The following is a 42,386-nucleotide window of genomic DNA, read 5'->3' as shown; positions in this document are numbered from 1 at the left end:
CTACCAAGACATGATCGACCTGGCCGCCCTCACGCTCTGGCTTTGAGGACAGGCCCTAGGCGGACCGCCACAATGTTGACGCGGAGATGTCGGTGCCGACGCCTTCGGAGTCTGATCAGGCACGCACCAAACGCGGGTCTCCGAACTTGCGGGTGGGGACTGCCACATCAGGCTGTCTGCCGCCGGGAGGGCACCGGTTGTTCGCCTGGGCAGTCGTCCTTGGGCGCACGGGCAAGCTCGCGGATCTGAGGACGCCTTCGGCGGCTGATGGTGTGAGATCGTCATCTGACACACTTTTGGAGCCGTCGTCACCATCTGGCTCTCTGCGGTCTCGGTAGGTGGGTTCCATTTCACAAAGCAGGTCGTCTGGCCGGTTCAGATTCCTGCGGCCGCTTCATGTCCCACTCGCACTGTCTCGGCAGGTTCACGTGAACACCTCTGCGTTCGACCCTGATAGGCCGTCGGCCAACAGCGAGCCGGAACAGCCGGCTCGACTGCCACCGTGCCGGGTACGTGGGTGCGCGTGGAGGGGGCCTTGCCCTGACCACGACTTCTCGGACCACGTCGATCCAGGCATCGCACGTCTGCTCCGGCAACGACCCATGGGCGGCGGTAGGAAAGTCAACCGGCAGGCAGTGCACCATCCGCAGTCGCGTTATCGAATGTCGAAGGTGGTGGTGCGGTCTGCCGGTGACGTCCAATCCGTGCCCATGCCCCTTCCGAAACGGCTCAGGAAGCCCGCAACGGCGCAACCCGCGTCGAGCCGTGCGGACAAGTCTGTCACGGAAGCACAGCCGCCGGAGACGCCGGGTACGGCCACGGCCGACATGCAGTCCGCAACGGACTTGCTCGCGCCACGCACCGCATCGGAGGCAACACGTCCGGTCCCGGCGCCTCCCGCTCTGCCACGCCCTGTGCCACGCCCGCCCGCAGGCGCCCGCCCGGTGCCCCGGCCGCCGATCACGCAACGGGAATCACCCGAACCCGCCACCGTTTCCTCGAAACCGCGGGAGGAGGCGTCGCAGCAGGAGATCCGCGTTGTCCGTCGGCGGGAGAGGCGCCTTTCCGCAGGGGCCCGTGCCTCCGTCCGGACTGACGGCGGCTCCACGGACTCGACTGCTCTGGTCACCAAGACGACGGTCCGTCGAGTCATCGGCCGACGCATGTCCTGATGAGACCGGAAGCGGCCTGCTGAGGCACTTGCGGCCTCAGCAGGCCGCTTCCGGTCTGCCGGGGAGCGCACCAGCGTCGAGTTCGGAGTGCACGGTCAGGCCAGCGACCTTTTCACAGGCCCGTCCTGACCGCAGGTTCCTCAGTCGATCAACCAGTCATGCCCGTCAGCGAGTCGCAGGACAACCTCGCGCACCTGCAGAACCTGCGCGGCCGTCAGCGACTGGACCTCCTTCAGGAGTGCTTCCGTCACTTCCGTTGTCAGTTCGGCACGGGTGAGAACCTCGCAACTCTCACTGAAGTCGGCGATCCAACTCGGCGCTTGTTCGGCGCGCGCCGCGCCCTGCTCGCTTTCGGGGGTGGAGTCGCCTGGATCCACGACTCGCACGTCGTAGGCCTTGAGACCACGCTTTCCGCCGACCACCTGGAAGGAGACCCTCGTACCGACCCGGAGGTCCTGTTTGCCTTCGACAAGACCGTTCACATGAACGAAAACGTCTTCCTCGCCGCCCTTGTCGGGCGCGATGAACCCGAACCCTCTGCCCGCGTCAAACCGCACGACGCGGCCCGTCAACACATCCGACATGCTCACCTGACCGCCAAATCCACTCTGCTGAAAGAGATACCCACTAGAACAACCAGAGGCGATGTCGCGGGGTGCTCCAGCCCGCGACATCGTCCGTCCACATCCTCCACCCCACGCAAACCGCGAGCAGTCCGAACCGGTTGACGTGGTCAGGACCGATGACTCAATCCTTGATCATGAAGCGCAACGGGCTGGCTTCAGCCGTGCTTCGGACGAGCAACTCGTGGTGGAAGCTCATGGCCTCACCGTCTCCACGCCGGATTGCCGCGACCAGCTCATCAGCGGCCACCGTTGCCGTTATCAGCGACGTGCACTGTTCCGCACCTTCCTCATCGCCGTGGGAAAGCATCAGATCTCTCAGCCCACAGAGTACTTCTTCGAACGACGCGGACATGATCGAGCCTCCTCCTGGGTCCGGCCTCAACCCTGGACTCGGTTCGGGCCAATCGCCATGAGGAGCCAGGAAGCAGGGCCATGAGGGCAGACAGATCTACCCCTTGTTACCGGTGCGCCGTCTCGGAGCCGGCGAAGGTCAACTACGTCTGAGCGGAGAAGGTGTTCCACTCGGTGGAACGTTCGATCAAGGCTCACCGTGCACGGCTACACGATATGAGGTGATTCCGCACAGGCTCGAAAGACTTCCGATAATGCCGAACGATCATGGATGGGGATGATTCGATGACTACCGCGGAGAAGCAGGAACGGATCCCGGAAAAACTGGGAAAGCTTCCGATCGCGGAATTTACGTCCTGTCCGCACGAAGCTTTCGCAAGACTCCGTGAAGCCTCTCCAGCGATCCCGGTCGACAGCACCGGCTACCGCTACTGGGTCATCACCCGATATGAGGACGTGAGGAGGGTGCTGGCGGATCCGAGTGTTGAAATCGATCTTGTCAAGCACGGTGAGATCATCACCTCGAGCTGTGTGGTGAGAAACGATGCCTTACGTCCTCGCATCCCGCGTGCGGCAAGTCGAAGCCCGTTCTACCAGGACGGGGAACTTCACAACCTGGTGCGCGCGGCCTCGAGAAACTTCTTCACCGCCGAAAGAGTTGAAGGGCTGGTAGATAAAGCTCGCGATGCCGCCCAGGGGCTGCTGGACAAATTTTCGGCAGGTCAGCCGATCGATTTCATGGCGGACTACGCCAACCCGATTGCCGGGAAAACGCTCTGCGCGATTGCCGGTATCCCGGACAACGAGCGGAACATGTTGGCGACCGTTGCGGGCGAGTCGATGATGACCCCGGTGATCAGCAGGGTAGAACGATCCGCGAGGCTGCTCGTCGAGTGGGCGAACGAGCTCATCGAAATCAAACGCGGAGAGCCGGGTGACGATGTGTTCACGAGCCTGCTGAGGCTTCACGATGAAGGGAAGATGACCAGAGAAGAACTAACCTCGACCTACATCGTGTTCCTCGTCGGTGGTATGGAAGTGGCCATTGCGATCGGCAACGGCGCTTTCAGCTTCCTCACGCATCACGACCAGCTCGCCAAAGCGCTGGCGCACCCGGACCTGTTCACCAGCGGTGTGGATGAGATCGTGCGTTATGAGTCGAACTTCCGGTTCGTCGCACCCCACATCACCACGCAGCCGTTGCATCTTGACGGCGTGACGGTTCCGGCGGGTGAGCTGGTTCTGCTCTGCCTCGGTGCGGCGAACCGCGATCCGAGCCAGTTCGATGATCCGGACACCTTCGACATCACTCGGGTGACGACGGGGCATCTCGGTTTCGGGCACGGCAGGCACCGGTGCCTGGGTGTGCAGCTGGGCAAGGCGGAAACCGCCGCCGCGCTGCGGCTGTTCTTCGAGCGTTTCCCCAGGACCACGCTTGTCGATCCGCCTGACCAGGCCCAGTGGCAGCCGGGAAAGTTTCAGCGCAGGTTGGAGTCGCTGCCGGTCATTCCGTTCTGACGCCTGTACTCCAGCCGTAGATCGTCATGCCCGTGCTTGGGCTGCTTCTCGTCGCTGGTAGCAGCTGGTGCGGGCGCGGTGTTGGTGGCGTCGTCGCCAATGTGACCAGGTCAGCGGGGCAGGCGGCGGATCTCGTTGCAGCTCAGGGCGACGAGATCGTCGGGCGTGGGCTGCTGTCGGTGTTCTCCGGCGGCGATGACGGCGAGCAAACCGTGAGTCACGCGGTTCAGCGCGCAAGACTCGTTTTAGTCCATACGGACGACTGCGTGCAGTTTCTCCGCGCCTACTTCTAGGGGTGGTGGTCCTCAACGCCACCTGTTGTCCCTTGTGGACGGTTGTATCCAGGAGATCGGGATGGCCGAACGGGATGACGACGACCTGGCGGGTACCTCGGGGTCGCGGCGGCGAAGCACAGCGCGCTGACGGCGGTGGCGTGCGGGTCCGGCGCACTCGCCGCGGGTGCGAGCTGCGCGTTCTCGATTCGGCCGGCGGTTCCGTGCACTGGCGTTGCACCCCGACCGTGGCGATGTCCTTCTTCAGATCACCGGCCTCGTTGAGCACCAGCCGCCTCGGCGACGCCGAGGCGGCTGGTGACGTCATCGCGCAGGTCGTCACGGACGCCGTCGGTGTCTCACACGGTCACGGCGAGCAGGTGCTGCGTTTCGTGCGGATCACGGTCACCGGCCTGCTCGGCGATGGTCCAACAGTTCTTCCGCGGCAGGTCCGCGAACAGTGCCAACAGGAACGTCCCGGCTCGGCGCCGGGACTCGGCAACCTCAGCACGATCGTTCCCTCCTCCAGGCTCGGCGCCATCACGGTCGCGAAGTTCTCCATGAAGGCGGTCGCGGAACCATCGTGACCCTCGGGCGGGAAAGCTTCAGGTGTTCCTCGATCCGGCGCTTCGAGTCGCGGTGCGGCACGCCCGTTGCACGAACGCAGTCGTTTGCTGGTCACCTCAGCTACCGCCAGTTCATGATCACATCGCCGAATGAGTGAGTTGTCAACTGTTAAAGGAGATGTTCGAACGAACACGCGCATCTGGCCTGATGGTCGTCCTTTTCTGTGCCGGTGGAGTGGGGCGGTCCCGGTGTGAAGCGGTGCCGGACCACGATGTCGCCTGGTCAGGCGGGCTAGCGCCGGACGCCGACGTGAGCTGGCCGCCTCATGACGTTGAGCCCGGCAGGTTTCCCTTCGGTAAAACTGCCGGTTGAATGTTCAGCTGTGATCGTTGTGGACGAGACGATGGCGGCGTTCGTCCTGGCGCTGTCGGGACCGCATCGCCTTCACGCCAGCTGCTCAGAGGGCGGTGCACGATGACTTCACCTGATCGGCCTGGTGCGGCTGCTCCGTGCCGACCCGCCGGCCGTGTCGACGTTGTGGATGACGGGAACGACAAGCCGTCCCTCTTCGGCGAACTGTTGCTTCAGCACCGGCGTGCCGCTGGTCTCAGTCAGCAGTCGCTCGCCCGCCTGTCCGGGATCAGCGTCCGTGCTCTGCGCGAGCTCGAACGGGGCCGGGCTCGCGCGGCCCAGCGCCGCTCGGCGGAGGTGCTCGCCGAAGCGCTCGGCCTCGCCGCAGACGCTCGTGCCGAGTTTCTCGAGGTCGCGCGTGAAGGCCGTCGGCGTGGGGTGAAGGACCCCGTTCCCAGTGCTGCGGCGTTGCCCCTGCTTCCGCCTGATCTCGTCGGAAGGGAGTGCGAGCTGCTGCGGCTGCGCGAACTCGTCCACGCCACCCCCAGCGTCGCGATCGTCGGGCAGCCCGGGGTCGGCAAGACGGTGATGGCCACGTTCACCGCCCAGCAGATGCGCGACGAGTTCCCGGACGGCTGCTTCGCCATCGACTTGCGTGGCGTCGACGAGCAGCCGCTTGCGGTGCATGTGGTGTTCGAGCGGCTGCTGCGTGCGCTGGGCGTCCCGCAGAGCGACATTCCGGCGAACGAGGTCGAGCAGGCCGGGGCGTACCGGGCGGTGCTGAGCAGCCGCCGAGTGCTGGTGTTGCTGGACAACGCCGCCGATGAGGCGCAGATCCGCCCGTTCCTCGTCTCCGCGCCGGGCTGCCGCACTCTGATCACCTGTCGCCGTATGTTGATGGGACTGGAAGGTGTGCGCTGGCTGCAGCTGGGGCCGCTGGAGGACCCCGACGCCGTCGCGTTGCTGCGCTCCATCGTGGGGGACAGGGTGCGCGAGGCGCCTGGTGAGGCGGCGGAACTGGCGGCGTTGTGCGGAAACCTGCCGCTCGCGTTGCGGATCGCCGGCAACCGGCTGGCGAGCAGGCCGTCCTGGTCGCTGTGTTACCTGATCGGTCAGCTGCGCGATGAGCGGACTCGGCTCACGTCGTTGTCGGCGGGGGATCTGCAGGTGCGTTCGGCGTTGGAGGTGTCGTATCGCCGTCTGTCGCCGCGTGGGCGCACGGTGTTCCGTCGACTCGCGGCAGTGCCCGGCTCGGACTTCGGCGTTGAACTGGTCCGGGTAGCGGCGGAGATGACCGAACGAGACGCTTTGACCTGCCTCGACGAGCTCCTGGACGCCAGCATGGTGCTGGTCTCGCCGGTTCAGGGCAGGTTTCGCTTCCACGACCTGATCCGAATCTTCGCGCGCGAGCGGTGGGAGGCCGAGGACGCCGCAGCCGAGCGTGACCGAGTCACCCAGGTCGTACTCCGTCACCTGCTGCGCGTCGCCTCCGCGGCGGGCACGCAGTTCTTCGCCAGTGGTCCGCGCAGTGACATCTTCGCCTCGGTTGAGGAGGCGCTCGTCTGGCTGAACCACGAGGCTTCCAACTGGTTCGCGGCGGTGCGCGCCGCGGCGCGCCGCGGCTGGCACCGGGAGGCGCTGGGCCTGGCCAAGTCCATGCACTGGTATTCCGACGACCACTGGTTCGTCGTGCCGTGGGAGGAAGTCTTTCGCATCGGTGTGGACGCCGCACGCGCTCTGGGCGACAAGTCGTCCGAGGCGCAGCAGCTCAACTTCGTCGGGTGGGCGCTGCGGTTTGAGTCGGCCGCGCTCGGGTTCCACGAGCAGGCCTTGCGGGTTGCCGTCGAGGTCGGGGACGCGCTGGAGCAGGTCTGGGCTCTGGCCTACATCGGTGCCATCCACGTCCGGGATGGTGACGCCGACCGCGCGCGCGAGATTCTCCGGCGGTCCGTGGAGTTGTCTGCCCCGTTCGACTTCTGGGATGTCCATGGCGTTGTGCGGTACCGGTACGGGAGGATGCTACTCCGGCTCGGTGACACGGAGGAGGCGTTCGCCGTGCTGCAGGCCGTGCTGGCGGATGTGGAAGCACACGGCACGGCTGGGCTGTCCCTGCGGCGCCAGTCATTGGTGGCGATGGTGAACATAGGGGTCGGGTTGTGCCTGCACGAACTGGGGAAGTGCGGTGCGGCGGTGACCATGTTCGCTCAAGCCAGGAAGATCCACGCCGAGAACGGGGCCAGGCTGATGGAGTCCGGGGCGGCGATTTGGGAAGGCCGGTGCCGGCTCGACGCAGGTGACACGGCAGGGGCAGCTGTCGTTCTGGAAGAGGCTCTCGCCGCGTGCGAGGAGTTTCCGATGACAGAGCTGTACGCCCAGGCGAAAGCCGAGCTGGCCAGGCTCCCCGGGAAGCGAGTCCCGCTGGGCGGCGTGTTGCCTGAAAGGTCATGAAAAGTTGTTCGGCCGAACAACGTCGTCGGCCTGATCGGTGAACGATTGTTAGCGTGGTCACCACTGGATGGCCCAGTGCGGCCCAGTCCTGACGCCCGCGTCGGCTGGTGTTCTGTTCGAACAGTGCGGAGAGCGCACTTTCTGCCCTGTTCGTCGTTCCGGCTGGCCCGGTTCGGGGTGGATGAGGCTCCAGGTCGACTTTTTGTGCCAAACCTTTTGTCTCAACTGGTTCCGAGGCGGCCTGTCGTTTCCATCGGCGGGGCGGACGTGCCGCCGGTGGGGTTCGAAAGGGAAGAAGTCGGCTCTTCTTGCTGCTCGTACCGGGCCGTTCGTAGCAGTCTGGTGCTCTGACGGGATCTTGCTTTCGCGAGTTCCGTTCGCCCGGCAACCAGTAGCCGTTCACAAGGGAGTCTTCAATGGCAGAGCCCACCACCGTTAACCCTGGGGCAGTGTCAACCACTGCTGAAGGAATGCACAAGGCTGCAGGTTTCCTCACCGAGACGGCGAGCACGGCCAAGGGTGCCCTTCAGTCTGTCGGCGACGGTCTCGCGGCGCTGAAGGCCACGTGGACCGGTCAAGCGTCCATGGCCTTCGACGCCGCGGTGCAGGACTGGATGAGCGAGTGCAAGGTCATCATGGACAAGCTCACCGAGATGATCGTCATCATGCAGGGCAACCAGAAGGTCATCGTCTCCGGGGAAGAGTCCAACAACCAGATTGCTGCCAGCATCGCGACCGGCCCGGGTCTGAGCGGTCTCTGAGTCAAACCATTTCCGCCCTGAATGAGCTGTTGAGAGGAAAACGCGTGCCTACTTATACGTTCGACCCCAGGATGGCCGATTCGGTTCGCGACCAGATGGCGTTGGTCACCAAGAAGCTGCACAGCGAGCTGGAAGCGATGCACCAGAAGGTCATGGCCACCCTGCAGGACTGGCAGGGTGCCGCCAAAGACCAGTACATGCAGGCCAAGAAGGAGTGGGATGCCGCCGCGCAGCGCATGCCGGAGAAACTCCACAGGACCGAGGTTGCTCTGCAGCAGATCACGAACGGCTACCTGCAGGTCGAGCACACCGGCATCAACGCCTGGGGTGGGTACGGCGTGAAGTGACGAGCCGGTGTCGCCGGGGGGGCGCGGTCGATCTCGGCGACACCGTTCCTCGATCCCATTTCTGGAGATGAAAGGACGCGACAATGGGGAATAGGGCGAAAGAAGAAAGTGGAGACCCAATCCCGGATCCGAACCGGATGGAAAAATACGATTATGCCAAGAGTAATCCCGAAGAATGGGGTGGTGGTTCGCCTGAGGGGCTCGACAAGGTGGAGTTCCCTGCTCCTGGTGTGTTGACCAGGGGCTTTCCGCCGCCTGATGTGCCGGCCAACGGTCAACAGTCCGGTGGCAGGGTGCGGGTCAGCACGGAGGCGTTGAAGGTTTTTGCGGAGAATCTCCGTTGGTGGCTTCCGGCGCTGAAGCATGCGAAAGAGCAGGTTGATTCGGTCGAGATCCATCCTGGTGTCTTCTTCGATGCTTGGGACCTGAGGGTTTCGAAAGTCGAAGGTGGCGACAAGACGCAGACGATCAAACAGACCACTTCCAAGTTCCTCGACGATGCCATCAAAGCGATCACGGCGGTGACGACGGAGACGGAGAGTCTCGCTGCGGCGTATACCACCGCAGAGGAGTTGAACGCCGTGACGGGGCAGAAGCTCGGTGAGTATCTCGAGAACGGCAAAGTGTACCTCGGCAAGGCCGTCGGCCGGGCAACCATCTGACCTCAGCACGACAACCTCTGTCGTCGCTGCTCATCACCGGTTTTCGCGGGCAGTGGTCCCGCGCGTCACGTGAAGGCGTCTCACCATGACCACGCCAGCGTCCTCGTCGGACAAAGGGGACATCGTCGCTCGGGACGACGGGGTTCACGTCGCCAAAGGTGACGGATCAGGGACGAGTAGGGATGACTACGACAACTGGAACTGGAAATACATCATGACCGCCATCACCGGCGTGGGCGCGGCTGGTGGTCTGGAGCGTCAGCACGTTTTTGACGGCAAGCAGAAGCCATCGGATCCATCGACGCTGTGGAACGCCGCGTTGTCCTTCCGTCAGGCTCAGGAAATCCTGGAGAAGGTGAACCAGAGCATCACCAACCAGATCGAGGCCCTGGCCGGAGAGCACGGACCTTGGCAGGGTGAGGCTGCCACAGCGTACCGCGAGTGGATGAAGCAGTTCGCCAAGGCCTTCCACAACCACGCCGAGCAGATCGGTGGCGGCATTGCCGCCCAGAATCCCGTGCCTGAGCAGTTGTGGACTGCGGGCAACTACCTCGCCTGGGCGATCAAAGCTGTTCATGACATCGACGCCTTTTACGCGAACGAAGCGCTTCGCATCGCAGCCATCAAAGGCGAAGACATCGTCATCGAGAACGAAACCCAAGGCAACACCATTCACGTAAGCAAGTACCCGGAGATCGTCAAGCTGCTTGACCGCGACATGCGGACGGTGCTGAAGACGCTGGCTACCGAGTACAAGTCGCAGCAGTACAGCACCGACCTGACGCCGGTGCCGACCCCGGACCCGTTCACTTCCCAAGGGGGCCCGAATGTCGACCCGAGCAACTACATTCCGCCGCCCGGCCCCGGTAGCTCTGTGCCGCCTCCTCCTCCCTACACTCCGCCTCCGCCGATCGAGATCCCTCCGCCGCCTCCCGGTGGCTCTGTGCCGCCTCCTGGCGGCCAGGGAAGCAACTACATCCCCCCAAGCTTCGATCCGGGCAAGTTCGATCCCGGCAAGTTCGACGCCGGGAATCCTGGTCCTCGTCAGTTCGACGGTGGCGGAAGCGGCCCCGGTGCGTTCGACCCTGGCGCGTTCACGCCGGGAAATGCTTCGATCCAGCCCCCGCCGGGCACCTCTTTCGATCCTGGCGGCGGCTCCGGTCAGTCAGCGTTCAACCCCAATGACTTCACTGGGGGCACTGATCCAGGCGGCTCCAGGTTGCCCGACGGCGGTGGGACTGCTTTCGTGCCGCCTCCCGCTTCCTTCGGGCCGATCACGCCGCCGCCCACGACGGGCAGGAGCAATTCCAACGGGGCCGGTGGGTCGAGTTCGCCTGGCGAGTTCACTCCTGGCGAGTTCACTCCAGGGGCGCCGGACCTGTCGACGCCGTTCAAACCCGGACAGTTTACGGGTGTCAGCGTCCCCGATCCGAACAACTGGGCGGCCGGGCAGGGCGCGGGCAATGCCGGCAACAGCGACCGGAACGGGATCGGCATGCCCGGCGGCATGCCGCCGGGCATGCCGTTCGCACCTGGCGCGGGCAACGGCGCGAACGCCGCTGAGCGATCGGACGCTTCGGGTCTGGTGAGCGGCGGTACTGGGGCATGGGAAGGCGCGGACATTCCAGGACTGGGCGATCCATCGCAGAAGCCCGGCGAGGGGACGGCGCCCTCGCAGAAGCCGAACGAGTGGGCGGCTTCTGGTCCGGGTGGGGTCGGTGTGCCTGGTATGGGTGGTATGCCGATGGTTCCTCCTGGGGCGCCGCCGTTTTCTCCGGCCGCGGGTAATGGTGCTGGTGGGTCGGAGCGGTCGGATGCGTCCGGGTTGATCGGTGGTGAGACCGAGCCGTGGGAGGGTGTGGACGCTCCGGGGCTTGGCGAGCCCAGCGGCGGCACCGTTCCTCAACAGTCCGCCGAGACGTGGGCGGCTTCTGGTCCGGGTGGGGTCGGTGTGCCTGGTATGGGTGGTATGCCGATGGTTCCTCCTGGGGCGCCGCCGTTTTCTCCGGCCGCGGGTAATGGTGCTGGTGGGTCGGAGCGGTCGGATGCGTCCGGGTTGATCGGTGGTGAGACCGAGCCGTGGGAGGGTGTGGACGCTCCGGGGCTTGGCGACCCCAGCGGTGGCACCGTTCCCGGGCTGGCGGCTCAGGACTGGGAGCCTTCGAGCGGCGATCAGGTGGCGACGTCCGGCGTGCCGATGATGCCGGGTGTGCCGTTTGCCCCGGCCGCGGGTAACGGCGCCAACGCACCTGAGCGCTCGGACGCTTCTGGCCTGGTGGCCGGTGGAGCCGAGGCGTGGGAAGGCGTGGAGGTCGCCGGGCTCGGTGATCCAGGCGGCGTCGAAGCTCCGCCTGCCACTCGCGAAGAACGGGTCCAGGCCACCGGCGCGCAGCCGGTGCCCTCCATCCCGGTGGTCCACCCGGCTCCGAGCGGGCCGGGCGAGAAGCGGCGCGAGGGAGCGGCTGGTGCGCCGTCCGGTCTCGGCGCGCAGGCGCCGGCCACGAGCGGTGGCAACCTTCCCGGCGCCGTGGCGGACGTGGTTCCCCTGGTGGCCGAGGACGACCGCGTCGCCGTGGTGACGCCTGACGACGGCAACGAGGACTTCAGCGCGTGGGACGCCGGTGCCTCGGCAGGGCTTCCCTGGCTGCTCACATCGTCCCGGTCGGAGGATGACCGGGACGAGGAGCCGGAGACTCCGGACTACACGCTTCGCGAGACGACCGGCTGGGGCCACACCGCTGGCAGGACTGGTGTCGTCCGGCCCGACGGCGCGTCGGCGGTCGCGGCCGTGGACATCTCGGACTTCGTACCGCGGTTCCAGCCACCAGTGACGGAGCTGTCCAGCTCGGGTCTGGACGCACCGGAGGAGACCGAGCCGGCTGAGGAGACCGACGAGTCCGAGGAGGAGCAGGACGAGCGCACGTCGGCTGATCTGCTCAAGCAGGACGAGAAGGCCTGGGGTGGCGACTCGATGCCGAAGGCGTCACCAGGAGTGATCGAATGAGCACCATCACCGTCAAGCGCGGGCCTCGCATCGAGGGGCCCGCGCTGCCGGAGGGTGAGGAAGAACTGCAGGAACCGCCGGTCATGCCGGAACCGGCGGTCCACGACTTCAGCTCCGTGCTGATGTTCCTGCCGATGGCGATCGGGCCGGTCGCCATGATCCTCATCTTCTCGTCGATGGGCTCGGCCGGCGCGTCGCCGTTCGTGTTCATCATGGCCGGCACCATGGCGATCGGCATGATGGCGATGGCCATCAACCAGCTGTTCCGCAACGCGGGCGAGCGCAAGCGCAAGCTCAACGCGGAGCGCCGCGACTACCTTCGCTACATCGGGCAGTTGCGGCGCCGGGCGAGGGAGACGAACAACGCGCAACGCGCGGCCGTGGTGTGGAACAACCCTGACCCGTCGTGGCTGTGGTCGATCGCGTCCGGTCCACGGCTGTGGGAGCGACGCGGCAGCCACGACGACTTCGCCCGTGTCCGGATCGGGCTGGGCACCCAGCAGGCGGTGATGGACTTCCTCCCGCCCTCGACCAAGCCGATCGAGGATCTGGAACCGCTGTCGGCCATCTCGCTGCGCCGGTTCAGCGAGACCTACCGGACAGTGAGCGGCATCCCGATCTCCGTGGGCCTGCGCAGCTTCACCAGTGTCGAGTTCGCGGGCGACCAGGAGGCCGCGGCCGGGCTCCTGCGCGCGCTGATCGGCCAGCTCGTCACGTTCCACGCGCCGGACGAGCTGCGGATCGCCGTGCTCACGGCGCCGCAGAATCAGGCTGACTGGGACTGGGTGAAGTGGTTGCCGCACACCGCACATCCCGAGCTGCGGGACGGTGCGGGCCCGCTGCGCATGCTGACCTGCGACCACGACGAGCTGATCGACCTGCTCGGTCGGGAGGTGCTCGATCGGGGCGACCACGACAAAGCGGTGCTGCCCGGTGTCGCCGAGCCCTTCATCGTGGTCGTCGCCCACCTCGCGACGATTCCCGAGTACTCCCCGCTGTACGGATCCGGTCTGCGCAACACGGTGCTGCTCGACGCCACCGGCGTGCTGGCCGGTGGCGTGAAGGTGCTCCGGCTCACCTGCCGAGACGGCGAAGTGAGCTACCCGGTCGGCGACGAGACCGGCACCGCCACGCAGGACACGTTCAGCGTTGCCCAGGCGGACACACTCGCCCGGCTGATCGCGCCGAAACGCACGAGCGGCACCGTCGACGTCGCCGACCGCCCGTTCGAGAGCGACTTCGAACTGACCACGTTGCTCGGCATCCGCGACGTCCACACCTTTGACGTCAACGCCCAGTGGCGGCAGAAGACAGCACAGCGGTCCCGCCTCCAGGTGCCGATCGGTGTCACCGAGGACGGTGAGGTCGTCGAGATCGACCTGAAGGAGTCCGCCCAGGGCGGTATGGGCCCGCACGGCATGCTGATCGGCGCGACGGGCTCCGGCAAGAGCGAGCTGCTTCGCACACTGGTGTGCAGCCTCGCGGCCACCCACTCGTCGGAGATCCTCAACTTCGTTCTCGTCGACTTCAAGGGCGGCGCGACCTTCATCGGAATGGACAAGTTGCCGCACACGTCGGCGGTGATCACGAACTTGGCCGACGAGCTGCCGCTGGTCGACCGGATGCAGGACTCGATCACCGGTGAGATGACGCGGCGTCAGGAGATCCTGCGCGAAGCCGGCTACTCCTCGCTGTTCGACTACGAGAAGGCACGCAACACCGGTGGCCAGCTGGCACCCCTGCCGACGTTGCTGGTGATCGTCGACGAGTTCTCCGAGCTGCTGAGCGCCAAGCCCGAGTTCATGGAGCTGTTCGTCAGCATCGGCAGGCTCGGTCGCAGCCTCGGTGTGCACCTGCTGCTGGCGTCACAGCGACTTGACGAGGGGCGTATTCACCGCGTCGAGGGACATCTGTCCTACCGCATCGCGTTGCGAACGTTCTCCTCGATGGAGTCCCGCAGCGTCATCGGCGTGGCGGACGCGTACGAGCTGCCTTCCGGACCGGGCAACGGTTATCTGAAGTTCGACACCAGCACGCTGGTCCGGTTCAAGGGCGCCTACGTCTCCGGCCCCTGTCTCACCACCGCTCCCGAAGCCGGTGCGAGAGCCGACGAGGACACCACCGCCGGTGAGGTCGTGCCCTTCTACACCCAGCCGAGCCCCCGGATGTACGAGATCCGCGCGGCCGAGGCCGCGGAGGCGGAGGAGGTGCCGGAGGAGAACACAGGCGAGACAGAGGAGGACGCACCAAGCCTCGCTGAGGTCCTGATCAATCGGCTGGCCGGCGCCGGACCCGCCGCGCGACAGGTGTGGCTGCCCCCGCTGGCGGAGTCCCCGAGCCTCGACTCGCTGCTGCCGAGCGTCGTACCGCATCAGCAGCTCGGCATGTGTGTCGACGATCTGGCGGTGCGTGGGCGTCTGCGAGTGCCGGTCGGAGTGGTCGACCTGCCGTACGAGCAGAAACGTGAACTGCTGGTCGCCGACCTCGCTGGTGCGGACGGCCACATCGGTGTCGTAGGGGCTCCGATGAGCGGCAAGTCGACGCTGCTGCGCACGCTCGTGCTGGGTCTCGCACTGACGCACACCCCGGAGGAGGTCCAGTTTTACGGCCTCGACTTCGGCGGTGGCGGCATCATGTCGATCAGCGGTCTCCCGCACGTCGGTTCGGTCGCGACCCGGATGGAGCGCGATCGGGTGGTGCGCACGCTCGAAGAAGTCGTCCAGGTCATGGAGATGCGTGAGGCGCTGTTCGCGGAGCGTGGCTTCGAGTCCATGGCCGGCTACCGCGCCGCGCGCAGCGCGGGACACGTCGAGGATCCCCACGGCGAGGTGTTCCTGATCATCGATGGCTGGTTCACGCTGCGCCAGGACTTCGGCGACCTGGAAACGAAGCTGACCGAGATCGCCGCTCGTGGCCTGTCGTTCGGCATTCACCTCGTCGTGTCGTCCACCCGGTGGTCGGAGATTCGGCCGTGGCTTCGTGACGTGCTCGGCACCAGGTTCGAGTTGCGGCTCGGTGACGCGATGGAGTCGGAGGTCGGGAGCCGCAAGGCCGCGACCGTGCCGAACCAGCCCGGCCGCGGTCTCACCACCTCCGGATTCCACTTCCTCGCCGCACTTCCGCGCCTGGACGGGTCCTCCGCCACGGAGGACCTCGCGAGCGCGACCAAGTCGATCGTCGAGGAGGTGCGGGCGTTCTGGCCCGGCCGCAGCGCACCGGGTGTCCGGCTGCTGCCGATCAGGCTGCCTGTCGTCGACCTGCCCAAGCCTCAGGACGGTGGTTCACGGATCTGCCTCGGGCTCGACGAGCAGCGGCTCCACCCGGTGTGGCACGACTTCAACGCTATTCCGCACCTCTTCGTGATGGGCGATGCCGAGACCGGCAAGACCAACGCGCTGCGGCTCGTGATCCGTTCGATCGTGACCGGCTTCCGGCCGGGGGAGGCGAAGATCCTCATCGCCGATTCGCGCCGCGACCTCGACGGCATGGTCCCGGAGGAGTACAGGATCGGTCACGTGGTCAGCGCCGAGGCGTTGACCGACCTCGCCACCAAAGCGGCCGTGTCCTTGCACAAGCGCGTGCCCGGCCCGGACATCTCGTCCGAGCAGCTGCGCCGCCGCGACTGGTGGGAGGGCCCGCAGCTTTTCGTCGTCGTCGACGACTACGAGCTCCTGTCCACGGGTATGGCGATCGGATCGCCGTTGGACGCGTTGCTTCCCCTGCTGGCTCAGGGGGTCCACATCGGATTCCACCTCATCGTCGCCCGCAGCAGTGCGAACGCCATGCGCGGCATGATGGATCCGGTGATGCGGCGGCTCTGGGAGCTCGGTTCACCGGCCCTCTTGTTCTCGTATCCCAAGGAGGAGGGCAAGTTCCTCGGTGAAGCCCCTCCGCGCACGCTGCCGCCCGGCCGCGCCCAGCTCGTGACCCGCCGCGGTGTGAAGCTGGTCCAAACCGGACTCGTTCCGGTGGAAAGTCCGCACAACGACGCTCCGATGACGGTCGGCGCGTCCTCCAGGATCGAGGAAGTGTGACGGCCCCGGAACTCTGCCGCATCACTGTGCTCGGCCCCAGTGGCCGCGCGGATCTCGCCGTGCCGAACTCCACCACGGTCGCGGCCCTGCTGCCGACCCTGGTGCGGCACGTAGTGCGTGACCAGGATCGTCAGGAGGACGAAGAGTACAGGTCGTGGGTGCTTCAGCGACTCGGCGAGCCACCGTTCGACCCGGACGGCACACCCGAGACGCTCGACTGGCTCGACGGAGAGCAGCTGCACCTCCGTCGCGCCGAGGACCCGTTGCCGGAACTCGCCTTCGATGACGTGGCCGATGGCATGGCCACTGCGGTCAACCGGCAGAACAACAGGTGGAACGACGCGGTCAACCGCATCTTGTTCCTCGGCCTCGCCGGGTTCGTGCTCGCCGCGATCGCGGTGTCGTTCTTCGAGAACTCGAGCAAGGTGGCCGCCACCGTCACGGCGGGCGTGCTGGCGCTGGTCCTGTGCGTCGTGTCCGTGCTGATCTCCCGCTCGTTGCAGGACAAGGTTCTCTCGGGAATCGCCGGAACGGCGGGGTGCGGGTACGCAGGGCTGAGCGGTCTCATCGGGTACTCGGGTGTGGCCGGCGCGCTCGACCTCGAACCGGCCGGGGTGCTGGTCGGTGGTATCGCGCTGGGTGCGACATCGGCGATTTTGCTCGGGGTGCAACGGCTCTTCGCACGCGCACTGCCCATCGTGCCGTTCGGTGTCACGGCGGTCATGGGGATCGCGCTCCTCCTGACGGAGTGGTTGCACCTCGGGGTGGACCTGGCCCGCCAGCAGACCGCCGCGGTGCTGATGTCGGCGTTCTACGTCCTGTTGTTGTTCGCCCCCAAGCTCGCGACGCGAGCCGCCCGCCTGCGCGGGCCTCAGCTTCCGCGCACGGCCGACGAGATGACGATCGACATCGAACCGATGCCCGCGGCTCAACTGGCCGAGCAGACCGGACACGCCGACCGCTACTTGAGCATGCTCACCATCGGCGCGTCGTTCGTCGCGTCCGCAGGGTTCGTGTATCTCATGGTCGAGCCGGGCTGGCTCGACTTCACGCTCGGTGGCCTGTTCGCTGCGCTGATCCTGTTGCGCTCGCGGGAGTTCCTCAACATCGCCCAGCGCACGTCACTCGCGTTGGCCGGCACGTGGGGATCGCTGCTGGCCGCGCTCGCCCTGATCCGCGAGCTGGACGACCTCTACCGGGCAACGGGCGTGCTGGTCCTGCTCGGTGCGGCGTTGTTGCTGGTACTGGCCGCGTTGCGCCCCACGTACCGCAGGCTGCTGCCGATCTGGCCGCACCTCAGTGATGTGACGGAGAACCTGGTCAGCCTCGCCGTGGTGCCCTTCGTGCTGCATTCGCTGGGCGTCTTCGCATGGGCACGCGGACTGGCGGGGTGAGGTCAGGTGCAGACGAAGAGAGACCACGTCCACGCCTACCAGGCGCTCGTCGGCCGGATGAGCGCGGCGTTGATGCTCGGTGACACCAACTACAGCGAGCCGCCCGCACGGCGTGCTCTGCTCGGACTGGTGTTCGGCGTGGTGCTCGCACTGCTGATCGGCGTGGCGTGCTGGGTCTACGGCCTGATCACCCCTGGTGGCAGCACCGTGTGGAAGAAGCCGAACGTCATCCTAGTGGAGAAGGAGAGCGGCGCGCGCTTCGTCTACCAGCACGGAGTGCTCTTCCCGGTGCTCAACCACGCCTCGGCTCTGCTGGTGCAGGGTGTGGACGCGAAAGTCGAGTCCGTCTCGCGGGCCTCCTTGCGCGACCTGGAACGCGGCCAGCCCATCGGTATCGCCGACGCACCGGATCCGGTGCCGGCGCGCGGATCGCTGACCGGCGCGCGCTGGTTGCTCTGCCTGCCGCGTACTGGCGGTACCGACGTGCCGGGTGCTGGCCCGATGAGCATGAACCTCAACCCCGACGCACCCTCGACGCCGATCGGCGAGCAGGAGTATCTGTGGGTGGCCGCGCCCGACGGACAGCAGTACGTCGTCTTGGCCGGTCAGAAACTGAGGCTCACCGCCGCGTTCGTGGCCGTCGCGCTCGGTCTCGGCACCGGAGCGCCCCCGGTCGCGCCGCTGGAGTGGCTCGCCGCACTGCCGGACGGTCCGGAGGTGGGCGCCGCCACCATCGCGGACGAGGGCAGGAGGAACGTGCGGATCGGCGACACCGACCGTCCGGTCGGGACGGTGTTCCGGCAGGTGGCGGGCAACGGCAAGGAGACCTTCTCGGTGCTTCGCGCGGATGGCCTGGCGCCGTTGTCGGCCACCGAGGCGGCGTTGCTGCAGGCCCGGAGCGGCAGTCCGGTCGTTGAGATCAGCGCGGCGGTCATCGCCGCCTCCCCGCGCTCGTCTGACGACTCGCTCACCAAACGCATCCCGGACCTTCTGACGGCGAAGCCCGTGCCTGCTGGCGAGCGCGCCTTCTGCCTGCGGCAGGAACCGCAGGGGGTGAACATCGTGAGTCAGGTCGTCACGGTTGAGCGCCCGTACGCATGGATCGGCATGAACGATCAGATCGGCCCATATCTCAAGCCCTCCACCGGAGTGCTCGCGGCGTCGGTGCCCGCACCGACGACCGCGGGGGCCAAGCCCGACCGGTACCTCATCACCGATCAGGGGCGCAAGTATCGACTGGCCGACGACGAAGCCGTCAAGGCACTCGGGTTCGGCGGCGTCGCACCCGTGCCGATCTCGGCTGGAGTGCTGGCGCGGATTCCGAGTGGTCCGTTGCTGAGCCGGGCAGCGGCCGGCATGTCCGAGAAGGGACGTGGCTGAAATGAACCTGTTGACCAACAACCATCGTGAGCGTCGCGGTGGTGACCGGGAAATGATCGGCCACATGATCGGCAACGCGCTCGTGGTGCACCCGCGCAGCGTCCTGCGCGAGGAGATCCGCGACCTGGCGTTGAGTCTGGCGCCGGATCCCGACCATGAGCTCGTGGTGGTCGATCTCCCCTCGGCGAGTTCGTTCTCCGTGTGGGAGTCGACAGCGAAGCTGTTGCCACGGAAGCGGCGTGGCGTGCGGCTCGTGCTCGGCGGCCGCTCCCGCGAGATGACCGTGCTCGCCGGGCAGTGGCTCTCCGAACGGCTCGGCCGCACTGTGATCGCTCCTGACGGCCAGGTGATGCCGGGTGTCGGCGGCTCGCTGTTCGTCGACGCCGGGTGGGGTACCGGGTGGGTGCGTTTCCAGCCGGGCAAGCAGCCGCGACTGGACGGGAAGCGTTTTCCGCGGCCTGTTTGGGAGAACGTGTCGTCCTCGTTCGTCGAGGTCATGCCCACCAGCGCGAGCGGTGTCGCCGAGCCGCTGCCGGGAGGTGTGTGGTTGCGCCCACGTGGACCGGAAAGCGTGCTGCGCGACCAACGCAACCGGTTGATCAACACGTTGCCGTGCCAGCCCGAAGTGTGCACCATCGTGCTGGGATGCCCCGGCGCACCACCCATCACCCTCTACGACATCACCAGGTTCTTCAGCTGGATCCCCCCGGAGGCGCGCCCGACGCTGCGCCTGATGAAGTTCGGCCCGATGACGTTGCCAGGCAACGTGCCCTACGGCCAGGTCCTCGCCGACGCGCTGGAACATCCGGTCACCTGTTACACGGGCATCCCTCTCGGGTCGCGTACCGAGCCCACCGTGCACGCCCTGCAGGCCAACGGCGAGCCCGGCTGGCAGGCGTTCGCGGAGGAGGTGATCTACTCGCCGTCCGAAGCCGGTGCGCCGGTCGGGCCTCCGGCGCTGGTCAAGCACCGTCCGCCGGTTGTCGGTGTCGACGAGATCGCACCCGCTGTGTACCAGTACACACAGGACGTGGTGCTGGAGGTCGTGCAGGCAGGTCTGTGGTTGCGCGGCCAGCAGGAGGCGCCCCATGCGGCGGCGATCCGCTCGGTCGAGCCGGACGGTGGCCGGCACCTGGTGGTGTTCGAGCACGACACCGAGGAGATGGCGGCTCGGTTGAGGGTGCTCGCGGAGGACGTGATCGGCAGGCTGCCGTCGTGGACCCGCCACGTCACCGCGCTGGCTCCTGCCGAGTCCGTCGTGCGGAACCGGATCGAGGTTCCCGGCAAGGCGATGAGCACGATCGACGTGTCGTCCGTGGTCACGTTCTCGGCTCCGCGGGCGGAATCCGCATTGTCCGAAGTGGACATGAGTTCGTCGCCGCCGGTCGAGGTTCCTGCGGCGCCGAACGAGGCGACCGTCCGGTTCGACCGGCCGCAGATCGAGACGGGCAACCCGATGAGCTCTTCGCCTCCCGCGCCGGCGTTGTCGTCGTTGGACGCCGACGCCCCGTCCTCGCCCATCGGACTCGTGGCCGAGCCCTCACCGCAGCGCGCCGGCTCCACGGCTGGGCCATCGCTTGAACTTCCCCCTGCCGATGTCGCCGTCGTCGACCTGCCCGTCACAGCACCTGCATTGATCTCGGCGGACGCGCCATCGTCACCCGTGCCCGCGTCACCCGTGCCCGGCTCACCGGTTTCCGCGCCATCGGTGTCTGTGTCGTCGGTGCCGACGTCATCGGCGGACGAGGTACCTGTCGCCGAGCCCGTGGGCCAGGAGACGGCCACCGCGTTGGCGGAACCTGGCGCCGAGCCGACGCACACGAGGTTCGTCACACTCGTGCAGCCGACTCCGCAGCCCGCTGCCGCCGGGCTCGTTCCCAAGCGCGGGCTGGACGAGGAACGCGCCTGGCTGCGCCGCGCGCTCAGCCGGGAGTACGCGGCTGTGGCGAACTCCGTGAGTCGTGTGCTGTCCGAACACCCCGGCTTCCAGGGCGCGTTGGAGCGCTCCGGCGCCGTGCTGAGCGACGCGGTGGCGATCCGGCTCTACCTGTCCTCGTCCGGTGACGGGCTAGATCTTCAGCTGCGGAAGGGGACAGTCGGACCACATGTGCCGTTCGCTCGCTGCGTGGTCTCCGGACTCAGCAGGTTGCCGTCGCACCGCGGCGCGACGGTGTTCTCCACCTCGATGACCGGACAGGAGTGGGAGCTCTACCGCAACCGCAAGCTCCTCACGGAATGGGGCTTCGTCAACGCACTGGTCGCGCCGTGCTCCCGGCAGAGGGCCCGCCACGAAGTCGACGTGCTCGTGTGGTCGATGACGGCGCGTCGCACCAAGCTGCTCGAACCCGAACAGGGGCCGGTCGATGACCGCGTGCTGTTCGTCCCGGGAACCAGCTTCAAGGTGCTGGACCTGAGGGAGCCCGTCGACGGCGGGCGTGGGTACGTGCTGCTGCGTGAGCTCGCGGCCGGCGAGATCGACTCGACCGGCAAAGTCGACACGAATCGGGCGTCGCTCGACGAGCTGGCGGTCAACTCGCTGCGCCGGAGCTTGCAGACCTGGGAGTCCGGGAAGCTGGAGGCGCGGGTGCCCGAATCCGCCGTCGACCGCTTCGGCCAGCTGCCGGGTCTGGTTCGCACCAGGCAAGAGGAGTCTCGATGAACCGACAGCTTCTGGTGGTGGCCGCCGACAGGCCGGGTTCGTACCCCACGATCAGTGCCGCGCTGCGTGAGGCGCGCGACGGAGCCACGATCAGCGTGTTGTCCGGGCGCTACGAGGAGAACCTCGTGGTGGACCGGATGGTCACGATCACCGCCGAGGACGGACCAGGCACGGTCGAGGTGGTCGCGCGCACGGGCAGCGTCGCCGTCGTGGCTGCGGAGGCCGCCCAGTTCTCCGGTCTGGTGCTCCGCTCTGCCGACGCCGAACAGCCGGCGCTGGACATCCGTGCCGGCGAGGTCGCGCTGGACGACTGCCAGGTCTCTGCGACGTCATGGGCGGTGCTCGCGCGCGGCAGGGGTTGTGTGGTGCTGCGCGGCTGCCGGGTGACCAGCACCGGTGGCGCGGGCATCGTGGTCACGTCGAACCTGCCGAGCATGGTGGAGAACACCGAGGTGGTCGGCTCCGCGTCATCGGGAGTGGTGGCGACGGAGAACAGCACGCTGGTACTTCGCCGGGTTGTCGTGCGCAAAGCGGGCGGCAACGGCATCTGCGTCAACGGCAGCGCGCGGGTCGTCGTGGAGCACTGCGAGATCGTCGAGGCCGCGAAGCCCGCGCTGGTCGTCGAGCAGGAGGCGAACGCCGACATCCGCGACGTCGTGATCAGCCAGAGCGTGAGCCTCGACCTCTACGTGCGCAGCTCCGGTGAGGTGCTGGTCTCGGACTCCGAGTTCACCGGGGCGGGCATGCAGTCCGCGCACATCGCGGGCGGCGCGTCGCCCGTTCTGCGTGGCTGCCGGTTCACGTCGGTGGGGCAGAACGCCGTCTACGTCACCGGTGGGTCGGCACCCCGCTTCGAGGACTGCCGCATCGGTGACAGTCCGGTCGGAGTGGTCGTGGACGCGGCCTCACGGCCCGTCTTCAGCGGGCTCGCCGTCGAAACCACGGCACAGGGTGCGGTACTGATCGACGCGGAGTCGGTGGTGGAGCTGAGAGGCGTGCGGGTCGTGCCGGCGTCCGGCCCTGCCATCGGTGTGAAGGACAGGTCGCGGCTGACTCTGGTGGATGCGCAGATCGAGGCCGGTGACTCCACAGGCCTGTCGCTCGGGGAGGACTCGCGCGCTGACGTGACCGATCTGCGCCTCACTGGAACGGCCGCGCACGTGGTCACCGTGACAGGAGGGTCGCGTGGTCAGTTCGCCTCTGCATTGGTGCGCGGAGGCGGCCTGCGCGTCGACGACGGGACTCTGTCCATTCAGGACAGTGAGATCGTCGGTGCTTCCGAGGACGGCATCAGCGCCGGTGCGGGCGGCGTGCTGAACGTGAGCAGGTGCCGGGTCCGCTCTGCCCGGCGGCACGGCCTGCACCTGATCAGCGGATCCCGCGGCGAGGTGCACGGCTGTGAGATCACGGGCAGCGCGGGAGACGGTGTTCTGCTGGACACCGAGGAGTCCGTGTCCGTCAGCGACTGCACGATCACCGGCAGCGGCGGCAGCCCGGTGCGGCGTGCCGTCGACCACGAGCGGTTGTCCGTCACCGGCGTCATCACCGGTGAGGAGCGTTCCGCACGCTCGGCGGAGACCGCCGTCCGGTCCGCGCCGTCCGTCCACATCGAGCACTCCGACCGGTCCGGAGACGACCAGCAGCCGCAGTCGATCGGCGGCGTGATGGGCGGTGTACTCGAAGGCCCGCTCGCCGAGCTCGACGGCCTGATCGGCCTGGACGGCGTCAAGCACGAGGTGCTCAGTCTCATCAACCTGATCAAGATGTCCCAGCGTCGGCAGAACATGGGGCTGCCGATGCCGCCGATGAGCCGTCACCTGGTGTTCGCGGGGCCTCCCGGTACCGGGAAGACGACCGTCGCCCGGCTCTACGGATCCGTGCTCGCGGAACTGGGCATCCTGTCGCGCGGACACATGGTCGAGGTCGCTCGGGCCGACCTGGTCGCCCAGTACATCGGCGCGACGGCGATCAAGACCGCCGAAGTGGTCAACAAGGCGATGGGTGGCGTTCTCTTCATCGACGAGGCCTACACCTTGTCCAGCCAGTCCGGCGGAAGTGGCCCGGACTTCGGTCAGGAGGCCATTGACACTCTGATGAAGATGATGGAAGACCATCGCGACGAGATCGTGGTGATCGTGGCGGGGTACTCGGAGCTGATGGAGCAGTTCCTCGCTTCGAACCCCGGCCTGGCGTCGCGCTTCTCCAGGACCATCGAGTTCCCCAACTACAGCGTCGACGAACTGGTCACCATCACGGCCAACCTCTGCGGCAAGCACTACTACGAGCTCACCGACGACGCGGTGGAGGCGCTGACCGACTACTTCGAGCGCGTGCCGAAGAACGCGACGTTCGGCAACGGCCGCGTGGCACGCAAGCTGTTCGAGGCGATGGTGAGCAACCAGGCATCCCGCCTGGCGGCGCAACCGCCGGCCAAGGACACCGAACTGAGCAGGCTCACCGCACAGGACCTGGCAAGCGAGTTGACAGCGCTCGGCGAGGGCACACTGCGCTCCGAGCCGCCGAACGCGACCACGGACCCGGTCGCCGCGGTGAGCAACACGCTCGGCTGGCAGCGGCTCGAGGCGCTGACCGGTCTCGACGACGTACGCCAGGCAGCGGGTCAGACACTGGTTCAGCTCTGCGAGCTCAAGGCGCGCAACAAGGGACTTGGGCGGCGCGCGAACGCAGTGCTGTGCGGCGGACGGGGGACCGGACGTCGTGCGGTCGCGGCGCTCTACGCGCAGAGCCTGACCGAGCTCAGGCTGATCAGCAGCGGCCACGTGGTCTCGCTGTCGCTGGGCGGTGACCTCTGCCCGCGCTGGCCAGGGCAGGCGGTGAGCCTCGTCGCGACGGCGTTCGAGGAGGCGGCCGGTGGCGTGCTGCTGCTGACCGCGGACGGCGAGTGGACGTCCGACCTGGTGGAACGCCGGGCCGAGGTCGTCGAGACGGTCGCCGACTGCATCCGCCGTCATCCCGCCGGGCCGGTCGTGCTCCTGAGCGGGGAGCCCGCTTCACTGGCTGGTCTGTCCGAGTTCGTTTCGCTGGGCGAGTGTTTCGCGCAGCGGTGGGACTTCGGCGAGTACGACGTCGACCAGCTGACCACGATCGCGGTGCGTTATCTGGCGCGCTGTGGTCACAAGGTGCCTGAGGACCTGGCGCACGCGTTGCGCGACCTGTTGTCGGGCAGCGGCAGGCGCACGGCGTACGACGCGCACCGGCTGGCGCAACAGCTCGCGACCACGGCGGCCTCCCGCACGCTGACATCCGCCGACCTGAACCTGGTTGCCCGTGCGGAGCTGCCGTCGATGTCCTTGGAAGAAGGGCTGGCTTCAGTCGGGTGAGTCGGCCGGTTCACCCTTGGCATCTCCGCGAGCGTTGATCTTCATGAAGGGAACCTCCATCCGTCCGGCGTGGTGAACTGCTCCCGGAAGCTGGACTGGGAATCCAGTTCCGGCTCTCGGGGAGTGGTTCGTTGGTTTCGGCTGTGAAAGCTGACGTCGGTTGCCCGCGGATCCTGACGTCGGTCGGCGCGCGGAACCATGGTCGTTGTTCGTGAATGTTGGCGTCACTTGCCGGTGTCGTCGGGTGCGGGCGCGGGTCTGGGCTAGGCGGCAGGAGTCGGTGCCGGTGTCGATGATGTTGCCGCTGAAGGTGAGCCGGTCGACGATGGCGGCGCAGAGGCTGGGGTCGGTGAAGGTCTTGGTTCAGCCGGCGAACGACTCGGTGGACGTGGTCGCGACCGAGGCCTTCTCCTCCCGCTCGATCGGGACTTGGAACAGCAGTCCGGCGCCGTGGCGGTCGAGTTCCATGGGTTGGGTCGGAGACGGACGCCGTGCACCCTTTCGGGTGTCGGGTTTCCGTCTCCGCCCGCCGAACCGGACGTGCCCGTTGGCTGAGCATCCGGCTGTCCACGTGATCCGCGACGGGTCAGGCGAGGTGTTCGCTGACCTGTCGGCGAAGGCCATGTCGTCGTGGCTGGTCCGGCGGAAGCGAGCTCCGTCGGGGTGGACCTCGTCGACGTTGTAGGGTGTGCTGATCTGCGCTCCACGGAAGCGGTAGCGCTCGACCCGCATCTTCGCCTGGTCGATGGCAGCGTCAGCGGCGGTTCGGTCGGTCAGGCCCCGATGACGTTTCGTGGTCACGGTCCGACCCCTCCTTCGCCTTGGGCGACGGCGGCTGGGAAGAAGATCGTCGTAGACGGCAACATCGGGCAGCGGCCTGCTGTCCGCCGCAAGACGGGTCAGTCTCCGTTCCGTCAGCGACGCGACCCTGGCCAGCCGCGCGGAATCGCCAGGAGCGGCAGGGGGTTCGGGATGGTCGGTCTCCGCGGACCTGCGGGCCTCCAGCGCGACCGCTTCCGCAGTGACCGCGCCGGCCTGCGGTGCCGCAGCGAGTCCAGCAACGACATGGTCCTGGCTGAGATGCCTGTACAGCAACAACACCTCGATCAGCGCGCGAGTGCCATGACGGTCGCCGTGTGCCCTGCGGGCCGCCGACCACCAGGCGTCGTGAACCGGCCTGAAACCGCCCGCCGCTCGCGCCGGTTCCAGCGCCGTCGCGTGCTCGTGTCCCTCGAAGAAGGCCTCCTGACCACCCGAGGCGAACACCCGGTGCACCGCCCTGGCGGAGAACGACATCCGCAGGCAGAACAAGAAGAACACCACCTGCTCACCGCGCAACGGCACCGTCACCTCGCCGAAGTCGACCTCGGCCTCCATCCGCGGACGATGCGTCTGCGGCACGAACACGTCCCTCCAACACTCGGCCCGTGCCCGCACTGATCTGCGGTTTCCGCTCCGCGACATACGCACGTACCGTAGGACACGTCGGTCATACCGTGCTCGTCGATCAAACGGTCGAAGATCCGCTTCACCGTGTGCCGCTGCTCGCGCGGCGCCCGCAGATCCTCCCGCAGCATCACGTCGATCGCCGGCTTGAACGGATCCACCTTCGAACCACGCGGCGGATGGATCTTGCGTTCCTCCGGCCACGCCGAGGACAACGCCTGCTTCACCGTCCGCCAGCCCACCTTGTACCGGCGCTCGATCTCACGCCCCGACACCCCGGCACGAGAGTCCCGGCGGATCGCGGCGTACAGCTCCACCCTCGACCTCGACGGCACGAGCGGCTTCTCGGCACAGCGAAGCAACCATGCTCCCACCGCAGGAAACCCCGACGTCAAAATTCGTGAACATCGACCCGAGCGATCAAGCCACGCCGTCCGGCTTCGTGGAATGCTCAAGGAATCCGGGCCTGGTGTTGCATGTGTGCTGGCAGGGCACGGCGACGAGGTGGTGTTTGCTTGGCCGCCGTTCGAGGCCTACCCCGCAATGAAGGAGAACGCGGGCGCAACTCCGGTGTACGTGAGGTTGGCCAGTCACCGCCACAACATCGACGCGATGGCGGCCATCGTGACGGAGCGGGCCGCCTTCTGATCGTCTGGAATCCCAACAACCCGACCGGTACCGTGCTCGGCCAGGACGAGTTGCTGCGCCTTTTGCAAGTGTTGCCCAGGCATGTCACGGTCGGGCGCGTGTGTCAGCCAACTTAGACGCCTGCCCTCTTGGGGAATGAAATGTGGTCATTCGGGCAAGGTGTACTTCATTAGCGCGTCAATCCTTGCCGCCGGCTATCGGGCCAGCTAGCCTCACAGCGTCATTTCCGAGAGCTGTCATCTTGGCCTGGAAACAACGACAACGAAACGGATGCACCATGAAGCACTCTGCGAACGTCGTCAAGCGCGCGAGCGTTGCCGTCGCCGTGGCGGCGGCCGCCGCGTTGATCGGCGCGGCTCCGGCGTCGGCGGCAAGCGCGGGCATGATCGACGTCTGCTCGTACGGGAACTACGCAACCCAAGTGGAATTCCCCAACCGCGGCGGTTTTTCTACGTGGATCGTCTCGCCGGGGTCTTGCCAATCCACCTGGATCGGCTATGGCCGGGTCAACGAGCCGATCAACATCTACGGCTTCTTCCCCCACAAGGTCTGGCTTCGGGGAGCCACCTTCTGCGGAGCGATTGGCGGCTTTGTGGGGACCTATGGCAGCTCCAGCGCCAACTGGGTTGCGGTTCCCGCCCGCTGCTGATTCCGGAACGTCCCGCGGTGATGTCGCCGCGGGACTGCCGGAATCCCCCAGCAACGTGACCGCAGTGGGCTGGCGATCGATGAACGGATCTCATCCTCGACGATTCTGGAACGCAAGTTCCGATTAGCCGCAGGATACGGAACGCGGACAGCAGGTTGGACGGTTCGGTGTTCAACATTGGCATGTCGTTCCCTGTTGTTGGGTGAGAAGCGCTTGGCGTAAGGATGGCCGTCTTACCGCCGAACACCTGGAAAACGCTGACACGGCTGCGGTATCGGCGGCAGGCTCGCTGATCAGCCGGACACCGCTAGGTCGCAGGAGACGCTGATACAGCCCTCCTGTCAGGCTTTAGCGTAAATTGTGCGACATCCGGTGATGTAATCCTTCGTTTCCAGCGACCGTTGTCCAACTGACGCTGGCTGGTGACAGGCTGGACTTGGGTCTTCTGCAGCGGCCTCTCATAGGGTGTCTGGCCGCCGTGGGGCCGGTGGTAGTTGTAGTAGTCCTCCCACTCTTTGAGTTTGTCGTTGAAGACTCCGGCGTCGTCGATCACCACGCCGTCGAGCCGGCGGTAGAACTCCTCGGCGTCGATGCGGTGGCTGCGCTCGACCTTGCCGTTGAGCCGCGGTGTGGCGGGGCGGATGTAGATGTGCCCGATACCCTGGTCCAGGACGCGGCAGTGGAACTGGGTCTGGAACTCCGCCCCGTTGGCGGTCTGGATCTTCTCGATCTGGAACGGCAGCCGCGACAGCACGTAGTCCAGGAACTGGATCGCGGTCTGGTCTGATCGCGGGTAGATCCGCAGGATCCGCAGCCGGGTGCAGTCATCGATCGCGGTGTACTGGTAGTCGTGCTTGCGTGGGCCCGCGGCGGTGGTGATCGGTTCGATGAACTTGACGTCGATCTGCACGTGGTGGCCTGGATGCTGCTTCTCGTAGCGCTTCCAGCGTTTCTGGCGGCTCTTGTAGCGCTCGGATGTGGGTAGCCGGTTGAGGCTCAGCCGCTTGAGAATGCGCCATACCACCTCCGGGTGGGTCGTCGCCGGACTGTGGTGCGGGGCGCTGGGGCGGTCTTTGAGACCCTCTAATCCCTCGTCCTCGAACGGCGCTTCCACCGGTAGAACACATTGCGGCTGATGCCGTAGTAGCGGCAGGCCGCGGCAACGTTGCCGCTGACCTCCTCGGCGTGGCGCAGGACGGCCAGGTCTCCTGGTCACTGGAAACCCAGACCGTCAACAACCTCAGTCAGTTTTAGAACACTGTACTGATCTGAGGGGTTCGGAACGCGGCTGGCGGGTGGCTGGCCTTTGAGTGCGGTGTGACCGCGGTGGTGATTGTTAGGTGTGGAGCCATCGGCGGAACGCCTCGCGGCGTTCGGTCTCGGTGCGGTAGGGGCGGGCGTAGGCCCACTCGTCGAGCAGGGTGCGGTTGAACCGCTCCACTTTGCCGTTGGTCTGGGGCCGGTAGGGGCGGGTGCGTTTGTGGACGATGCCCGCGTCGGCCAGGGTGTCGCGCCAGAGCCGGGATCGGTAGCACGACCCGTTGTCGGTGAGCACCCGCTCGACGGTGATTCCGTTGGTGTGGAAGAAGGTCTGTGCTCGTTGCCAGAACGCGGCGGCGGATTCCTTGGTCTCGTCCGGCAGGATCTCGGTGTAGGCCAGGCGGGAGTGGTCGTCCACGGCGTTGTGCAGGTAGCTGTGGCCGAGATTCGCGCGACCGCCTTTCTTGCGTGGCCGGCTCGGGGCGCGATGTGCGGAACTGTTGCGCAGGCCTGCTTGCCTGCCGTGGACCTTGTGGCCACCGCCGTCGGGAATGTTGCCCAGCTTCTTGATGTCGACGTGCACGAGCTCGCCCGGTGCGGCGCGCTCGTAGCGGCGCACCGGCTGCCCGGTCGCGCGGTCCACGTGGGATAGCCGGGCCAGGCCGTAGCGGACCAGGATCCGGTGCACGGTCGAGGGCACCGGCACCAGCAGGTAGGCGATGCGTGCCGGTCCCCATCGCCGCGCCAGGCGGATCTTGATGATCCGCCGCCTGGTCCGGGTCGGGGTCCGGCGCGGGCTGGACAACGGACGTGAGGACCGGTCGGTCATGCCCGCGACGCCGTGCTCGCGGTAGCGGTCCGCCCAGGGTTTCGCGGTGCTGACCGAGACCTGGAACCGTTCCGCGGCGCGCCGCAGCGGCCAGCCGTCGTCGACGACACAGCGGGCCAGGCGCAGCCGGCCCAGCTCGGACAGCGGTGCGTTAGCGTGAGTAATCGAGGGCCTCCTGGCTAGCCGGTGCAGATGTCGCAATCCACACCGAACCCGGAGGCCCTCCCTCATTCCAAGATCATCCGATCACGTGTCGGACCGTTCGCAACCTTGCTGGGCAGTACAGCTAGCCGAGTAGGCACCGGTGGAATCCGGGCACCGGGGCGCTCAACGTACGAACTGATTGCTGGGCCGTCGGCGGACATGTGGCCGGGCAGGTGAGGTGCCGCGAGAACTGCGGCGGAGACCACCGCTCGTCGAGCTTGCCGCGACTGGGCGCACGCAGGAGTCCCGCCCTCTGCGATCCACCGCTTCCCTGGGGCGGTTCTGCGCAGCAGTGTCTGGTTGTGAGCCCACCACGGGTTTAGCGGCCGTCTGATTTGTGGTCAGTACCTGGAGGCGGGCGGTTCTCATTCGTTCAGTTCATGGACATTCTTCTTGTCCACAGTGGACAGGAGGTGCACGCGGACTGGAAGGACGACGGTCAGTATGAGTCCGCCGCCGGGACGGGGCGTTGCGGTGGCACTCCCGTAGTGGGCGTGCGCGATGGCGCGGACGAGGGTGAGGCCGAGGCCCTGTCCATTCGCGCGGGTACGGGTGCGCCGGCGGTAAAACGGCTCGAACAGTCGGTCAGCGTCCTCCGCGGTTATGACCTCGCCGGTGTTGGCGACGGTGATCTCCGCGGTGTCCCCTCGCGGCACGACGGTCACCCGGACAGCGCCGCCGGGGTGGTTGTGCCGGACGGCGTTGTGCAGCAGGTTGATCAGCAGGTGGTGGAGCAGGTCCTTGTCACCGTCCACCTGGACCGGCTGTGTCTCGCCACACACCTCGACCCGGTTCGTGGCGGCTTCTTCCCGGACCTCGTCCAAGGCGTGCTCGGCGAGCAGTGCGAGGTCGACCGGTGACGTCTCGGTCATACCGTGGTCTGCCCTGGAGAGGGCGAGCAAGGACTCCACCGTCGCGATGCTGCGTTCGTTGGTGGCCAGCAGTTTGGGGGCAAGGGTGGCAAGGTCGTGGTCGTGCGGATGAGCGGCGGCGACCTGCAACATGGTGCGCATGGTCGTCAGCGGGGTGCGCAACTCATGGGAAGCGTTGGCGGCGAAACGTTGCTGGGCTTGGAAACTCGTGTGTAGCCGGTCCAGCATCATGTCGATCGTGTCGGCGAGTTCGGTGAACTCGTCCTGGGCGCCGTCGAGACGGATTCGTTCATCGAGGGTGTGCCCGGCGACCGTCCGCGCGGTGCGGGTGATGCGGTGGACAGGGGCAAGCATACGCCCGGCGATGATCCAGCCGAGCAGGACCGCGACCAGCGCGAGCCCGATCAACGCCGCTCCGGACACGCGCACCAGCGTTCCCAGGACGTCCTCCTTGCCGATGATGGCACCGGGAGGAGCCGCTGTGGCCGGGACCGCCGCGATGCCCTCCCCGGTGAGGTGCCGCGTTGGAGCGTAGTTCGGGATGTACCGCATCAGGAAGTACACAGTGGCCAGCAACGCGACGCCGCAGGCCAACACCAGGCCGCCGTAGAGCAGAGTGAGCCGCAGCCGGATGGACAGCCTGCTGCGGCGGAGCGTGGCGTGGACGCTCATGGGGTGACGTCGAGGTAATAGCCGACTCCGGTGGCGGTGTGCAGGATCGGCGGATCACCGAGTTTGCGCCGCAGCGTGGAGACGGTGATGCGTACGGCGTTGGTGAAGGGATCGGCGTGGGCGTCCCAAGCCTTCTCCAGCAAGTGTTCGGCGCTCAGCACCGCCCCGTCCGCCCGCATGAGCAGTTCCAGGACAGCGAACTCCTTGCGGGTCAGGCGCAGGGAGCGGTCGGCCCGGCGAGCGTCGCGACGCGCGGGGTCAAGCCAGAGGTCTGCATAGGTCAGCACCGGCGGATGCGCCGTGGTGGCGCGTCTCCGCAAGGCGTGCAGCCGGGCGACGAGTTCGGGGAAGTCGAACGGTTTGACAAGATAGTCGTCGGCGCCGATACGCAGTCCATCGACCTTGTCGGCCGATCGGCCCGCCGCGGTCAGCATGAGGATCCGGCACTCCGGCCGGGTGGAAGCGGTTCGACGGCAGACCTCGTCCCCGTGCACACCGGGAAGATCGCGGTCCAGCACCAGCACGTCGTATTCGTTGACCGCCACATTTTCCAGCGCGGTGGAGCCGTCGTGGGCGATGTCGACGGCCATGCCTTCCCTGCGAAGCCCGGACTGCAACGCTTCGGCGAGGAACACTTCATCCTCCACGACCAGTACCCGCACCTTCCGCCCTCCTAATCCGAGCCGGCCGCGTGCGCAGCCCGTATTCGCGCACCAGCATTGCCCACTCAGGAATCTATGGTCACCATATGGTGATCACCAGATGTCGGTCATAACACCGGTTTGGCTTACTGGAACACGTCGCGGCCCGTCGCCGCGATCGTCCTGGAGGAATACTCCGCCGGACGTCGTCGCACCCAAACCGAAGGGAATCTCCGATGTCTTCATTCTTGCGACGTGGCATCGTCGCTGTCGCGGGCCTGGCCATCATGCTCGGCACCGGCGGTTCGGCATTCGCCGGCACCGTGGTGACACCGGCTGACGGCGGCAACCCGGCCACGCCGATCCAGTGCCAGCCCGCCAAGCCGTTGGACCCCGGCGTGCCCTTCGTGCCGGCGCTCCCGATCCAGGAGCAGCCGTCCACGCCGGCACCGGTCGGCGCCCCCAGCGTCCCGGCGAACCGGTTGGAGTGCCAGCCTGCTCAGCCACTCGAGCCGGGGACCCCGACGGTGCCGGCGAAGCCGATCGGTCAGGCCAAGTAACCCGCTGGACGAACTCCGCGGGGACCGCCGGGCGTGCCGACGGCCGGCGGTCCCCGCGCCATACCGGAGACCTTGGCACAGTCGACACTGTCGTCCTGCGGGACCAGAGTGTCCGGAGGCTGCCACTGCCGGCTCCATGATCCTGCACGACACAGCGGTACACGCTGAAAGCGATTTTCGATGAAATCCGGTTCGTTCGGACTTCTCCAGGAGCCGGGCTCCGCGGAAGCGCGTGACAGCGTTGGCCGGTGCAGGCGAGGAAGCGTCGGGTACATGGCCGAGGCGAGCATGTTGCCCAGTTCGGCACGGCACACGGTGTCCAGCGGGATGTGCGGTGAGAATGTCCCGGACACTCTCCCCGGTACGGCTGACCTGATCGCCACTGGTGTCCAGGTGGTACTCGGAGCCGTGCCCCCGTGGCCACGCGAAGACCTGTCCGGTGCGCCGCTGCAGGGCCGGATTCTTCTGGAATCCCGCCTGTTAGCCAGGCAACTTCAGGTCCACGACGCTGCTCAGGACTACCTGGCTGAGTGTAATCGACGGCAACGTCGATCGAGGCGCAACCGGTCCCGCGTGGCGCCTCCACATCGGGTGCGCCCTCAGCCCGTTTGATGCGGATTGCGCATGCCTGTGCGGCCGACGCCGGTGCGACGGCCAGGACGGTGGCGGCCGCACCGGCCACGAACACGAGAGGCGCTTCCCGGACAGTCATCAGCCGCTTCCCCTTCCGTGGTCGGGCAGCCGTATTCGGACAGTCCGTCGAGCACTGGTTCCGCGGCCCTGCTCGGACAGCTGTCCCCTTAGTTGAAACGACTGTTCACCAGTAACACGTGCGGCTGCGCGGAGCCAGTCAAAATGTCGGAAGGGGCAACGGGCCGGCCCCAAAAGGGCCCTCACCGGCCTGAGCGAATTCGCCGGTCGTTGCAACACGCGTGATCAACCGGCTTCGATCAGGAGCTTAGCCAAGTGGTCGGCTGGGGTGTCCCAGCCGAGCGTTTTGCGTGGGCGGCGGTTGAGCTGGGTCGCGACGGCGGCCAGTTCATCGGCGGTGTGAACGGACAAGTCGCTGCCTTTCGGGACGTACTAGCGCAGCAGGCCGTTGGTGTTCTCGTTGGAGCTGCGTTGCCAGGGCTGTGGGGGTGCAGAAGTAGACAGGCATGCCGGTCGCGACGCTGAACTCGTGGTGGCGTCCCATTTCCTACCTGGCGCACACAGCACATCGACGCCGCAGATCGAGGACATGTCCGCGACAACATGGCCAGCAACATTGTCTGGCGCACGCGACGTGACAGCAGCTTTTCGAGCCTTGGCGACGCGGCGACGGGGGCGCTGGACTCCGTTCCCTTCATAGAGATCAACTAGCTTGAGTTTTAACCTGTTCGGCGGGGTCGAGGGTTGCTTGGCTTGGTTTTCTTGCCGTGTTCGGGTTTCTGCTTGTCTGTGCTGGTGACGGTGTGGACGTCGTGGCGTGTTGCGGGCTGGTGGTTGGGCTGTCCCGCGGGGCGTCCTGGGCCGGGGCGTGAGGGTTTCGGGACACGGGCGGGACAGGTCAGTTGTGGACGCAGGTTGCGAAACCCCCGGCGGATCCGGGACGGGCTCAGTCGCTGGGCTGGCCGGGGTTTCTCCCAGGGGCGGCGCAGATCGACGGAGAGATTGCGGACCAGGTGGAGCTGGGTGTAGGTGGCAAGAAGAAGCCAGGTCCAGCGGTCGGCGGCGTCGGGTGAGCGCAGTTTCGGGGTGGTCCAGCCGAGGGTTTGTTTGAGCATGCGGAAGGTGTGCTCGATGTCGAAGCGGCGCAGGAACGCCTGCCAGGCCAGATCGACCTCGGTCTGGGTGAGGCTGGTGCGGGAGTGCCAGAGCCAGACGGGTTTCGGGATCGCGCCCGAGGGCAGACGCTCGACCTGCAAAGGATCACGGTGCCTTCCAGGATGGGTAGTTCCCCGGTGTGAGCGGCCCAGGCGGTGCGGGAGGTGCGCTTGGGTGCAGGCGGTCCCAGGCTCGGACCAGTGCCGGGCCGTAGAGTCGGGTCGCGGTCTGGATGGTGATGTCCGGCTCACCCCAGGTGCCGGTGTCACCGAAAGCGAACTCGCTGCCGTGGCGTGCTGGCCGTCCCGGACTGGGGCCGGGTCGCAGCGGCGGTGGCGGGGCGGCGCAGCACCCGGTCCGACCGCATCCGCACCAGTACGATGATCGGAAGACCGGCGAGCACGTGCGCGAGCCGGGGTCCGTCGTAGCCGGTGCCGGGTGACGAGCAGGATCTCCGGGATCTCCTGGTGTGTCCAGTGCCCGGCGGTGATCAGCCTGTGCACGACGTCGCGGATCTGGCCGGCGGTCACGCTCGCGGTGTCGTCGCCGGGCGCGAGCCGGACTGCGTCCAGTGGCGCGGTCCACGAGTGCCGCCCGCTCTCCAGGGCGACGACGGAGTAGGGCCAGCCCGGCACCATGATGTGCTGGTCCTTGCCCCGGCTGTAGGTGTGACACAGGATCCGCTGCGGGCAGGTGTGCGCTTCCGGGCGCAGCCAGCACGTGACGTCCACCGCCAGCACCAGCCGCCCATCCGCGCGCGGCAGCGACACCGCGGTCAGGGTGGTGCGTAACCGGTCGAAGTACACCCCGGCCCTGGGCCAGTGCGGCGTAGCCGCTGCCGTGCCCGCGGCGATGCTCACCGGCGAGTGAGAGTTCCGCGATCGAGCGGACCGGCCCGTCGGCGCACAGCACCGCGTCGGCCAGCTCGAACAACGCGCCCGCCCGCCGGGTCAGGCACCGGTAGAACTCCTGCCGGAACTCCGACAGTTCCCCAGACGCACTACCGCCACGAGCATGGTGCAGACTGATCGACTGAAGCCCTTGGTTCGATCTTCTTTCTGTCGCAAGAGGAATGATCAACCAAGGGCTTCGCTCATGATCAACCGGGGTGCTGCCCCAGTCGCTCAGAGCTTAAAACTCAAGCTAGTGCGGGCCGTGCTTGGATGTGTCACGACCACATCGGCGTCCACAAATCCGAAGTCAGCGTGTTGTTCGTCCGCACGTCCCAAGCGGCGGTGCGAAATCCCGACAATTCAACCTCGGTAGTCGCCTTGCCGGAACTCGTCGATGCCAGCGGTGAGGCAGGCTGGAACGCATTCACGGCTCTTCGAGATCACGTCGTGGAGCATCATCTCGACGTCGTTGAGCCAGTGAACGGTGTACCGCAACCGATCCCCCATGTCGCCAGAGGCGTGGGCGGGCAGCGCCATTGCGATGCGGAGATCGGACAACGCACGTAACCACGCCATGGCCTCCCCGATCGATGTGATCCTCACCTGGCCACCGGATGCGGGAAGCGTCTCGAGCACCTGCTCTATCGCATCGCGGGATCGAACGAACACCTCGCGTTCGCGCTGCGGCGACATGGTCCCCGTCCGGCAGAACAGGATGGCGCGCAGCCGCTCGTTCTCCGCGGGAGCGATCAATTCCCCCGCGCCGAACGGGGCGGCGGGCTCAACCGTGAAATGCTCGGCGCACCGGTCCTCGATCAGACGTCCCAGGCCCTGCAGGTACCTTCGTAGCTTGATGATCTCCATCTCCTCGAACAGGCCGAGGAAATGATCGTCACCCACTCGGTCCCAACAGATCATTGTCACCTCCACGACCGTCTTGTTCGAGTAGACCACCGAGCAGAGCGGTCACAGGCCGCCGAGCGGTTGTTGTTCCCCAAACAGCGGCGAGGTCTGCACGCGCGCACCACAGGCCACATTTACGGAGGTTGCGCGAACGCGAGCGCATGTTCCGCAGGAGGAGCCGGGCCGCGGTCCGCGGCGCCGGCTGGCAACGTCCTGTTCCTCTGGTGACACCACGAGGATCAGGCCTCCGGTCACGGTTCTCGGGCCTGTGCCATGTGCTCGCGTCAACCACCGAGGGTGATGTGTTCCCGCGCGTGGGGAACGAGCGCATCGGTACATGTCGCCGTGTCCTCGCCGTCGTGCGAGTCGAGGGACCGCCGACCACGGTCGCGACGAGCTGGACGTCTCCGGCCTCCCGGCAGCAGTGGGGCAAGCAAGCGCCTTGCCCTTGAACACCGGCCAACCGTCCTGGAAGATCATCTCGACAGTGAGATCGATTGCAGAACCAATGAGTGCGTTGATGCCGACCGAGAAGTCTGCAGCCGCCCGACCGGCCGAGGCGGCGCGGTGGGTTTGCGGCACACGCGCGACTCGCGACGCGGCCGCGCGTGTGCGGCATGCGATGTTGTCGTGACCGGAACCGATGTCAGCCTGAGCCGGTGGGCGGAACCTGTGGGTGATCGTCGCGATGTTCGTTCGCCTCGATCACTAGTATCTCGCTGATTGTTGCTGTGATTCGGGTCCCGCTGGGTGAGTTGAGCACGTCCAGTTCGCCGGGTGGACGTACGGAGTGGCTGATCTGGGTGTCCAGATGTGTGGTGGTCCAGGCGAAGCCGTCCACGGCGGAGTGGGTTACGGTCACCGAGAACTGCTCGTCGCAGGTGATGGTGGAGCGCAGCTGTTCGTCAGCGTGGTTGGGGTGTACGGTCAGCTCTGCGACGCCGGACTCGCGAAGCCGGACCGCTCCGGCGCGGTCGAGTTCCACTGTCACTGCTGCTGACCGAACCAGGACACCGCCTGCGTCGTGCACGATGACGGCGGAGTCCGCTCGTGAGGCCGAGGTGCACACGACGGCTCCTGCGTCGTCCAGCACCGCGCGCAGGCCATTGCCGTTGTCGACGCAGGCGCCGCGTGCCCATACCGACGCTGCCCAGTCGTGGTCGTTCGACTGCACCACGACCTCCAGCACGCCGTCGACCGTCCTTCCAGTGGACACGACACTGGCGCCGGTGACGAGGCGGCCGTCCGGAGTGACGTACCAGTCCTCGGTGCCGCCGCCGACGTGCACGCGGCCTCGGTCTACCACGAAGTCCTTGCCGGACCAGCTGACCCGCACGCGTCCATTCGCCACCATCACGAGCACGTTGTCGCCGAATTCAATCTTCAGGCCGCTGCGTGAGCCCCGCAGGGTGAGGTTTGGCAGCGCCAGGATGAGGTCTGTCCCGTGCCTGCGCGCGTCCAGCCGCGTTCCGCAGTCAGCGCACGCACGCGCCACCGAGCAGTACGGGCTGACCTCCAGAGTCAGGTGCGCGCACGCCGCTGCGTGCAGCGTGCCGGTCGTCGAGTGCCAGCGCAGGCCTACGCCCGGCTGACCTGGCAGCTCGACGGCGACTGAGTGGGTGTCGGCTGACACCTTCCAACCGGTGCGAGCGCAGGTGACCTTGAGACCGGCCGTTGGCGTGACCTCGGCCTGACCGTCTGCGCTGACAAGGACGATTCCGGACGTGTCGGGGTCGAGCGCGAACGTGGTGCTGCTTGCCGTGAGCCGGACCTCCGCCCGGTCGTTGCGGGTCACCCGGACCGCGACGTCGTCCGCGACGGAGACGGTCATGCCCTCCGGGGCGGTCTGTGCGATCAACTGGTGCTTGCCGTCAACGGCCGTGCGGACCGTGCCGCTACCGAAGTCGTGGAACACTCCCGAGGCCAGGCCGTCTTCGCTGGTTCGCCGGATCCGGACACCGGCGTCGTCGCGCTCGGTGGTGAGCAGGGCGGTGCACACCAGGATCCGGTTGTCCTGGAAGGCAACCGAGGCCGCGTCACCGATGCGGACATCGTTGTGCGTCAGTGTGAACGTGGTGTGGTCGTCGGAGGCCAGCTGCACGTCGAGCCGCTGCTCGCCGCTCTGCGCATTCCCCGCGACACGGCCGAACGCACCCCTGGTCACCACGCCTGCCGGATCGAGCGTGGTCACCAGCTCGTGAGCGCCGTTGAGTGGCGTTACCACAGCGGTGCCCGCGCCAGTGGTGAGGATCTTCTCCCCCTCTGTGCTCTCGGTCAGAGTGCTCTCGGTCAGAGAGTCGGCACCACTTGCCGCCGTCGCAGCGCCGGCGACCCGCCGGAGAAACCACACGTCGCCCGAACGACCTCGAACATCCCGATGAGTCGCTGTCATCAACTGACTCCCACGTCGAGCAAGCCCAGGTCGAGTGTCGCCCACGGCAAACCGGAGGGAGGGGGCGATGCGGCGCAGAGCGGAAAACGGACGGGCAATTCACTCCCATCTCGGGCCTGATTGGAGCAGGTGACGCGGATTTCTGCCGCAAGGCGGAAACCTGTCCCGCCCAGCATGCTCGCAGGAACCGGTCTGGAAGTGACTTCTTGTCGTTCGGTTCAGAACCGAAAGGGTCCGAATGACTTCCCGTGCGACCCTGGTTGGTTGGCAATGGCTGCACTCCTCCGGCGGATGCGCGATCTTGTACGGCGCCATGGTCCAGCCTGCCCCACGTTGGTCCCCGCCGTGGCGGGCACCGTCATGCGATCCTTAGAGGAGGCTCGTGCCAGCTGTCGAGAACACACCAGGCAACAAGCCCGCCTACGCCGAGGAGGAGCCAGCCCGTGTCCTGCGACACATGATCATGTCGGTGTCTGCCGACATCGACCCGTTGTTCGCGTCGAAGCTCTACGCACTGCTCAGCCGGGAACAGTTCACTGAAGTCGCATTCGAATTGATGCTCGCCGCGGCCTCCGGGAAAACCACGATGTCCAGCGCAGACATCGGCGCACTGCGCCCGATCGTAGCGACTTCGAACGTGCCTGCCGCGCTACTCGAGACATTGCGCCCACATGATAGGCCTGCGTCGAGAATGCGGATCGTTGCGCGAACCAGTGGTTCAGACGACGTGGATGTCACAGCTGTGGATGCTGCGGCTGTGGTCACCGCGATCACGGTGGCACCGGCGCGCAAGCTGTGGGCTGGACGATGGGTCACCAGGCACTCCGGCGTCGCCATCGGCCCCGCCTACCTGGTCGACTTCGCCGCAGGCACGCCCGAACGCACGCTCGCCGACGGTGTCCACCGGTTGTGCGCGAGGTTGCACACCCGGACCTGCCTGAAGTTCTCGCTCGGTGGCCGGCTCGAGGGCGAGCAGCTGTGCCCATACCAGCGGGATCTCCTAATGGTCGGCGACGTCTTGTGGACGCGGTGCTGAAGTGACGACATGAGGCCAGGGTGTCCGAGGTCAAAGTGGTTGCTGATGAGCGGCTTCGTGGCCGGGCGAGGACGCTGCGAAGGGGACAGGCGCGGCCGTCAGACCTGCCGCGCCGACCAGCAGGGCGGCCAGTGCCGCGCGGGCGATCGATTTGGCGTTCATGAATCCTTCTTGCTTGTCCGTCGAAGGGAAAGGAAAGTTCGGCAGGTGATGCGCGGTACAGCCAGTGGAGCCTGAGGCTGTGCGCGCGACGTGGCCAACGAACGTGGAACGTCATGGAAGCTGGCCGAGGATCTCGGCTGGCTTCCGTTGGCCGCTGCAGGGTCAGCGAGGTCACGAGCTGGCCTTCTATCGGAAATGGGGAATCCCTGCACCTTCAAGACCACGTGTGCTGCGTCCTCGTCCTGCTGGGCGGTCCCGCCGGAGATGCCGAGGCCTCCCGCGCACTTGCCGTCGTCGAACAGCGGGAGCCCACCGCCCACAGCCATCAGCCTGGGCCGCGACGAACTACGGACCGCGATCGTCACCTGGACCGAACGCACCTACCACCGCTGCAGACGCCAAGCCACCCTCGGTTGGTCGACCCCGTCGAATATGAAGCAATCATGACCACGCCAGCCCGTCAGGCTGCGTGACTGGTGTGCCCTGGGTTTCGCGGAGTCGCGTTACTGGATCTCATGCCACGATGAACGTGTTCTCGTACTCTATCGGGGTCAGCATGCCGAGCCTGCTGTGGCGGCGTTGCCGGTTGTGGAAGATCTCGATGTAGTCGAAGATCGCGTTCGCCAACTCGATGCGGGTGCGCCAGCGTTGGCGGTCAAGCAGCTCGACCTGCATGCGTGACCAGAACGACTCCATCATCGCGTTGTCGTAGCAGTCGCCGACGCTGCCCATGGACGGGATGAGGCCGAAATCCTTGGCGCGCTTGGTAAACGCCCAAGATCCGTATTGCACTCCCTGATCGGAGTGGATAATCGTCCCCCCGTCGGGACGGCGGCTGTCGATGGCCATGCCGAGCGCGTTGGTCACCAACGCCGCGGTCGGTGAGGAGTCGATCGACCACCCCACCACGCGGCGGGAGTAGACATCGAGCACGACCGCGCAGTACACCTTGCCCTCGCGGGTGTGATGCTCGGTGATGTCGGTGAGCCACTTGCGGTTCGGCTCCGTGGCGGTGAAGTCGCGATTGACCAGATCCTCGGCGATCAGGTCAGGCTTGGCCCGCCGCCACTTCGGCCGGCCCATCACCCCGACGATTCCGGCGCGGCGCATCAGCAGTTCCACCGCGCCGTGGCCGACCACGATGCCACGTCCCAGCCGGAGCTCCGCATGGACCCGGCGGGACCCGTAGATCCCGCGGGAGGCCTGGTGCACCTCCGTGATCAGATCGGTCAGCCAGGCGTGCCGGATTGACCGCGCCGAGGGCGGCCGGGACAGCCAGTCGTAGTAGCCGGAGACCGGCACGTCCACCACCCGGCAGGCAACCTCGACCGGGATCTCCTCGGCGGCCATCACCTTGACCGCCTCGAATCTCCTTTTGGGGGCACCACCTCTCGCACCAGCTCGATCGCCCGGCGCGTCGCCCGCAGCTCGGTCTCCAGCTCAGTGATCCGGCGTTTCGCCGCGGTCAGCTCGGCCTTCTCGCCGCTGGTCAGCCCCTGCCCGAGTCCACGGTCGATGCGATCCTGTCGTCGCCAGGTGTAGATCGTCTGGTCGCTGATCTCCAGGTCCCTGGCCACATCGGCGACCTTGCGGCCCGCCTCGATCAGGTCCAGCACCTTCCGCCGGAACTCCGGCGGGTACCCACGTCGTCCCATGCCATCCTCTCAAGATCAAATGGCACAAGAATCCAAGAATCTACCTCCGGAGAACCCAGGGCACACCACAAGGTTGTCTGCGGGCCGGGAAGCACTCGCAGTGATGCCGCCTCGACGCGGGCCTCACCACGCCGGGGCCAGGGACAGGTCGGCCGGGTCTATTCCTTGACGGCGGTGCGGGCGTGCCGGAGGTCGTCGATGAGCAGGATTTCCATGCCCCGTGAGCCGCGCCAGGCGACGAGTAGGAGATCGCGGGTGGTGGCGTCGTCGAGCAGACGGCGTTTCTGTGGTGGTGTGGTGGCCTGGGTGACCAGGCCGTCTGCGGTGACGTGGATCAACGCCACGGACGGGGAGAGCCAGTCCAGTCGTGCGGCGGTGCTGGCGGGACGTAACGCGGACGCGTCGAACGCGGCGAATCTCGGCACGGCCCAACGGTAGCCACCGGCGGTGGGGATGGTCGACACGGCGTCCGGCAGGCAGCCGGCATCCTCCTTGGTGGCGTTGGGCGGCGATCGGATGCGCCCTGTGGAATGACGGTGTGCTGTGGTGCCGACAGGTCGTGGCCTGCTGTGACGAGGTTGGGAGTCTTTCGGGTGTTGCCCGGTCACGGCTGGGTTACCGGGCTTGATCGGCGGGCGGCGTGGGCGGGGTGGCTGGATGCTCGGCTGGTCTGCCCGCCTGGTGCGTGGACGGGGAATTTCCGTGCCGGGCGGGCGGCATCCACCCGAGACGACAAGGGAAGCGGTGTGTCGATGTTGACGCAAGCGTTGATCCAGCAGGACTTGCGGGATCTGGCCGCGGCGCAGGCCGAACACGAGCAGATGCTGCTCGGATTGCCGAACGTGGTCGGTGTCGCGCTGGGCACCAAGTT

Annotated in this window: 29 protein-coding genes and 6 pseudogenes; 19 read left to right on the top strand and 16 right to left on the bottom strand. The window is 66.7% G+C overall.

Features of this window, described 5'->3' with window-relative positions:
* Nucleotides 1-1,312 precede the first annotated feature (1,312 nt).
* Both IEZ09_RS39675 and IEZ09_RS39670 read right to left on the bottom strand, forming a co-directional pair.
* Nucleotides 1,313-1,756: a cold-shock protein gene (locus tag IEZ09_RS39675; protein WP_229813357.1), complete on the bottom strand. Its 444-nt coding sequence runs from the start codon at nt 1,754-1,756 to the stop codon at nt 1,313-1,315.
* Between the two features lie 163 nt (nt 1,757-1,919).
* A complete protein-coding gene (locus tag IEZ09_RS39670) occupies nt 1,920-2,150 on the bottom strand; it encodes a hypothetical protein (RefSeq protein WP_189258998.1) in 231 nt (76 codons plus the stop codon).
* 284 nt (nt 2,151-2,434) lie between these two features.
* Here IEZ09_RS39670 and IEZ09_RS39665 point away from each other — a divergent pair, with 284 nt between their 5' ends.
* On the top strand, nt 2,435-3,667 hold the full coding sequence (locus tag IEZ09_RS39665; RefSeq protein ID WP_189258997.1) for a cytochrome P450: 1,233 nt from the start codon (nt 2,435-2,437) through the stop codon (nt 3,665-3,667).
* 32 nt (nt 3,668-3,699) lie between these two features.
* Nucleotides 3,700-3,960, top strand: a complete 261-nt coding sequence (locus tag IEZ09_RS48185; protein WP_189258996.1) for a hypothetical protein — start codon at nt 3,700-3,702, stop codon at nt 3,958-3,960.
* Nucleotides 3,961-4,127: 167 nt separating this feature from the next.
* On the opposite strand, the pseudogene IEZ09_RS47040 reads toward IEZ09_RS48185, so the two are convergent.
* A pseudogene (locus tag IEZ09_RS47040) lies at nt 4,128-4,409 on the bottom strand (transposase); the annotation flags it as partial.
* 634 nt (nt 4,410-5,043) lie between these two features.
* Here IEZ09_RS47040 and IEZ09_RS39650 point away from each other — a divergent pair.
* The 10 genes from IEZ09_RS39650 to IEZ09_RS39605 all read left to right on the top strand — a co-directional run bounded on the left by IEZ09_RS39650 (nt 5,044) and on the right by IEZ09_RS39605 (nt 24,887).
* Nucleotides 5,044-7,305: an ATP-binding protein gene (locus IEZ09_RS39650; RefSeq protein WP_229813356.1), complete on the top strand. Its 2,262-nt coding sequence runs from the start codon at nt 5,044-5,046 to the stop codon at nt 7,303-7,305.
* A gap of 416 nt (nt 7,306-7,721) precedes the next feature.
* A complete protein-coding gene (locus IEZ09_RS39645) occupies nt 7,722-8,066 on the top strand; it encodes a WXG100 family type VII secretion target (RefSeq protein WP_189258993.1) in 345 nt (114 codons plus the stop codon).
* Between the two features lie 71 nt (nt 8,067-8,137).
* Nucleotides 8,138-8,413 (top strand): WXG100 family type VII secretion target, encoded by a 276-nt coding sequence (locus tag IEZ09_RS39640; protein ID WP_189258992.1) that lies wholly within the window; start codon nt 8,138-8,140, stop codon nt 8,411-8,413.
* Nucleotides 8,414-8,496: 83 nt separating this feature from the next.
* Nucleotides 8,497-9,075 (top strand): hypothetical protein, encoded by a 579-nt coding sequence (locus tag IEZ09_RS39635; RefSeq protein WP_189258991.1) that lies wholly within the window; start codon nt 8,497-8,499, stop codon nt 9,073-9,075.
* 85 nt (nt 9,076-9,160) lie between these two features.
* Nucleotides 9,161-12,079: a WXG100 family type VII secretion target gene (locus tag IEZ09_RS39630; protein ID WP_189258990.1), complete on the top strand. Its 2,919-nt coding sequence runs from the start codon at nt 9,161-9,163 to the stop codon at nt 12,077-12,079.
* Nucleotides 12,076-16,113 (top strand): type VII secretion protein EccCa, encoded by a 4,038-nt coding sequence (gene eccCa, locus IEZ09_RS39625; RefSeq protein ID WP_189258989.1) that lies wholly within the window; start codon nt 12,076-12,078, stop codon nt 16,111-16,113. Before IEZ09_RS39630 ends, eccCa begins: the two co-directional genes overlap by 4 nt.
* Nucleotides 16,110-17,507 (top strand): type VII secretion integral membrane protein EccD, encoded by a 1,398-nt coding sequence (gene eccD, locus IEZ09_RS39620; RefSeq protein ID WP_189258988.1) that lies wholly within the window; start codon nt 16,110-16,112, stop codon nt 17,505-17,507. Before eccCa ends, eccD begins: the two co-directional genes overlap by 4 nt.
* 6 nt (nt 17,508-17,513) lie before the next feature.
* Entirely contained in the window at nt 17,514-18,887 is a 1,374-nt protein-coding gene (eccB, locus tag IEZ09_RS39615) for a type VII secretion protein EccB (RefSeq protein ID WP_189258987.1), read from the top strand.
* A 1-nt stretch (nt 18,888) separates the two neighbouring features.
* Nucleotides 18,889-21,546 (top strand): hypothetical protein, encoded by a 2,658-nt coding sequence (locus IEZ09_RS39610; protein ID WP_189258986.1) that lies wholly within the window; start codon nt 18,889-18,891, stop codon nt 21,544-21,546.
* A complete protein-coding gene (locus IEZ09_RS39605; protein WP_189258985.1) occupies nt 21,543-24,887 on the top strand; it encodes a right-handed parallel beta-helix repeat-containing protein in 3,345 nt (1,114 codons plus the stop codon). Before IEZ09_RS39610 ends, IEZ09_RS39605 begins: the two co-directional genes overlap by 4 nt.
* 363 nt (nt 24,888-25,250) lie before the next feature.
* Here IEZ09_RS39605 and IEZ09_RS48280 read toward each other — a convergent pair whose 3' ends face one another.
* Complete coding sequence (locus tag IEZ09_RS48280; protein ID WP_440590349.1) at nt 25,251-26,288, bottom strand: hypothetical protein; 1,038 nt, start codon at nt 26,286-26,288, stop codon at nt 25,251-25,253.
* 192 nt (nt 26,289-26,480) lie between these two features.
* Here IEZ09_RS48280 and IEZ09_RS48275 point away from each other — a divergent pair, with 192 nt between their 5' ends.
* Together IEZ09_RS48275 and IEZ09_RS39585 are read left to right on the top strand one after the other, a co-directional pair.
* Nucleotides 26,481-26,981: a hypothetical protein gene (locus IEZ09_RS48275; protein WP_440590348.1), complete on the top strand. Its 501-nt coding sequence runs from the start codon at nt 26,481-26,483 to the stop codon at nt 26,979-26,981.
* Nucleotides 26,982-27,258: 277 nt separating this feature from the next.
* Entirely contained in the window at nt 27,259-27,630 is a 372-nt protein-coding gene (locus IEZ09_RS39585; RefSeq protein WP_189258983.1) for a hypothetical protein, read from the top strand.
* Nucleotides 27,631-28,072: 442 nt separating this feature from the next.
* On the opposite strand, the pseudogene IEZ09_RS39580 reads toward IEZ09_RS39585, so the two are convergent.
* The 4 genes and pseudogenes from IEZ09_RS39580 to IEZ09_RS39565 all read right to left on the bottom strand — a co-directional run.
* Nucleotides 28,073-28,833: pseudogene (locus IEZ09_RS39580) on the bottom strand (helix-turn-helix domain-containing protein); the annotation flags it as partial.
* Nucleotides 28,834-28,842: 9 nt separating this feature from the next.
* Nucleotides 28,843-29,884 (bottom strand): annotated as a pseudogene (locus IEZ09_RS39575) (IS481 family transposase).
* Between the two features lie 404 nt (nt 29,885-30,288).
* Nucleotides 30,289-31,467 (bottom strand): sensor histidine kinase, encoded by a 1,179-nt coding sequence (locus tag IEZ09_RS39570; RefSeq protein ID WP_189258982.1) that lies wholly within the window; start codon nt 31,465-31,467, stop codon nt 30,289-30,291.
* Nucleotides 31,464-32,129: a response regulator transcription factor gene (locus IEZ09_RS39565; RefSeq protein WP_189258981.1), complete on the bottom strand. Its 666-nt coding sequence runs from the start codon at nt 32,127-32,129 to the stop codon at nt 31,464-31,466. Before IEZ09_RS39565 ends, IEZ09_RS39570 begins: the two co-directional genes overlap by 4 nt.
* Before the next feature lie 215 nt (nt 32,130-32,344).
* On the opposite strand from IEZ09_RS39565, the gene IEZ09_RS39560 reads away from it, so the two are divergent.
* Complete coding sequence (locus IEZ09_RS39560) at nt 32,345-32,668, top strand: hypothetical protein (RefSeq protein WP_189258980.1); 324 nt, start codon at nt 32,345-32,347, stop codon at nt 32,666-32,668.
* 936 nt (nt 32,669-33,604) lie between these two features.
* On the opposite strand, the pseudogene IEZ09_RS47035 reads toward IEZ09_RS39560, so the two are convergent.
* Together IEZ09_RS47035 and IEZ09_RS47030 are read right to left on the bottom strand one after the other, a co-directional pair.
* Nucleotides 33,605-33,866, bottom strand: a pseudogene (locus IEZ09_RS47035) (IS30 family transposase); the annotation flags it as partial.
* 172 nt (nt 33,867-34,038) lie between these two features.
* Complete coding sequence (locus IEZ09_RS47030; protein WP_229813355.1) at nt 34,039-34,575, bottom strand: transposase; 537 nt, start codon at nt 34,573-34,575, stop codon at nt 34,039-34,041.
* Between the two features lie 337 nt (nt 34,576-34,912).
* On the opposite strand from IEZ09_RS47030, the gene IEZ09_RS47025 reads away from it, so the two are divergent.
* Both IEZ09_RS47025 and IEZ09_RS47020 read left to right on the top strand, forming a co-directional pair.
* The gene (locus tag IEZ09_RS47025) at nt 34,913-35,095 is read left to right on the top strand and encodes a hypothetical protein (RefSeq protein WP_229813354.1); all 183 of its coding nucleotides are present in this window, start codon (nt 34,913-34,915) and stop codon (nt 35,093-35,095) included.
* 72 nt (nt 35,096-35,167) lie between these two features.
* Entirely contained in the window at nt 35,168-35,344 is a 177-nt protein-coding gene (locus IEZ09_RS47020) for a hypothetical protein (RefSeq protein WP_229813353.1), read from the top strand.
* A gap of 383 nt (nt 35,345-35,727) precedes the next feature.
* On the opposite strand, the gene IEZ09_RS39550 is transcribed toward IEZ09_RS47020, so the two are convergent.
* Both IEZ09_RS39550 and IEZ09_RS39545 read right to left on the bottom strand, forming a co-directional pair.
* On the bottom strand, nt 35,728-36,321 hold the full coding sequence (locus IEZ09_RS39550) for a DUF2017 family protein (protein WP_229813352.1): 594 nt from the start codon (nt 36,319-36,321) through the stop codon (nt 35,728-35,730).
* A 595-nt stretch (nt 36,322-36,916) separates the two neighbouring features.
* Entirely contained in the window at nt 36,917-38,620 is a 1,704-nt protein-coding gene (locus tag IEZ09_RS39545) for a hypothetical protein (RefSeq protein WP_189258979.1), read from the bottom strand.
* 499 nt (nt 38,621-39,119) lie between these two features.
* Between IEZ09_RS39545 and IEZ09_RS39540 the strand changes: the two genes are divergently transcribed.
* Entirely contained in the window at nt 39,120-39,698 is a 579-nt protein-coding gene (locus IEZ09_RS39540) for a hypothetical protein (RefSeq protein WP_189258978.1), read from the top strand.
* Nucleotides 39,699-39,728: 30 nt separating this feature from the next.
* Here IEZ09_RS39540 and IEZ09_RS47595 read toward each other — a convergent pair whose 3' ends face one another.
* Nucleotides 39,729-39,860 carry a hypothetical protein gene (locus IEZ09_RS47595; RefSeq protein WP_268247682.1) on the bottom strand — a complete coding sequence of 44 codons (132 nt, stop codon included), beginning with the start codon at nt 39,858-39,860 and terminating at the stop codon, nt 39,729-39,731.
* On the bottom strand, nt 39,857-40,186 hold the full coding sequence (locus IEZ09_RS39535; RefSeq protein ID WP_189258999.1) for a heme-binding protein: 330 nt from the start codon (nt 40,184-40,186) through the stop codon (nt 39,857-39,859). Before IEZ09_RS39535 ends, IEZ09_RS47595 begins: the two co-directional genes overlap by 4 nt.
* Nucleotides 40,187-40,196: 10 nt before the next feature.
* On the opposite strand from IEZ09_RS39535, the pseudogene IEZ09_RS48270 reads away from it, so the two are divergent.
* Nucleotides 40,197-40,333 (top strand): annotated as a pseudogene (locus IEZ09_RS48270) (IS3 family transposase); the annotation flags it as partial.
* 40 nt (nt 40,334-40,373) lie between these two features.
* On the opposite strand, the pseudogene IEZ09_RS39530 reads toward IEZ09_RS48270, so the two are convergent.
* Nucleotides 40,374-41,515 (bottom strand): annotated as a pseudogene (locus tag IEZ09_RS39530) (IS3 family transposase).
* Between the two features lie 158 nt (nt 41,516-41,673).
* Nucleotides 41,674-41,940, bottom strand: coding sequence for a hypothetical protein (locus tag IEZ09_RS39525; RefSeq protein ID WP_189258977.1), 267 nt, complete (start codon nt 41,938-41,940; stop codon nt 41,674-41,676).
* Nucleotides 41,941-42,386 lie beyond the last annotated feature (446 nt).

It is taken from the genome of Lentzea flava, from assembly GCF_014648475.1.
Classification (GTDB): Bacteria; Actinomycetota; Actinomycetes; order Mycobacteriales; family Pseudonocardiaceae; genus Lentzea; species Lentzea flava.
Note: the sequence above shows the minus strand (reverse complement) of the source record. Positions and strands in the feature narration are given on the sequence as shown.

Coding starts and splice junctions, on each gene's coding strand:
- IEZ09_RS39675 (WP_229813357.1), bottom strand. CDS start 1,756: ATGTCGGATGTGTTGACGGGCCGCGTCGTGCGGTTTGACGCGGGCAGA.
- IEZ09_RS39670 (WP_189258998.1), bottom strand. CDS start 2,150: ATGTCCGCGTCGTTCGAAGAAGTACTCTGTGGGCTGAGAGATCTGATG.
- IEZ09_RS39665 (WP_189258997.1), top strand. CDS start 2,435: ATGACTACCGCGGAGAAGCAGGAACGGATCCCGGAAAAACTGGGAAAG.
- IEZ09_RS39645 (WP_189258993.1), top strand. CDS start 7,722: ATGGCAGAGCCCACCACCGTTAACCCTGGGGCAGTGTCAACCACTGCT.
- IEZ09_RS39640 (WP_189258992.1), top strand. CDS start 8,138: ATGGCCGATTCGGTTCGCGACCAGATGGCGTTGGTCACCAAGAAGCTG.
- IEZ09_RS39635 (WP_189258991.1), top strand. CDS start 8,497: ATGGGGAATAGGGCGAAAGAAGAAAGTGGAGACCCAATCCCGGATCCG.
- IEZ09_RS39630 (WP_189258990.1), top strand. CDS start 9,161: ATGACCACGCCAGCGTCCTCGTCGGACAAAGGGGACATCGTCGCTCGG.
- eccCa (WP_189258989.1), top strand. CDS start 12,076: ATGAGCACCATCACCGTCAAGCGCGGGCCTCGCATCGAGGGGCCCGCG.
- IEZ09_RS39610 (WP_189258986.1), top strand. CDS start 18,889: ATGAACCTGTTGACCAACAACCATCGTGAGCGTCGCGGTGGTGACCGG.
- IEZ09_RS39605 (WP_189258985.1), top strand. CDS start 21,543: ATGAACCGACAGCTTCTGGTGGTGGCCGCCGACAGGCCGGGTTCGTAC.
- IEZ09_RS39585 (WP_189258983.1), top strand. CDS start 27,259: ATGAAGCACTCTGCGAACGTCGTCAAGCGCGCGAGCGTTGCCGTCGCC.
- IEZ09_RS39570 (WP_189258982.1), bottom strand. CDS start 31,467: ATGAGCGTCCACGCCACGCTCCGCCGCAGCAGGCTGTCCATCCGGCTG.
- IEZ09_RS39560 (WP_189258980.1), top strand. CDS start 32,345: ATGTCTTCATTCTTGCGACGTGGCATCGTCGCTGTCGCGGGCCTGGCC.
- IEZ09_RS39540 (WP_189258978.1), top strand. CDS start 39,120: ATGATCATGTCGGTGTCTGCCGACATCGACCCGTTGTTCGCGTCGAAG.
- IEZ09_RS47595 (WP_268247682.1), bottom strand. CDS start 39,860: ATGAACGCCAAATCGATCGCCCGCGCGGCACTGGCCGCCCTGCTGGTC.
- IEZ09_RS39535 (WP_189258999.1), bottom strand. CDS start 40,186: ATGGCTGTGGGCGGTGGGCTCCCGCTGTTCGACGACGGCAAGTGCGCG.